Genomic DNA, 44,212 nt, shown 5'->3' on the forward strand with positions numbered 1-44,212 from the left:
GGCAGACCGCTAGGACGATGGCGAAGACCGTGATCTGAACCAGAGGAGTTATCACTTATTTACATCCCGTAGCCAGGTGGTAGATGAGATAACCGATGATGAGGCCGAGCCCGGCCTCGATGATGCCGGCCGCGCCGGCCGCGCCCCGAGCCGCAGCCGTTCCGATTTTGTACAGCTTGTGAGTGCCTTCAGCGATTTGTCCGCCGGTCTCCGCTGCCGCTCCGATGCCGAGGGTGATGCCGAAGATCTGTCCGCCCGAGCACTTCTGGCCGGTGAGGTCGTTGGTACTGAACGGGTCGCCGTTGACGTAGGTGTAGTTGTTCGCGCAGCCGCCGTCGATCGGGTCGACGCTCAGGAAACGCCCCTCCGATCGCTGGTAGGCCCGGGCGCCGAGGATGGCGATACCGGTGACGTTGTCGGTGAGTTTGCTGCTGGAACCGAACGTGGTCAGGGTGTTGCCACCCGCGGCGTTGGCGAGCGTCGAGCCGGTCGCGGTGGGCTGCCCCCAGGGGTCGTAGGTGATGGGTCCGGTCTGGCGCGCGCCGGCGTTGTCGGTGGTAACGGTGTAGTTGCCGTGCAGGTCCGGATAGGACCAGACGTTGCCGGCGGCCTGCGCGGTGAGCAGGACCCCGCCGGGCAGGTTGACGAGTTTCTGCAGTACGGCATTGCTCGCGCTGAGCACGGCGACGGGAGCGTCCGAGTAGCCGCCGAAGGCGTAGTGCACCGTGGTGGTGGACGTCGCGTGGCCTATCACCCGGTCGAGTGCGTCGTAGGTGTAACCGGTGGTCGCCCCCGACGCGGTGGTGGTGGCCAGCCGGTCGGCGGCATCCCAGGTGAGGGTAGTGCCGGCGTCGTTGAGCTGGTTGCCGTGCGCGTCGTACGCGTATTGGCTGTTGGTGCCCGCGCTCGTGCTCGAGGAGACGATCTGGTCGGCACTGTTGTAGCAGTAGTTCGTGCTGCTCGCGCTTCCGCCGGTCGGCGTGATCGTGACGCTTGAGCGGTTGGTGTTGGCACCCGCGTTGGCGTTGGCACAGCTGCCGGCGGCGTAGCCGTACGTCGCCGATGCGCTCGGCAGGTAGGCGGTGACCAGCCGCCCGGCGCCGTCGTACGTGTAGGTGGTGGCGGTCGAACCGGCCGGGTTCGGGTTGGTCAGGCCGGTGCCGTTGATGTCCTCCAGTTCGGTGGTGACCCGCCGGGCCGGTGACAGGGTGGTCTTGTTCCCGGCGACCAGGGTGCCGCTGCCGGTGGTGAAGACCAGGCTGTTCTGGGTGCCGAGACCGTCGTATCCGATCGTCGCGTTCGTCCCGTTGCCGTAGGTGACGCTGGTCAGGTGCTCGGTGGCGCCGTCGTAGTGCGAGGTCGCCACCAGCGTGCCGTCGGCGGTGACGGTGGCCGGGTTGCCACTGTTCGGATCGTAGGTCTTGGTGATCGTGCCCTGCGGACCCGATGTGCCGGTGACCTGCCCGGACTGGTTGTAAGTCGTCGTGCTGGTCTGCCCGTTGGCGTCGGTGTAGCTGACGAGTCGGCCGAGCAGGTCGACCTGGGTGGTGATGGTGCCGCCGGTGTCGGTCACGCTGGAGACCAGCGGGTTGCCGCCGACGTTGAAGGTGTAGGTGCTCGTACGGGCGGATGCGCTACTGGTCGCCGGCCATGACCGGCCGGTCACGCGCCCGATCGCGTCGTAGGCGGTGCATTGCCAGGCTTCGCTGCCGATGCGCCGCCCCACCTGACGCCCAGCTGCGTCGTAGACGAACTGCTGCACGCGGGCCGGATCGGTCTGGGACTTCAGCTGCCCGCCTTGCGGCGTGCCGGCGGCGACGCCGCAAGCTGCCGCAAGCGGACCTTCGGTGCCGGAATAGTAGGCGTACGTCGTGGCATTGCCGGCCGGGAGCGTACGGCTGATCTTGCGCAGGTAGGTGGAGGTGCCCAGCGGCTCGTAGGCCGTGGTGGTGGTCAGTCCGCCGACCGTGATCGAGGTGGCCAAGCCGTACTGCGGCCCTGCCGTGCCGTCGGAGTAGCCGGTGGTGGTGACTACGCCGTCGGGGTCGGTGGTGCTGGTCTCGAGCCGGTATCCGGGGTCGAGGACGGCGTTGGCGACGACCGCTCCGGCCATCGTGACGGCGAACTCGTTGAGCTGGGTCGCCGACCCCTGGAAGTCGACCTGTACGGCGTGGAGGCCACCGGCGAGCTCGGTGCCGCCGCTCGCCGTCGTCGTTCGGGTCTGACCGGCGGTGAAGCCGCTGACGTCCGGGCCGTCGTGGGCGACCGGGACGGCGTCGACCGCGACAGTGACGGCCTGACTGCTGCTGACGCCGAAAGTGTAGGTGCCCGCGGAGGCGACCCCGATGGTGCCGGTCAGCCGCAGGGTCCACTGGCCGGCGGCGTCGGAGCCGATCGGCGGGGAACCAGCGTTCCAGTGCGCGCACAGCCGGCCGCTGGTGGCCCCGCACAGGGCTTGCGGCTGCGTGCCGCCCGGACCGGCGGCGTGCACCGCCACCGGACCGGCGGCCTGCCCGTTCGCCCAGAAACTGGCGGCGAGTCCGGTCAGCCCCTCGTCGTATCCATGGTGGGTGTGCGGCACCGCCACCCCGCAGCCCGCGGTTCCTTGCGGGTCGCTCACGGGCAGGTAGCCCTGGGCCGCACCGGCCGCGGTGGCGCCGGCCGGCCAGCCGCCCCCGAAGCAGGCCACCGGGGCGGGGCCGTACGTGTCGGTGGCGTCACCGTCGGCGTCGTAGACCGTGCTGGTCTGCTCGCCGTCCGGGGTGACGGTGACGATCGGCTGGTCGGTGCCGCACGTCGTCGCGCAGCTCTGGCCGGCCGCCGTGGCGTTCGCCCAGACCGTCGTGGTGGTGCCGCCGCCCGAGTTGTTCTGCCCCGTGATGCGTCCCTGGGTGTCGTAGGTGATCCGCGACGCGTAGCCCGAGCTGGGCTGGAAGCCGACGATCGCCGCATCGGTGTGGTCGGTCGCGTAGGTGTAGATGCGGCCGGGCCGGGCCGCACCGGCGGTCGGTGCGGGCTGGACGACCGTGCCTACCCGGCCCTTGGTGTCGTAGCAGATCTGCGTGTCAACCGGCGTGACGGACAGCCCGGTCGTGTTGGCCGGGCAGGCGAGTGGGGTCCCGGCGGCGTTGCCCGCGTTGACGTAGCCGTCGGCCAAGGCGTCGCGGATGTCGGCGAGCCGGTTGTCGCTGTCGTAGGCGAGCAGGATGTTCTGCCCGGCCGGGTTGGTCACCGAGGCGAGCTGGCCGGTGCCGTTGTACCCGAACGTGGTGGCGGTGCCGTCCCAGGCCGCGGCCTTGCACAGCATGCCGGCGGGTGCCGGGGCGGTGCCCGGGCAGGCCGTATCACCGCCGTACGAAAGCGTGACCGTCCGGCCGGAGACCGGGTCGGTGATGCCGCGCAGCAGTGCGGGGGTGCCGGAGTACGTGTACTGCAACGCGGCCGGGTGCCGGTCGTCGGTGGCGCCGGTCATGGCGGCCACGCTGCCGTCGGCGTTGAAGGTGTAAAGCTGGTTGTCGGCGGTCGCCAGCTGCAGGCGTCCGTTGCCGTCGACGTTGAGGTGGTCGTTGTTGCCGGGCTGCGATCGGTAGTGGCCGGCCGCCTGGCGGGTGAACGTCGCCGTGTTCCCGGAGGCACCCTGGATCACGACCTGGCTGCCCTCGTCGTCAACCCGGATCCACTGCGCCGTGGCCGGGTTGGCCTGCAGGCTCCAGCCGGCCGGGACGCCATTGGTCGCCGGAGTCAGCCAACTGCTCGGCACCACCCACGCATTGGTCGTGGTCGAGCCGGTGATCTGCGTGTTCTTGGCCCACAGCTGGACGGTGTCGGTCTTGCCGCTCTGGCCGAGGACCCAGCTGTCGACCTCGATCTGGTAGGTCTGCGACCCGGCGGCCGTGGCCGTCCCGTACGCCGGGGCGATCGCGCTCGCCGTCCCGGCCCAATCGTCGTAGCTGGGAGTGGCCGAGCCGTTGAGGTAGACCCGGATGCCGCCGGTGCTGATTCCGCCCAGCTGCCAGGTGCCGGCGGGCAGGCTGAGCACCCCGGTCCACCGGGTCAGGAACGGCGCGTCGCTGGTGGCGGTCCCGCCGAGGCCGCCGACCGGAGTGTTGCCACGGCCACCCTTCCAACTCGCGTTGATCGAGGCGTCGGCGCGCTGCCCGACCGCCGAGCCGGTGAACGTGTGCGTGCCGCTGTCGGCGAAGTACTGACCGGTCAGCCCGTAGTTGCCGCCCCGGGCGATGGAGGACTGGGCCGAGTTGTAGCTCAGGGCGATACCGGCGCTGCCGGACACGGTCTGCATGCCGGCGGTACCGACCGTGACGGCGAGGTTGCCGTTCACCATGTTGACCGTCTCGCTCGCGGTCGGTACGCCCGGCGACGGAAGGCCCTTACTCGGCTCGGTGGTGCCGTTGGGCGGTGATCCGACGGTGTCGGTCGGAGCCGGCCCGCCCGCGTCAAGCCGCCGTTTCACCTGGAAGCTGACGGCGGACGACGACGAGGGTTTCAGGTTGCCGGTGAAGTTCGGGTCGCCGGCGTAGATCGGGGTGATCGAGCTGAGCACCTTGGCGTAGTAGGTGACGCCGTCCTTCAAGCTGCCTGGCGGCACCGTCCAGTTGACGGGGTCCCCCGGAGCCACGCCACCCGAGATCCACCCCGAGTCGACCACCGCGCCGGTGCCGTCCGCCGACGTCGACACCCGGAAGTCGTAGAAGATCGTGCCGTTGTCGTTCGCGTTGTCGTCGGTGACCCGCGCAGCGGTCAGCGTGGTGTCGGTGGTGGAGACGATGCTGCCGTCGGCCGGCGAGCTGATCACCGTCGGATGCGGCTGCTGGTAATACACCGACATGAAGAACATGTAGCTCGGGTTGAATGTGCCGAGGTTTCCGCCGCTGGTCGCGTTGACCGCGCTCGGCGTGCCCAGGCCGAACCACCAGCCGTCGGAACGGCTCGCGAGGTAAGACCAGTTGTCCCAGCCGACCGAGGGTTGCATGTCGACGGTCGACTGCGGGCCGGCGTCGGTGTAGATGAGCTGGCCGGCGGCGATACCGGAGAAGGTGGAACTGCCGGGCAATCCGTAGATCGGGGCGTTAGTCACCTTGCAGTCGCAGTTCAGCGAAAGATAAACACCGGCGAACTGCCAGGGCTGGTCGCCGGGCGCCGTCGTGGGCGCGGTGGGGGCCGGAACGTACGTCTGGGCGCGCCAGTTGGCGCCGGCCGCGTCCTGCCCGATCTGCATGACGCCGTTCGCAACCTGGCCGCCGTCACTGACGCTCGAGATGGTCCAGGTGCTCGCGAAGGAGAGGGCCGCATAGCTCGGGTCGATGACCAACGGATAGGCGGCGGGAGGCAACGTGGCCAGCCATCGCGCGGACACCGAGATCGACACGAGGTCACCGGCAACGGTCAGCCGGACCTGCGCGGCCTTGGTCTGATCGAGCGACGCGCCGGCGGCGATGGACACTGTCGGCGCCGGCACCGAGCCGACCCGAGCACCACCGGCCACCAGGTCGAGACCGCCGCTCCGGTTGGCGGTCGCGGTGGCTCCGTTCAGCCGGAACGAGAAGCTCGACGGTGCGCCCGGGGCGGCGACGACCAGGTCTTCCTTCACCGCCCCGGCGGTGACCAGCTCGGTGAGGTCGGTCTGCGCCCAGAGCCCGCGGTAGGCGACGGACGCGCCGGACACCACCGCCGCACGGCTCGGGTCGGTGACGCCCTGGGGCACGAACCCGAAGTTGTGCTTGCCGACCGTGAAGTTCAGGGCGCCGGCCGGGCCGGCCGCCATCGACCAGTCGTTCGCGCCGGACTTCCACCACCCCGGATTGCTGGCGACCGGCGTGAGATTCGAGTCGATCGCTGACCATGTGCCTGCCGCGGTCTTGTAGAAGTGCGGCGTCAGGTACCGGCGAACCGACCGGCTGCCGTCCGAGTTCTGCCAGGTCGAGGTGGACGCTGTGCGGGCGCTCACGAGCTCCCGGACCGCGGTCGGCTTCGCATGGGACAGCCCTGCCGTGGCGTAACGCCCGATGGGGGTCGCCGTTCGCCGGGCCGACGTCGGCGCGGATCGAAGCAGTGACCGGCTGGGCCGGGGCACCGGCGCAGGGGACGCGGATGCGGGCGAGGCACCTGGAACCAGGGCCAGCGGCGCCAGCAGAATCGCGGCAATTCCGGACATCATTGGTCTACTGTGGACAGAAAACATCTCCACTCTCCCCGTGAGAGTCTGCGGTTATGGGGACGAGACTCCACCTGGCTTATAACGCTTGTCAATATCTAAATTACCGAGAAGTACGAAGATCCCCCGCGCGGCTTCACCCTTATTTTGATGTATGGCGAATCAACGATCTCGCGGACGATTCGGGCCGTCTGCCTGGATGCCGACCCAAGTGCCCGGCCGCTTGATCTGCACCAAGAAAGGTGCTTGGCTGGCCAGCACTATCCGAGTCGGACAGTTCTTCCACACGATGCCGACAGTGGGACTCCGAGGGCTGACGCGTTCCATCGCAAGCCGCCGGCCGACTGATTATCCATCGATTCCCACAACGTGCGGGCCGGGCTGTGATCGACGGCGGGCATTGAGCAACATCAATCAACCGAGGCTGGCACAGGGAGCATCAACACGCGCCGGCGCTCGCGCTGTCCCGGCACGGCGAGGCGGCCGGCACCGCGGCGGCGCTGCTGACCCTGCACGTGGTGGTGCCGGCCGAGGCAGCTGCCGGTCGAGGACCTGACCGATGTGGTGGTCGTCGCGCACTGAATCAGTACAACTACGGATTGACGAAGACGCCCACGGGAAAAAGACTTCGACCATGCGCGATCGATCTCGCCGGTGGGCGTGGCTCGGTGTTCTGATCACCGGCCTGGTTCTGTACGTCATCGTTCTGCGGACCCTGGTCCACACGCAGAATCCCAACTTCGTCCCGGCGCTGATCCTGCTCGGCGCCACGGTCGTGCCGCTGTCCTTCCTGACCTTCGCCCAGGCCCGCACCGGCCGCTGGGAGGTGCCGGCGTCCGCACTGGTCACCGCGGCGTTCTTCGGCGGTGTGGTCGGCATCGTGGTGGCCGGCACGCTGGAGTACAACACGCTGCGCGGGCTCGGCGTGCTGCCGATGGTGCTGGTCGCGATCATCGAGGAGTCGGCCAAGCTGATCGTCCCGGTGGTGCTGCTCTTCACGGTGCTGGCCCGGCACGGCCGGCGGCTGCCGTCGGACGGCCTGATCATCGGGGTGGCGTCCGGCATGGGCTTCGCCGCGCTGGAGACGATGGGCTACGCGTTCACCGCGCTGCTCTCCTCGAACGGCAACATCGGCGCCGTCGAGGAGACGCTGTTCATCCGCGGGCTCACCTCGCCGGCCGGGCACACCGCGTGGACCGGCCTGACCGCGGGCGCGCTGTGGGCGCTGATCGCCTCGCCGACCGGCAAGCGGACGGTCCAGTTCCTGCTGACCTTCGCCGGTGCGGTGGCGCTACACACCTGCTGGGACACGTTCACCAACCTGTGGGCGTACATCATCCTCGGGGCGATCAGCCTGGGCTGGCTGTTCATCGAGCTGGCCCGCTATCGCGCGTTCAGCGAGCACACCCTCGGCGGGCGGTTCGGGCAGGCGGTAACGGTCTAGATTCACCTCATGCGCAGCCCTACCCAGCTGGATCTGTCCGAGAAGGACATCGCCACGATCGTGTCCGAGGGCCTCGGCGCCGGGATCACCGGCGCCGAGGAGCTGAACGGCGGCACGTTCGCCACCGTCTGGCGGGCCGGCCTCGACGACGGCCGGCAAGTGGTGGTCAAGGTGGCGCCGCCGGCGTCGGTGCGCATGCTCCGGTACGAAGCGGGCATGATCCCGGCCGAGGCCGAGTACTTCGCGCTGGTCGCCGCGCATGCTCCGGGCGTGCCGGTGCCGGAGGTGCTCGCCGCCTCATCCGACTGGATCATCACCGCGCTGCTCCCCGGATCGCCGCTGACCAGCGCCGACTCGGCCCGGGCCCGCACCGAGCTGGGCGCCGCGGTCCGCCGGGTGCACACCATCACCGGCCCGCACTTCGGCTACACCGGGGATCGCGCGGCCGGCGACGACTGGCCGACCGCGTTCACCCGGATCATCGAGGCGCTGCGCGCCGACGCCGCCGACTGGCATGTCCCGCTGCCGCCGCTCGACGGGGTGGTCGAGCGCCATCACGACGTCCTCGCCACGGTGACCCGGCCGGCCCTGCTGCACTTCGACCTGTGGGACGGCAACGTGCTGGTCGGCGCGGACGGCGCGATGACCGGGCTGGTCGACGGCGAGCGCTACCTCTACGGCGACCCGCTGCTGGATCTCGTCTCGCCGGCCCTGTTCCGCCGGATCGAGGAGCTGCCCGACCACCCGTTCCTGGCCGGTTACCGCCCGGAGCCGTTCGACGAGTCCGCCCGGATCCGGCTGGCGCTCTACCGCGTGCACCTCTACACGCTGATGATCGCCGAGATCCCCAGCCGGGGCCTCGGCCGCGACCGGCACGATTTCCTCACCGGCCTCCTTGAAGCCGAGCTAGGCGCGCTCGGCGAGCGCTAGGAAGTGGTCCGCCGGGTCGTCGTAGCGCAGCAGCTTCCACCCGGTCGCGGCCAGCAGCGGCTCCAGGTTCTCCCGGTTGAGCGGCTCGTCCGGGCGCAGCGTGCGGCCGTGCCGGGCGGCCAGCGCCGCCCGCCCCGACGGGTGGAAGATCATCAGCTTGCCGCCGGCCCGGGTCACCCGGGCCAGCTCGGCCAGGCCGGCCCCGGGATCCGGCAGGTGCTGCACCAGGCCCGCCGCGAAGACCAGGCCGGCCACCGCATCCGGTAACGGCAGCCGGCGGGCGTCGGCGATCACCAGGTCGGCGACGGCTTCCCGGCCCGCCTGCCGGGCGGCGTGCAGCATCGCCGGGGTCAGGTCGAGGCCGATCACCCGGCCCTGCGGACCGACGGCGGCGGCCAGCGCGGGCAGCGCCCGGCCGGTGCCGCAACCGACGTCGAGGGCGAGGTCACCGGGGCGCGGCGCGGCCACTTCCACCGCCATCGCGTACGCCGGGAGGTCGTCGCCGAACTTCGTGTCCCACCCGGCCGCGCGGGCGCCGAAGAACGCCCGGCTCTCCGCCAGATACCACCTCTCCGGGTCGGCCAGCCGCGGGTGCACGTGCCGGATGACCGGCCACTCCGGATCGTGGTGGTCGATCACCACCTGGGCCCGCCGCTCGCCCTCGCCGTTGGCCAGGCCCCGGCCGCGCGGGCCGCTGCGAAGGTAGACGATCACCCGGTCGGCGGCCGGTTCGAGCACGTTGAGCGCCGAATCGGAGCGGCCGCCGGACGGGCCGCTGAGCCCGAGCACGGCGTCGACCGTCCAGGCTCGGGCCGAGGGCGGGAAGGCGGCGGCGAGGCAGGCCGCGAAGCTGGCGGCGGCACCGTGATCACCGCCGTCGACGATCACGGTGAGGGGCGCTCGCGGGCCCAGCACCTCGGCGAGGAAAGCGGTGACCTCATGGATCCGTTCCGGCACGCCGTTTAGCATGCCGCCGCCCGAGGGACCTGTGCAACGGTTACGCATCTGCGGGGCTGACTGCCTTTCTTGGCTGGCTTTTGCGGCCCTAGAGTGACGTCGTGACGACCTACCGCATCGGCGAGGCCGCCGATCTGCTCGGCGTCAGCGTCGACACCGTGCGGCGCTGGGTCGACGCGGGCCGGCTGGTGGCCGACCGCGACGACCACGGGCACCGCAGCATCGCCGGCGCCGACCTGGCCGGTTTCGCCCGTTCGCTGGCCGACGATCCCGACCCGGGTTCCCGCCGGTCGTCGGCGCGCAACCGGCTGCGCGGCATCGTCACCGCGATCACCCGCGACTCGGTGATGGCGCAGGTCGACATCCAGGCCGGGCCGTTCCGGGTGGTCTCGCTGATGAGCCGGGAGGCGGTCGACGAGATGGCGCTGGAGGTCGGCTCGACGGCGGTGGCCGTGATCAAGTCGACCACGGTGGTCGTAGAACGAGGGGACGACAAGTGAAGAAAATCCTGACCGCGGTGGCGATGGTCGCCGCCCTGGCAATATCCGGCTGCGGCGACTCCTCCGACACCTCGACCCCGGCGGCCGGCGCCTCCTCCGCGAGCGGCGTCTCCGGCAACCTCACCGTCCTGGCGGCGGCCTCGCTGACCGAGTCGTTCAACAAGATCGGCAAGGACTTCGAAACGGCCAACCCTAACGTCAAGGTCACTTTTTCGTACGGCGGTAGCTCCGGCCTGGCCCAGCAGATCACCTCGGGCGCCCCCGCCGACGTGTTCGCGTCGGCCAGCCCCGCCACCATGAAGACCGTGACCGACGCCGGCGACGCCAACGGCGAAGCCACCGTGTTCGTCAAGAACCAGCTGGTCGTCGCGGTCACCAAGGGCAACCCGAAGGGCATCAGGACGCTCGCCGACCTGACCGAGCCGGGCCTGAAGGTGGCGCTCTGCGCCGAGCAGGTGCCGTGCGGTGCCGCCGCGAGGAAGGCCCTGGCCGCGGCGAACGTCAAGGTCACCCCGGTCACCCTGGAGCAGGACGTCAAGGCGGCCCTGTCCAAGGTGAAGCTCGGCGAGGTCGACGCCGCGCTGGTCTACCGCACCGATGCCAAGGCCGCCACGGCCGACGTCGACGGCATCGAGTTCCCCGAGTCGTCCGGCGCCATCAACGACTACCCGATCGTTACGCTGAAGAGCGCCCCGAACCCGTCGGCCGCCGCCGCGTTCGTGGCCTACGTGCAGAGCGGCCCCGCGCTGGACGTGCTCGTCGAGGCAGGGTTCCAGAAGCCATAAAGAAGCAACGCCGGAAGGTGCCACCGGCCCTGGCGATCCCCGCGATCGCCGGGCTGGTGTTCCTCGTCCTACCCCTGTTCGGGCTGCTCTGGCGGGCACCCTGGTCGACCCTGCCGGAACGCCTCACCGAGCCCGGCATCCTCGCCGCGCTGCGCCTGTCGCTGCTGACCGCCACCCTGGCCACCGCGGTGAGCCTGGTCCTCGGGGTGCCGCTCGCCTGGCTGCTGGCCCGCACCGAGTTCCCCGGCCGCCGGTTCGTGCGTGCCCTGGTCACCGTCCCGCTCGTGCTGCCACCGGTGGTCGGCGGGGTGGCGCTGCTGCTGGTATTCGGGCGGCGCGGCCTGCTCGGCGGCTGGCTCGACGCGACGTTCGGGGTGAGCCTGCCGTTCACCACCGCCGGCGTCGTGGCCGCCGAGGCGTTCGTCGCCATGCCGTTCCTGGTGATCAGCGTGGAGGGCGCGCTGCGCGGGGCCGACGCCCGCTACGAGGAGGCCGCGTCGACCCTCGGCGCCACCCGCTGGACCGCCTTCCGCCGGGTCACCCTCCCGCTGATCGCGCCCGGGGTCGCCGCCGGGGCGGTGCTGTGCTGGGCGCGGGCGCTCGGCGAGTTCGGCGCCACCATCACGTTCGCCGGCAACTTCCCCGGCCGCACCCAGACCATGCCCCTCGCCGTCTACCTGGCCCTGGAACAGGACCTGGACGCCGCCATCGTCCTCAGCCTGGTCCTGCTGGTCGTCTCGATCGGCATCCTGGCCGCGTTGCGCGACAAGTGGGTCGCGCCGTGAGCCTCGACGCCCACCTCGTGGTCACCCACCCCGGGTTCTCGCTCGACGTCGAGCTCACCGCCGCGCCCGGCGAGGTGGTCGCGCTGCTCGGGCCGAACGGGGCCGGCAAGACCACCGCGCTGCGGTCGCTGGCCGGGCTGGCCGCGCTCGACGACGGGCACGTCACCCTGGACGGGGTCCGGCTCGACGACGAACCGCCGGAGAACCGCCGGATCGGTGTGGTGTTCCAGGACTACCTGCTGTTCCCGCACCTCACGGCGCTCGACAACGTCGCCTTCGGGCCCCGCTGCCGGCGGGTGCCGCGCCGCCAGGCCCGGGACACCGCCCGGGAGTGGCTGGAGCGGGTCGGTCTGGCCGAGCACGTCCGCAAGAAGCCGCGCCAGCTCTCCGGCGGCCAGGCCCAGCGGGTCGCGCTGGCCCGCGCGCTCGCCGCCGAGCCGAAACTGCTGCTGCTCGACGAGCCGCTCGCCGCCCTCGACGCCCGCACCCGGCTGGACACCCGCTCCGCGCTGCGCGGGCACCTGACGTCGTTCCCCGGCGCGACCGTGCTGGTCACCCACGACCCGCTGGACGCACTCATGCTCGCCGACCGCCTGGTGATCATCGAGGACGGCCGGATCGTGCAGTCCGGCGACGCCGCGACGATCACCGCCCAGCCACGCACCGACTACGTGGCCCGCCTGGTCGGCCTCAACCTCTACCGCGGCCGGGCGGACGGCACCACGGTCCTGCTCCCGGACGGTTTTTCGCTGATCACCGCCGTACCCCAGGAAGGTGCGGTTTTTGTGGCTTTTCCGCCGTCGGCGGTGTCGCTCTTCGCGGCGCGCCCCGAGGGCAGCCCGCGCAACACCTGGCCCGCCACGGTGACGTCGGTGGCCCGGCACGGCGACGCGTTACGCATCGAGCTGACCGGCCCGCTCGCGGTAGCGGCGGACGTCACACCGGCCGCCGCTGTGCAGCTGGAACTCGAGCCCGGCCGTGAGGTGTGGGCCACCGTGAAAGCCACGGAAGCGACCGCCTATCCCGCGTAATGGATAGCGTTGGCCGCATGGAGGCACTCGAGCTGTCGGATTACCGTGCCGTGGTCGCCCGCAACTACCTGGAGGCGGTGGATCTCAAGGACTTCCGGGCCCGCCGCGACGAGCTGTTCGCGACGCATCCGCAGTCACCGGTGCCGGCCGGGACGTTCACCGGGTTGCGCTACTACCCACCGAACGACGACGCGATCGTCGAGGTCGAGGCGGTCGAGGCGGACGGCGAGATCGACATCGACACCGGCGGCGCGGACGGGGTCGTCCACTACCGCCGGGTCGCCATCCTGCCCACCCCGTTCGGCGAGCTGTCGCTGTGGTGGATCGCGGCATACGGCGGCGGTTTGTTCCTGCCGGTCCGCGACGCGACCTGCGGAAAGACGACGTACGGCGGCGGCCGCTACCTGACCGACACGGTCAAGGGCACCCACGGCCGCGGCGTCGAAATGCTCGGCGGCACCCGGGTCCGCCTCGACTTCAACTACCTTTTCAACCCCTCCTGCGCGTACGACGATGCCTGGCTCTGCCCCCTCGCACCCCCGGAGAACCGGCTTTCGGCAGCCATCGAGGCCGGCGAACTCACCTACCACTGAGATTGCCGGCCTTATCGGTGATCCGCCGATAAGCGCCGATGTCGGATCTTGGCGGTGCCGAACTTTCCCCGAGTGAGCCTCGGACGCGGCGATCCCGCCGGGCGGTCTACCTCACGGAGAACCAGGCCGAGATGTCCAAGACGCTCCTGGTCGCGACGACCGCCGACGACGAAGCAATCTGCCGGATCATCGTCGCCGGCAAGGTGGCCGTCGAGCGCACTTCCAAGAAGGTCGCGGCCTGCATGGAGAACATGCCGAAAAGCTAGACCACGCACCGAGCCACGAGTTCGGGTCGCCTGTTGTCGGGTATTGCTGTGGCCATGACATCAGTGGAGCGCACGTTCTCGGTCGCAGCCCCGGCTGCCGCCGTGCTGGCCTATTTGAGCGACTTCGGCAACACCGAGCAGTGGGATCCGGCCACGCAGAAGACGGTCCGCACCGACGCCGGACCGATCGCGCCGGGTGCGACCTGGGTCAACACCTCGAAAGTGTTCGGGCGCGAGAGTGAGATCACCTACACCCTGCGCAGCCTGGACGGCGACACGATCGTCTTCGTCGGCGAGAACAAGACGCTTACCTCGGTCGACACCATCACCGTGCGCTCCACCGGACCGGGCTCGGAGATCACCTACCACGTCGACCTCGATCTGCATGGGATCGCCGTCCTGGCCGCCCCGGTGATGAAGCTCGAGTTCGAGAAGCTGGCGCGCGAGACCGTGAAGAAGATGACTGAGGTTCTCGCCCGGCTGTGAGCCGGGCGTACACGCGGGCATGGTGCCGGCCGCGAATGTGGATCCGCCTTTTCCCTTTCTCGAATGAGCGGGAATCTCCTTGCCACGCGGCCGGCGATGACCGGAACCGGCAACCGCCTGGGTCGAAGAAATTCCAAGGGGCGACGAGTAAGCCAGGGCGTTCGAAAGACCGGACCGTACTGAGCGCTACCGGCGACGGCGATCGCGCCGACTCGCTGTATCGGACGCGCTGTCGTGCCGATGACGGTACGACAGTAAAGGACACGGACCCGATTTATGGGCCGGCCGGCTCATCGTAATGGGCAGCACAACACAGTCCTTGGTGCGAGCCACGTAGCGTAGCCCGAATCGGAAGAGCCGAGGGATTCCTTGCGTTCCGATTTCGGCCGGCACAATAAGCGGGGCACCCAGGTCGAGATACTCCTTGCCGAGCCGCATGCGGGAACTGCCGGCTTTCGTGACGTTCTTGAACCAGTCCGACCGGGGTCCGAAGTTGAGACCGACGACCACGGTGTCGCCTACCCGGAATGCCCGGACCGGCGTATGACGTATCCTTCCGGAGCGACGCCCGACGTGCTCCAGGTCGGCGAAGGCGGCGTGACCGGCGAGATGCAACATCATCCGATTCAACGGTCCGCGCACGGCCCTGCTCAGTACCCGCGGGAATGGCATGTACACCTGCCTTGGCGCGATATGTAGCCCGGTGTTCGACACCTCCTACCGTCAAGTCGGGACGGCCCGCTGGGCAAGAGCCGGCGGGTTGTCGAATTCAGGGCGTAATTCCCTGGACTCCGGCGCGGTGCACCGCTTCCGCGATCAGCCGCTGCGCGGGCCGCTCCCTGCTTCTTCCGCAATGACCGTGGCGTTCGCTCCAGGACTTGGTGCCGGTCAGATTGATCTCTCCGCCCTTGAGTACGGCCTGGTAGGAGGCGCTGGCCAGCGGCTCGCCCCACCGTGAGCGTGGGCCACCGTAGGGGACTTCCGGGCCGCTCGGTGGGCAGAGGACGCAGATCGCGTCGGTGGCGGTGCCGGTGGCGGCCAGGCCCAGGTCGCGGATGGCCTGGGTCTTCGCCTCGGTGATGGTGGCGACCGCGTTGACCAGGGCGCCGTCGCTCAGTCGCTGCGGCACCCATGCCACCACGTTGATCGTGCCGGCGTGTGTTGCCGCCGAGCGCGCCGCCGGGTCGTAGGCCTGGATCGGAGCGCCCAGGCCCACCGTTGCCCACAGCCTGATGCCGTCGTCGCCGGTCTCGATCACGTCGGTCACGTCGACGCCGGTCATCAGGCCCACCCCGCGGCCGGTCAGGCCCAAGCCGGCGGCGATCTCGGCCAGGTGGGTGGCCGGGTCGTCGCGGTCGTAGGACATCGGGACGGTGGCGTTGATCAGCCAGTGGCACTCCCCCACGCCGCCGCCCAGGGTGGCCGACGAGATCGCCATGGCCGGCGCCGGTAGGCGCCAGACCAGCAGTGGGATGTCGTCGCCACCCTCGCGGCGGCGGGTCAGCGTGGGGTCGGGGAACACCGTTCGACCCTAAACCCGGCCAGCAGGGCGGCCACGGCGGTGGCCGCCAACAGGAGGCCGGCGGCGCGGAACGCCGGGGACGGGCCGTGCAGGTCGGTCAGCAGGCCGGCGAAGGCCGCGCCGGCCGCGTTGCCGCCGTTGGCCGCCACGTTGACCCAGGTGCCGGCCTCGGTGCGGTGCTCGGGTGGGGTCAGGTCGTCGGCGGCCAGGTAGGCGACCACGTAGAGCGGGGAGATTGCCACGCCGGCCAGGGCCATCACCGCACCCAGGACCAGCAGGCCGGGGGCGGCCGAGGCGGCGAGCAGGCCGAGGCCGAAGACGGCCAGGAGGCCGGCGAAGTGCCACGACCGAGGGCGAGTGTGCCGGCGCCGGGCCCAGAGCAGGCCGCCGGCCACGCTGCCGGCGGCCACCCCGGCCTCCAGCACACCGGCTACGCCTGGGTGGCCGGCGTTCTGGGCGGCTACCGCCATGCCGGTGAAGGCGACGCTGATGCCGCCGCCCGCGATCACCAGCACGGCCAGGACCGGCCACAGCCGGGCCGAGCGCAGCGGGCCCAGGTCGAAGATCCGGCCGGGCGTACTCGCCGGGAGTGGCCTGGCGGGCACCGAAGCCGTCATGCCCAGCGTGCCGCCCAGCAGCAGGACGGCGGTCACCACCACCGCCCAGCGGGCCGGGGCGACCGCGATGAGCAGGCCGGTGATGAGCGGCCCGACCAGGTACAGCGTCTCCTCGGCGATGGCGTCCAGGGCGTACGCACGCTCCTTGAGGCCGGTGCCCTCGGTGAGTGAGCGCCACGCCGAGCGCATGGCCGGACCCAGCGGTGGGGCCGCCAGGCCCGCGAGGGCGACGAACGGCACCGGCCAGGGGACGAACGCGGCCAGCGCGAGGAACACCGCGCAGGCCAGGGCGAGCCAGCGCAGCAGCATCGGGCGACGGTCGGCGAGCCGGGACTTCATCGGCATGGTGATCGAGGTGAGGCCGAAGAGGGCTATCGCCAGGCCGGCGGTGGCGTAGGAGCCGCTGGTGTCGCGAACGGTGAAGAGGAGGGCGAGTGGGAGCAGACCGTACGACAGACGGCCGGCCAGCGCGGGCGCGAAGATGCGCAGCGCGGACGGCAGCTGAAGGACGGCACGGTAGCTCCCCGCCTCGGCGGGGGCAGACATGGAGGAACTCCTTGGAATGTCCAGACATGGGTAGGGGCGCGCGCTGCGGCGGCAGGCCCTACGGCGGTGTCTGTGACATGCGAGGGATCTTACCCCGGCCACTCGCTTTCCAGAACCGCCCAGATCTCCGAGTCGTGCCGGACGCCCTTCCACGGGTAGCTCTCCCGCAGGGTGCCCTCCAGCCGCATGCCCAGCCGGCGGGCGACGTTGGAGCTGGACTTGTTGTCGGGGCGGCAGTGCCACTCGACACGGTGCAGGCCGCGCACCCGGAAGGCCCAGTCGATCAGCTGCCGGACGGCGGCGTTGATCAGGCCGCGGCCGGTGGCCGACGGTTCCAGCCAGCAGCCGACCTCGGCGATGCCCCGGTCGGCGTCGAAGGAGCCGAACAGGACGCCACCGACCAGGGTGCCGTCCAGCCAGATGCCGTAGAGGCGGCCAGCGTCGGCGGCCTGCAGGTCGGCGTAGCGCTGGAGGGTGGCCCGGGCCGAGTCGAGGTCGCTGCTCATGCTCGCCCATTTGATCCACGGGTCGACCGTGTCGCGGGCTCGGTCCATGTGGGCCAGGAATTCTTCGGCCTGCCAGGGCTCCAGCGGCCGCAGCGCGGCGCCGTCCCCGAGATCGACGCTGTACACGAGGGAAGCCTACGTCCGCCGTCCAGGCAGTTTTCACCTGCCGGGCGCCCACAGCTAAGAAACTTATTCATAGATTTAGCTCGGTCTATCTAAGGAGCGGGCATGAAGGTTTTCGTAGCGGCGGGCGCGCTGGTCGCGAGTCTGATCGTGGCGGCACCGGCACACGCGGCACCGTCGCGCGCCGAGGTGGCGCTGCGCTGGGCGCCGATCCATTACCAGGACGTGGACGCGACCGGCAGCCACGCGCTGGGCGGCAAGTCGGACTTCATCACCCGGTACGACTACGACAACAACCTCATCGGCACCGACAACTGGGATCACGCGGGGCAGAGCACCGCGGCGGCCGCCTACTACTCGGTGACCGAGACCAGCAGCCACTGGTTCATCACGTACTTCTTCTACCACCCGCGCGACTGGGTCGATCACCCGTTCTTCGAGACCGAGCACGAGAACGACGGCGAAGGCCTCACCGAAATCATCGAAAAAGACGGTTCCGAGTACGGCGTACTGCGCGCCGCCGTCACCGTCGCGCACAGCGACTTCTACTCCTACGCCCCGGCCGGCAGCACCTGGACCAACGGCAAGGAGACGATCGACGGGACGCTGCAGCTCAAGGCGTCCACGCACGACTCGTTCCAGCACCCGGTGACCGCGCAGGAGGCCAAGGGGCACGGCTTCAAGGCCTGGCCGCAGTACGACATCAACGGCGACGGCATCGTCTACTACCCGTCGCTGACCGCCTCCGAGTCGCCGAGCGGCGCCGACGACCGGGACGTGCAGTACCAGCTGATCGACATCTTCGCGGCCGGTGGCATGTGGGAGCAGCGCGGCAACGCCAACCTGTTCGCGGCGCTCGGCACGTTCAAGGGCGACACCTCGGGCGACTGCGGCGTCGGCACCTACTCGTGCGGCACCAACTCGGCGAACGCGCCGTGGGGCTGGGACGACGGGAACGACGTGCCGGCCCGCGGCGAGATCGCGACCGACGCGGCGAAGCTGTCGGCCGAGTACTTCACGGTGCCGGGCACGCTGTCCCGGACGTACACCTACAACCCGTACGGCAACGCCACGGCCGCCCTGAAGCAGGCCGCCGCGACGCTGCCGCGCACCGTCGACTAGCAGCTAGTGCGACTCGCCGGCCGGGCTGTAGGCGGTCAGGAAGCGGTCGCGGAACTCGTTCATGGGCCACACCGGCGCGTCCGGCGCCGGTGTGAGCCCGGTCGTCCAGCCCCAGTCGGCGATCCGCTCGAAGACCTTCGGGTCCTTGGCGACGATCGAGATGGGTACGTCCTTGCTCGCGTTCTGCCCGACCACGACCGACGCCGGCTGGTGGTCACCGAGGAACACCATGACCAGGTTGTCGTCGCCGTATTTCTCGACGTACGAGGTCAGCGAGTCGACCGAGTAGGCCACCGACTTGGCGTACGCCTGCTTGATCTTCTCGTTGTCCTTCCAGACGCTGCCGGCACCCTCGGCCGAGTTGATCATCGGCCCGTAGACCGAGCCGTCCCCGATCTGCTCCCAGGGCAGGCTGGTGGGCAGCGGTGCCCAGGGGGTGTGACTCGACGTCAAGGTGATCTCGGCGAGCAGCGGGCCGCGGTTCTTCTTGGCGTACTCAAGCTGCTGGAATTGCTTCATCACGAACTGGTCGGGCATCGTCGACCAGCTCAGCATCGGCCCGTGATAGTCCAGCGTGTGCGAGTCCCACACCTGGTCGTAGCCGTAGAACTGACCCTCCGGCCAGGCGAACGTGACACCGGGCTCGACCCCGACGGTGCGGTAGCCGGCCCGCTTGAACGCCCGGGTCAGGGTGAGCCGGTCGGTGTTGACCAGGCTGCGGTAGCGCTGCTGGTTGTCGATCCACAGCCCGGACAGGAACGTCGAGTGGGCCAGCCAGCTGCCGCCGCCCGCGGTCGACGAGGTGAGGAAGCCGCTGCGGGCGCTGAAACCCTTGGTCGCCAGCTTGGCGTCGTCGGCCTTGAGCTGGGCGAGCACGGCCGAGTTGAAGTCCGGGTTCTCGACCGCGTCCCGGCCGTAGCTCTCCACGAAGCTGACGATCACGTCCTTGCCGCGCAGCGCGGTGAGCAGCTGGGCGTCCGGCACGTTGCGGAACGCGTCGACCTTGACCTCGCGGTCGAAGGTCTTCCGGTCGGCGATGTCCTGCGGCACCTTGAGCGCGGTGTCGCGGGCCAGCTCGGCGGCGGCCTGCCCGGCCACCGGGATGCCGCCGACGATCTGGATGCCGAGCACGGCGAGGATGACCCAGGCCGAGGCGAACGCGAAGACCGCGTGCCGGGTGGGCCGGGCGTGCGCGGCGAGCAGCCGGGACAGCCGCCGCACCGCGAGGGTGGTGCCGGTGAGCAGCGCGACGCAGAGCAGGACCGCCCCCGCGGCCACCCCGAACGCGCCGGCCTCACCCATCGAGTCCTCGAGGAAGTGGTAGCCGTCGGTGAACAGCACCCAGTCCAGAACCGGGTCGAACTCGCGGGCCAGGACCGCGAAGAAGCCCATGTCGACGATCTTCACGATGGTGAGCAGACCGAGGACGAAGCCGAGAACGGTGGCGCCGATCCGCCGGGCCCGCTCCGGCAGAGCGAGCAGAACGGCGATCGCGACGATCGCCTCGATAGGGATGCGGACCAGCGCATTCATCCAGAAATTGCCGGGTGGGAGCCGGGCGATCTGATCGGGCATGACGAGTTCGAGAAAGACCAGAAGCGCGGCGAGCGTGGTGACCACTGCGCCGCCGACACGGCGCACGTGGTGCTTGATCTGGGACAACTCGGGTTCCTAACCGCCGATTACTACCTGCTACAGGTACACGGCGGCGGCCGGGGTTCGGTTCAAGCCCCGGCCAGGTCGGCCGTCCTGTTGGCGGCCAGCATGCCAGCAATGTCGGCGGGCTCCGCCGGGCGCCCGAACAGGTAACCCTGACCGTGGTCGATGCCGAGGCGGCGCAGCGTGGCCCACTGCTCGTCGGTCTCGATGCCCTCGGCCACGGTCTGCATCTTCAGCGCCGCGCCGAGGCCGGCCACCGCGTCCACCAGGGCCACGTCGTCCTCGTCGATGTGCACCTCGTCGACGAACGTCTTGTCGATCTTGATGACGTCGACCGGGAGCTGCTTCAGGTAGCTCAGCGACGAGTAGCCGGTGCCGAAGTCGTCGATCGCCAGCCGGACCCCGAGGCGGCGCAGCGCGTGCAGCGTGTCCTTGGCGGTCTCGATGTCGGCCATCAGCATCGACTCGGTGATCTCCAGGGTGAGCGACGCGGCGTCCAGGCCGGCGTCGGCCAGGGCGGCCGCGACGTCGTCGACGAGCCCGGCGTACTGGAACTGGCGGGCCGAGAGGTTGACGTTGACGTGCAGGCCGGCGGCGGCCGGCGACTCGGCCCGCCACTGCGCCAGCTGGGCGCAGGCCTGGCGGAGAACCCACCGGCCGAGCGGAACGATCAGGCCGTTCGCCTCGGCGCCGGCGATGAAGTGGTACGGGCCGAGCAGGCCGTCGCGCGGATGCTGCCAGCGCACCAGCGCCTCGACCGCGGTGAGCCGCTGCGTGTGCATGTCCACGACCGGCTGGTAGAGCACCAGGAATTCCTCGTGCTCCAGCGCGTGCTCGATGTCGGCGCGCTGCTGCGCCTCCTCCAGCACCGACATGGTCATGGTCGGGTCGAAGATGGCGTACGCGTTGCGACCGGCCCGCTTGGCCGCGTACATGGCCAGGTCGGCGTTGCCCAGCAGCTGCTCGGCGGCGACCATGCCGGCGGTGTCCGGTTCCATCCCGGTCAGGGTGGCGATGCCGATGCTCAGCGAGCAGGTGACGTCCCGGCTGCCCAGCCGGATCGGCTCGCGGGCGGCGGCCAGCAGCCGCTCGGCGAGGCCGGACGCGTCGGCCGGGTCGAGGTCGCGCAGCAGGATGGCGAACTCGTCGCCGCCGAGCCGGGCCAGCACGTCGTCCGGGCGGACCTGGGCGCGCAGCCGCTCGGCGATGGTGGTGAGCAGCTCGTCCCCGGCGCTGTGCCCGAGGTTGTCGTTGACCAGCTTGAAGTCGTCGAGGTCGAGCAGCAGCACGGTGACCGGCGCCTCGCCGCCGTCGCCGACCGCCTCCTCGAGCTGCTGGCGGAACCGGACCCGGTTCGGCATCCCGGTCAGCGAGTCGGTGAACGCCTGCCGGCTGAGCTGCTGCTCCAGCTCCCGGCGGGCACCGATGTCGCGGAGGCTGACCACGACCGCCTGCAGGTCCGGGTTGTTGATCCAGTTGGTGCCCATCACGTCGACGTAGACCCACTCGCCGGCCGCGTTGCGCAGCCGGCTCTCCACCCGCAGGCTCTGCCCGATCGGCAGGTTCAGCATCCGGTTCATGAAGTCGTGCAGCTCGCCGAGCCGGTCGGCGGTCATCACCTGGGCGACCCGGGAGCCGGTGAGCTCGGCCGCGTCGAACCCGAGCAACTGCTTGATCGAGCCGCTCACGTACTTGAGGGTGCCGTCCCGGCCGACCGCGAGCACCGTGTCGGCGGACGCCTCGAGCAGGGTCTCGGCGCGCTGCTCGGTGACCCGGCGGCGGGACTCGAGGCGGCGCCGGCTCTGCGCGTTGATCGCGGTGAGGCCGACCAGGGTGGCGAACTCGCCGCCCAGGAAGAACGTGGTGGCCGGGCCGGCGCCGGTCTGCCACGGCAGCAGCACCACGTAGCAGAGAACACAGAGCCCCCCGAAGACAAGCACGGTACGCGGGGTGTACAGCGCCGCCATGGTGATCAGCAGGAGCAGCGCGCCGGGCAGGTAGACCATCATCCCGGCCGGGTCGGCGATCGCGAACAGCACCAGGATCGGCACTTCGGCGAACCACCAGAGCAGCAACCGCCGGCGAATAAGCTTGCTGCGGACCAGCCGGCGCCAGGGCAGCTTGATCGCGGCGATCTGCACCGCGACCGCGGCGAAGACCGGCACCAGCCACCACCGGCTGCCCGCGTCCCAGCTGAGCGCCACCCGGATGGCACCGATCAGGGTGCCGAGAGCGGCAATGGCCGTACCGATCCGGATCTGCCGAACCCAATAGTCCGCAGTGTGATCGTCTACCTCGAGTCGCCGCACGAGCGCTCCATCGGCCGGGCTACCGCCCACTTGAGCGGAACACCCATGACAAATGTCAGTGGCTGAGTGAGTGCTCGCTCAGTTAGGGTGCAGTACGTGGAAAACAGGCGCAGGAGAGTTCCGGCGCTCGCGCCGGAGGAACGCCGCGCGGCACTGATCGCAGCGACCATCCCGCTGCTGCACGAGCACGGCCTCGACGTCAGCACCCGGCAGATCGCCGCGGCCGCCGGCGTCGCCGAGGGCACCATCTTCGGTGTCTTCGAAAGCAAGAACTCGCTGGTCGTGTGCTCGGTGATCGAGGCGCTCGACCCGCAGGTGACCCTGGACGGACTGGCCGCGATCGACCCGGCGCGGCCGCTGCGCGAGCGGATGGCCGAGGCGGCCGAGCTGATCCACGCCCGGATGGCGGAGAACGCCGCACTGATGACCGCGGCGCGCAAGCTCATCCTGGCCGGGCAGAACGATCCGGCCACGGCCAAGCGGATGCACAGCAGCCGGGAACGGCTCAAGGACGCCGTGGTCGAGGTCATCGAGCCGGATGCGGCGCAACTGCGCCGCACTCCCGAGGCGGTGGCCCAGATGCTGCTGCTGATCTGCGGTGCCAACACGTACGGGCCGTTCGGCGACCCGGACAACTTCCGCGGGACCGAATTGGTCTCGCTCCTACTAGACGGCTTTCTCCAGCGGGGGGCTCAGTAGACGTGCTCTTGAAATTGCTTCGTGCCCATCTCGCGCCCTATCAGGGCACCATCGCACTCGTCGTGTTCTTCCAGCTGCTCCAGACGCTGGCGACCCTCTATCTGCCCACCCTGAACGCCGACATCATCGACAACGGCGTCATCAAGGGCGACACCGGTTACGTCATGAAGATCGGCGGCTTCATGCTGGCGATCACCCTGGCGCAGATCGCCACCCAGATCGTCGCGGTGTATTTCGGCGCCAAGACCGCCATGGTGGTCGGCCGTGACCTGCGGTCCTCGATCTTCCGCCAGGTGCAGAGCTTCTCGGCCCGCGAGGTCGGCCAGTTCGGCGCCCCGTCGCTGATCACCCGCACCACGAACGACGTGCAGCAGGTCCAGATGCTGGTGCTGCTCACGTTCACGCTGATGGTGTCGGCGCCGATCATGTGCGTCGGCGGCATCCTGCTCGCCCTGCACCAGGACGTGCCGCTGTCCTCGCTGCTGCTGGTGATCGTGCCGGTGCTGATCGCGGTGGTCGCGCTGATCATCAGCCGGATGCGGCCGCTGTTCCGCTCGATGCAGGTGCGCATCGACAAGGTGAACCAGGTGATGCGCGAGCAGATCACCGGCATCCGGGTGATCCGCGCGTTCGTCCGCGACGACCGGGAGCAGGAACGCTTCGCCGGGGCCAACGCCGAGCTCACCGACGTGTCGATGCGGGCCGGCAAGATCATGGCGACGATGTTCCCGACCGTGATGCTGATCGTGAACATCTCCAGCATCGCCGTCCTGTGGTTCGGCGGCCACCGGATCGACTCCGGCCACATGCAGGTCGGCGCGCTGACCGCGTTCCTCAGCTACCTCATGCAGATCCTCATGTCGATCATGATGGCGACCTTCATGTTCGTGATGATCCCGCGGGCCGAGGTCTGCGCCGAGCGGATCGAGGAGATCCTCGGCACCGAGTCGACGGTCGAGCCGCCGGCCAACCCGGTGACCACGCTGAGCCGGCACGGCTTCCTGGAGATGCGCGACGTCGACTACCACTACCCCGGGGCCGAGGCGTCCGTCCTGCACGACATCAATCTCACCGCCCGGCCACGCGAGGTCACCGCGGTCATCGGGAGTACCGGCAGCGGCAAGACCACGCTGCTCAACCTCATCCCGCGGCTCTTCGACGTGAGCGACGGCGAGGTACTGGTCGACGGCATCGACGTCCGGCAGCTCGATCCGGCCCTGCTGAGCCGGACGGTCGGGCTGGTGCCGCAGAAGCCCTACCTGTTCAGCGGCACGGTCGCCACCAACCTGCGCTACGGCAACCCGGACGCCACCGACGACGAGCTTTGGGAGGCGCTCGAGGTCGCCCAGGCCCGCGGGTTCGTCGAGCGGATGGAGGGCGGGCTGGACGCGCCGATCGCCCAGGGTGGCACCAACGTCTCCGGCGGGCAGCGGCAGCGGCTCGCGATCGCCCGGGTGCTGGTGCACCGGCCGGAGATCTACCTGTTCGACGACTCGTTCTCGGCGCTCGACTACGCCACCGACGCGGCGCTGCGGGGCGCGCTGACCGCCTACATCGCCGACGCCACCGTGGTGATCGTCGCCCAGCGGGTCAGCACCATCCGCGACGCCGACCGCATCATCGTCCTCGACGACGGCAAAGTGGTCGGCACTGGCACACATACCGAATTGATGGACACCAACCCGACGTACCGGGAAATCGTCCTTTCGCAGCTCACTGAACAGGAGGCCGCGGCATGACCGAGCGAAGCGAGCGTCTTGATCGCGTTCTTGCCTCTGCTTGTGTCGGAGGGACAGCATGACCGCGCCTACCAGGCCTGGGCCGCCCGTTGGCGGGCCGCCGGCCGCTCGGATGATGATGGCCGGTGGTAAGTCCACCGAAAAACTCGATGACTTCCGCGGCTCCACGCTGCGGCTGCTCGGGCTGCTCAAACCGCAACGCCTGCTGGTCGGCGCCGCGCTGGTCTTCGGCATCGCCAGCGTCGGGTTGACGGTGTGGGGGCCGAAACTGCTCGGCAAGGCCACCGACATCATCTTCTCCGGCGTGATCGGCAAGCTGTTCCAGCCCGGAACGACCAAGGCCGAGGCCATCGCCGCGATGCGCGCCGCCGGCAACGACACCCAGGCCGACCTGCTCTCCGCGGTCGACTTCACCCCCGGCCAGGGCATCGACTTCACCAAGCTCGCCCACCTGCTGGCCTGGGTCGTCGTGGTCTACGTCGTCGGGTGGATGCTCGGCGTGATGCAGGGCCGGCTGATCGCGACCGTCGTGCAGAACGGCGTCTCCCGGCTGCGGCGGGACGTCGAGGCCAAGCTGTCCCGGCTGCCACTGTCCTACTTCGACAAGCAGCCGCGCGGCGAGGTGCTCAGCCGGGCCACCAACGACACCGACAACATCGCGCAGACCCTGCAGCAGACCTTCGCCCAGCTGCTCAACTCGCTGCTGATGATCATCGGCGTACTCGCCTTCATGTTCTGGATCTCCTGGCTCCTGGCCCTGATCGCGCTGATCACGGTGCCGCTGTCGTTGCTGGTGACCACCCAGATCGGCAAGCGGGCCCAGCCCAACTTCGTCGCCCAGTGGAAGACCACCGGCAAGCTCAACGGCCACATCGAGGAGATGTTCACCGGCCACTCGCTGGTCAAGGTGTTCGGGCGGCAGGACGAGGCGCAGCAGACCTTCGACGAGCACAACGACAAGCTGTTCGCGTCGAGCTTCCGGGCGCAGTTCATCTCGGGCATGATCCAGCCGGCCATGATGTTCCTGGGCAACCTGAACTACGTACTCGTCGCGGTCGTCGGTGGCCTGCGGGTGGCCAGCGGCGCGTTGTCGCTGGGTGACGTGCAGGCGTTCATCCAGTACTCGCGCCAGTTCAGCCAGCCGCTCACCCAGGTCGCGAGCATGGCCAACATGGTGCAGTCCGGCGTGGCCTCGGCCGAGCGGGTGTTCCAGCTGCTCGACGCGGACGAGCAGAGCCCGGAGCCGCCCGCGGTCGGCCTCGACCGGGTGCAGGGCCGGATCGCGTTCGAGGACGTGTCGTTCCGCTACCTGCCGGACAAGCCGCTCATCGACGACCTGTCGCTGGCCGTCGAGCCCGGCCATACCGTGGCCATCGTCGGACCCACCGGCGCCGGCAAGACCACGCTGGTCAACCTGCTGATGCGGTTCTACGACGTGCAGTCGGGGCGGATCACCATGGACGGGGTGGACATCGCCGCGATGCCGCGCGAGGAGCTGCGCGAGCACATGGGCATGGTGCTGCAGGACACCTGGCTGTTCGGCGGGACCATCGCGGAGAACATCGCGTACGGGGCGGACTCGTTCGACATGGAGTCGGTGAAGGCCGCGGCCGAGGCGGCACACGTCGACGCGTTCGTCCGGATGCTGCCGGACGGCTACGAGACGGTGATCGACGAGGAGGGCTCGAACGTCAGCGCCGGGCAGAAGCAGCTGATCACCATCGCCCGCGCGTTCCTGGCCGAGCCGAGCATCCTGATCCTCGACGAGGCCACCAGCTCGGTCGACACCCGCACCGAGGTGCTGATCCAGCGGGCCATGAACAGCCTGCGCACCGGCCGCACCAGCTTCGTCATCGCGCACCGGCTCTCCACCATCCGCGACGCCGACGTGATCCTGGTGATGGAGAACGGCAGCATCGTCGAGCAGGGCACGCACGACGCGCTGATCGAGGCGAACGGGGCGTACGCCCGGCTCTACTCGGCGCAGTTCGCCCAGGCCGTGGCCGAGGTCGACTGATCGCTCGCAGGACAAAAGGCGACGGGGGCGGCCGATTGGCCGCCCCCGTCTTCGTCGGGTCAGAGGTGCTGGTTACCGCAGGTCACTTGATGGTGATCCGCTTGGTGGCGCTGTAGCCACCCATGATGCCGTTCGGCGTGAAGCCCTGGACGAACGCGCGGACCGAGATGGCCGAGCCGGACGCCACCTTGGCGGTCGCCTTCCAGACGTTGTCGCTGCCCGTGGTGCCCTTCCAGGCATTGACCCACTTGCCGCCGACCCAGTTCTGGACGATGACGGTCTGGCCGACACCGCGCGGGGTGCCCTGAACCGCGAAGCTCACCATGCCCTTGGCGGAGGAGCTGGCCACGAAGACCGGGTCCTGGGTGACGGTGACCCACTTCTCCTCGGACATCTCACCGGCCGAGGCGACCTTGAAGCGGTAGCCCTGGCCCAGCGTCCGGGTGAACTTGTACCACCCGGACTTGTCGGCCATGGTCCAGGCCAGCTTGGTCAGCGGGCCCTCCTTCGCGGAGATCGGACCGCCCCACAGCTCGACCGTGGCACCCGGGCCGGCCTTACCGGTGATCGGCGTGTTGATGCCGCCGGTCACGTTGGCCGCCAGCGTCAGGGTCGGCTTGACGTTCTGGCCACCGTCGCTGGGCGCGATGGTGATCCAGCCGGTCTCGACCTTGCCCCAGCTGCCCTGCTGCGGCATGCCGGAGACCCCGATCGTCTCGGCACCCTCGGGCTCGGGGTCGTCGATGATGTTGACGCTGCCGATGCTGACCGAGTCGCCCGGCTCGGTGCCGGCCGGGATGGTCGCGGTCAGGACGCCCGGGTTGGTGAAGTCCTTGGTGTCCGCGGCCTTGCTGCCCTTGTACGAGGCACCGGCGAACGAGATGTTGAAGTTCATGTCCGAGTCGGCGGTGCCGTCGACCGTGCCGGTGACGTCGACCGAGTCACCCTCCATGGCGTCAACGTCGTTGATCCACAGGGTGGGCGCCTTGTCGTCGTTCAGCAGCTTGATCGTCGCCGTCTTCGACTGGGTGGCCGGCGAGACGAAGTCGGCATCGTCGGCGTCGATCGTGGCGGTGATGTCCGCGGTCTCGTCCGGCTCGAACATGGTGTCGCCGTTGACCAGCAGCGGGACGTAACCCACGGTCTGGCCGGCCCGGATCGTCACGGCCTTGTCGCCGCTGGCGAGCAGCGTGTAGTCGCCGCTGCCCGGGATGTCCGGGTCGAACATGCCGCTGGCGAAGCCGGGACCGCTCGCCGAGTCGCCGGCGACATCGAAGTGGATGTCGTGCGTGCTCGGGTTGCTGAGCTTGACCTGCAGCATGACCGGGACGGTGGCTTCACCCTCCTTCATGGTGACGCCGTCGAACATGACCATCGGCGGCAGGTCGTCGTCGTCGATCGTGATCGGGACCATCGCGTCGTCCGTGTCGGTGGTGAAGTCGGCGGACTTGTCGTCGCTGGCGAGCGCCAGCCAGAAGACCTCGGGGCCCTCGTTCGTGGTGTCGCCGACGATCTCGACGGTGAACGTCTGGGTGAGGGTGCCCGCCGGGAAGACCAGCGTGCCCTTCTTGGTGATGTAGTCCTTGCCCGGCGTCGCCGGCGGGTCCATCGTGCCCATCTCCTGGATGATGGTCTTCCAGTCGACGGTGACCTTGCGGCCCGACTTCTGGGAGAGCGTCGCGGTGAAGGTCTTCGCGGACTTGCCGGTGTTGCCCTCCGGCACCGACGCCGGCGAGATCTTGACTCGCGGCGTGTCCTCCAGGTTGATGTCCTTGATGGTCGAGGTCACCCACGAGTTCTTCTCGTCGAGGATGGCGCCGACCGGCGCGACCAGTTGCACCCCGAAGTCCTCGGAGTTCTCGTTCAGACCGTCGTCGCTGAGCGAGATGGTGAACGTCGCGGAGTCCTCACCGGCCGGGATGGTGACGGTCCGGGACGACGGGTAGACGAAGTCCTGGCCCGGCATGGCCGGGTCGTCGCCCTCGGCCGGCTTGACCGGCACGACGTCCCAGCGGGCGGTGATCGGCGACTCGGACATGCTCGACGCGTGGACCGTGTAGGTGATGTCCTTGGCCTCGTCCTGCGTGCCGCCGGACGGGGCCTGGGTCAGGGTGAGGGTCGGCGCCGACTGCGCGTCGACGATGCTCACGACCGCCGCCTGGTCGGACGGGGACGCGTTGTCGGCCGAGGCGGTGACCTTGAACATCTCGGTCGGCATCGTGTCCTGCACACCGTCGCTGATGACGGTGACGCTCGTTGAGGCGCTGAGCTGCCCGGCCATGATGGTGAGGGTGTTGTCGGGATCGGTCGGGTCGATGGCGGTGTAGTCGCCCGGCGCCTTCGCGGTGCCGTCCTGGGTGCCGATCTTGACCTTCGTGTCCACGCCCGACTTGGCGCTCAGGGTCACGGTGACCTTCGCGGTGACGTCCGCGCCCATGGTGCTCTTCTCGCTCACCGTCGACGGTGCGACGGTCAGCGTGTACGACGGCTTGTTGTCGTTGTCGTAGATCTTCCCCTTCGCCGTCGTGTACGAGTCGGGGTCGGTGGGGTCCATCGCCGCCGTGTCCGTCACCTTCAGCAGGAAGGTCTCGGTCGGCTCGTACCACGCGTCGTCGACCGCTCGCAGCGTGACCTGCTTGGTGCTGTTCTTCGGGACGGACAGCGTCGTCGCCGACAGCGTGTAGTCGTTCTTGTCCACCGCGGTCGACATGGAGTCCGGGTCGGGGACGACCTCGACCTTGAGGTTCACCGCGTCCGACATGTTCGCGTTCTTGACGTTGTAGACCAGCTCGCCGCCCTCGGTGACAGACCCGGTGGCCGGCGTGATGGTCACGTCGGTGAGAGCCGCGTAGGCGGGCGTGGTGACTGCTACGGCGGGGACTAGGCCCACCGCGCCGGCAACCGCGGCGGCCAGGGCCATGCGGACCGACTTGGGTCCACGCAGCGCGAACGGAACCGAGCCGCTCTTGGCCGCATGGGCTTCTGAATAGCGCATGTCTTTCTTTCTCCTTCGGCGGCTGGGCTGCCTCCGGCGGGGAGGCCCCTAGCTTTGCGTCCCCGCCTTGCGGCGGGTTTGCCTGTTCGGGTACCGCACTCGAGGGCGGAAGGGGCTGAGCAGCGTGGGCCAGATGTGAAAGTCCGGCCGGATGCTGCGCCATCCGTAATCTAACCGGGCTATTGCCCCGTTACCGGCCGAATGCGTTTTTCCGTGCGAATCGGGCCAAGGCCATCAAGTTCGTCACTTGATCGGCCATCTCGGAGCGCGGAGAGCCGCGCGCGCCGGTCCGTAATCTAGTCGCCAGATATCGGATTAAATCCGGAACGCGATTTTCGATCGTCGGGATCTGTTTCGACGCCATCCGGCGCGAACCAGCCAGGGTCCCGTACCCATCAGCAAGAAGAAGGTGAGCAACGGCAGCCGCCACCACCCGGAGATCGTGGCCGGCGGCGCCGCCGGCGCCGTGGCCACCCACGGCCGCGCGCTCTTCGACCAGGCCAGGAACGCGTCCCCGATCGGCACCAGGCCGAACGCGTAGCGCCGGGTGTGCCAGGTGTCGATCGGCACGCCCAGCACCTCGCCGAAGTTGGCCAGCGCGTCGGCGAGCGGCTCGTCGCCCTGCACCTTGGCCGCGCCGACCGTCACCACCGTCGCCGACAGGCTGATCCCGAGCGGCAGCGGCCCGGAGTCGACGTCGGCCGGCCCGTCGGTCCCGCGCGGGTACTCCCGCACCGCCGGCCCCAGCCCGAGCGGCCTGGCCAGGAAGGTGTCCCGGAAGCGGAGGTACTGCGCGCGGCCGAACTCCGGATCGATCTCGGGCAGGAAGCGCTGGATGATGCTCTGCGAGGTGCCCCGCGCCCCGGCGGTGGGCAGGCCCGTGTCGACGTCGGCGGTGTGCGGCATGAGACCGGTGGCCGGGTCGAGGTTGACCCGCACCCCGGACAGCCAGCGCTCGATCGTCGGGCCGTAGGCGGGCGTCACCAGTTTGTCGTGCAGCGCGAGCGACGCCACCGCGACGGTGGAGTCGACCGGCCACGCCTGCCCGGGATAGGCGGCCAGGAACGGGGTGGGTGACGCGTCGAAGGCCGCGGCCAGGTCGGCGGAGTCACGCTCGAAGGCGGCGGTCTCGGCCGGGTCCCGGGTGGCGGCCGGTTCGTGCAGCAGAATGCCGCCGCGCAGCCAGTTGAGCCAGCCGCGATAGAAGACGCCATAGGCCGGGGTGAGGCCGGCGTCGAACGGTTCGCGACCCTCGGCCGAGTCGATTCGGCTCAGTGCCCAGCGGGCCGCGTCCAGGTCACCGATATCCACATGGGAAAGGCCGTAAAGGGCGTACAGAAAGAAATAGCCTTCGGGGAATTGGGCCTGCGCTTGGGAAGCGGCGCCATCCTCCAATGCGGAACGCAGGAACGTCAGCTGACGGCGTACCGAAGAAGTGTGGTCCGGCGGCGCGATCAGCCGGACCGCGCCGACCAGCGCAACCACGCTGATCGCCGCCGCCAGCAGAAGTCGCAGTACTCGGGCCATCCGCCCGATCTTCTCATTGTTGGGTCAGCTTCAAGGCGAGCCGGGGGCAGCGATCCACCGCCCGCCGCGCCGCACCGTCCAGGGCCCGCGGAATTTCGCCCTTCCCGTCGCGGAGAACCGGGTAACCCCAGTCGTCCTCGGTGAGCATCTCCTCCAGGAGCTCGGTGCAGACTCCGCGGCCGTCGCAGGCCGTCCAGTCGATGTGCAGTCTCATCGGTGTCCCTCCGTCGCCAGGCAGCGCCCGTGCAGGTGCGCCACGACGTCCGCCTCGAAAGCCCGCATCGCGCTGAGCACCAGCCGGGCCGTGCCGTCCGGATGCCGGCAGGCACCCCGCCCGGACACCAGCCGGGCCAGTCGTTCCACCTCGGCCGGCAGTCCCGGCCGGGGCCGCCGCGCGGCCAGATCGGCGAGGGTGGCGGCCATCCGCGGCAGGCCGTTGATGCACGGCCCGCACTGCCCGGCCACCTGGTCGGCGAGATACCCGGCGATCCGGGCGGTCTCCCCCAGCCCGCAGGCATTGGCCGGCAACGCGACCACCACACCGGCCCCGGGCGAGGCGCCGAAGGGTTCGAGCGCCCGCCGGCTCACCGGCAGCGCCGGATCGGCCGGCACCCAGCCGCCGTGGTAGCCGCCGATCAGCACCGCCTGCAACGGCATGGTGGCGCCGCCGGCCGCCGCGATCAGGTCGCCGAGCGGCACGCCGTAGCCGGCCTCGATCACCCCCGGCCGCCGGACCGCGCCGCTCACCGTGGCCAGGAAGGTGCCCGGCTCGTCGGCGGTGCCGGCGGTCAGGAACCAGCCCGCGCCGTAGCGGGCGATCAGCGCCAGGTGGGCGAGGGTCTCCACGTTCTGCACCAGGGTCGGTGCGCCGCCGACGCCGGCCTGGATGATCCGGATCCGCTTGTCCGCGGGCACCGCGCCGGTCCCGTTGATCGCCGACACCACGGCCGACTCCTCGCCGGAGACGAACGCGTCCGGCGCGGCGTGCAGGGTGACTTCCAGGCGGTCGAGCCCGGCGGTGCGGCGCGCCACCAGCAGTCGGCGCAGCGCCGGCAACGCCGCCTTCGGCGCGTAGAGATGGGCGGCCTTGGCCCTGGTCGCGGCGGCGGCCAGCTGCAGGCCGTCGAGGACCAGGTTCGGCTGGTACGCCAGGAGAGCACGGTCCTTCCGGCTGGCCGGCTCGCCCTCGGCCGCGTTGGCCACCACCACCGCGGCCCCGCCGGCCTGGGCGACCGCGCTGAGCTTGCGCCACACCGGGAAACCCGCCCCGCCGCGGCCGGTCAGCCCGGCGTCGCGGGCCATCCCGATGATCTGGCTGCTGTCCAGGATCGGCAGCCGCCCGTGCCGGGCCAGGTGGGCGTCGAGCCCGACCTCCCCGTCGAGCAGCCGCTGTTCCACCCGGCCGGTGGGTGCTTCGGCGACGCTGGTCATCGGACCTCCTCCAACTGCTTGGCTTCGGGCTGCCTCAGACGCGCGGCGACCTCGCGGTCGGCGCGGGCCGGGAATCGGCTGAAGCCGGTGGACAGCCGCCATCCGACGGCCACCACCACGACGGCGGTGCAGGCGATCGAGATGGCCCACAGCCACCACGTGCCGTTGTCGGAGCCGGTGCCGAGGCCGTGTGCGAGCGCGATCGGCCAGCTCAGGTAGGCGAGCCAGTGCACGGCCCGCCAGGCGCGGGCGCCGATCCGGTTCCGCAGCAGGCTGGTGACGACGATCGCGATCATCAGGTCGAAGCCGAGCGTGCCGAGCCCCTGCCAGAACGGCCGGTAGTTGCCCACGAACGGCAGCACGAAGTCGACGAGCCGCAGCTGGGCGTACGGGTCGAAGAGCAGGCTGACGATGTGGCCGGCCAGGAAGACGACCGCCAGCAGGGCCGCGTTGCGGTGCAGCATGCTGACCGCGAACCGGGGCAGCCCGAACGCCGGTTTGCCGGAGCGGGAGCCGATGCCGAGCGCCACCACGACGGTGAGCAGCACCAGCGAGATGACCCCGCTGCCGCGCGCGAAATACCAGAGCGCCTCGGTCATGCGGGCCACCCGCCCAGCCGCAGCACGTCCAAGGACGGCGTGACCAATCGGCTCGGGGCCTTGCCGAGCAGGTCGGGGGCGGCGTGGCCGCGGACGATCGCGGCCGTGCTGAGCATGTTGGCCCGCAGGCAGCTGTAGGCGGCCACCGATACCGTGCGCCACACCGGCACCGCGGGCCGGCCGGTGGCCGGGTCGACGATGTGGTGCAGCTGCTCGCCCGGTCGGCCCCAGGTGCGCCCGGCCGTGCTCGAGGTGGCCAGGGCCGCCCCGGCCGGCAGCCGGATCGTGTCGGCCGGGTCACCGGGCCGGTCCTGCACCAGGATGTCCCAGCCGCCGGCCGGCGCGATCCCGGCGGTGGCGATGTCCCCGCCCAGCGCGACCAGCACGCCCACGCCGAGCTGGTCGGCGACCTGCGCGGCGGCCCGGTCGGCGGCCACCGCCTTGGCGGTGGCGCCCAGGTCGAGCAGCACCCCGTCGGGGACGGTCAGCTCGCGGACGGACAGTTTCACCGCGTGCCAGTCGGGGGTGGCGAAGACCCGCACCGCGGGGGCCACCTCCCGGCCGGTCAGCTCGGCGAAGTCGCGGTCGTAGCCGAGCCCGCACAGCGCACCGCCGACGGTCGGGTCGACCGCGCCGTCGGTCTCCCGGGCCGCGTCGAGGGCCGACGCGACCAGGTGGGCGAGCAGTGGGCTGACGATGACCGGACGGCCGCCGGCTCGGCAGACGTAGCGCAGCTCGGAATCCTCCCGGAACCGGCTGCAGGCCGCGTCGACCGCGTCCAGCTCCGTCTTGACCAGGGCGGCCGCCTCGGCGATCCGGGCCGGGTCGGTGACCACGATCCGGGCGACCGTGCCCCAGACGGACCACTGCGCGGTGTCCGCGCCGATCGGCAATGTCTCGACGAGTGGCATGTCACGACCCTCCCGAGGTGGCGCCGCTGCTGCTACTGCTGCTGCTGTCGCTGCTGCTTCCGCCCGAGAGCGTCGGCGAGTCGTTCGACGAGCTGCTGCTGCTGCTCGAATCGGTGGAGTCGGTCGTGGTGGTCGTGCTCGTCGATGAGCTTTCGGAAGTCTGGTCGGATGCGTGCGCGGCCACCCCGATGCCGACGGTTCCCGCCAGGCTGGCCGCGATCAGGGCACCGGTGAGCAACGACGTTCGCCGCAGTCCGCTTTCCCGCTTCATCTGCGCGCTCCCCCTTCGTTGATGACTCAACAAAGAGTGCGCGACGGGACTCGCCCTGAGCTGTGCGGATCCTTCGCACTTCCTGTGAAGGCCAAAGTTAAGCAAAACGACGGTATCGAGGCCGGTGTCCGACTCCCTAGGTTGAACGGCGACACCCAACGCAGCAGGGGGAACGATGACCGACATTCCGCAGCACACTCTCGACGACATCGCCGCGGTCAACGCGAGCGGGCTCACCCCGGTGGTCTTCATCCACGGCCTGTGGCTGCTGCCGAGCAGCTGGGACCGCTGGGCCGAGGTGTTCAAGGCGGCCGGCTACGCGCCGATCACGCCCGGCTGGCCGGACGACCCGGAGACGGTCGAGGAGGCCAAGGCTCACCCCGAGGTGTTCGCCGGCAAGACCGTCGGCCAGGTCGCCGACCACTACGCCGAGATCATCGGCAAGCTCGACAAGCAGCCCGCGATCGTCGGCCACTCGTTCGGCGGCCTGCTCGCCCAGATCCTCGCCGGCAAGGGCCTGGCCACCGTGACCGTCGCGATCGACGCGGCGCCCTTCCAGGGCGTGCTGCCGCTGCCGGTCTCGGCGCTGCGTTCGGCCTCGCCGGTGCTGGCCAACCCGACCAATTACCACAAGGCGATCCCGCTGACCTACGAGCAGTTCCGCTACGCGTTCGCCAACGCCGTCAGCGAGGACGAGGCGCACCAGCTGTTCGAGGAGTACGCGGTGGCCGCCCCCGGTGCACCGCTGTTCCAGGCGGCGGTGGCCAACTTCAACCCGTGGTCCGAGGTCAAGGTCGACCACGACAACGCGTACCGCGGGCCGCTGCTGATCATCGGCGGCGAGAAGGACCACACCGTGCCGACCGCGATCACCGAGTTCAACTACAAGATCCAGCAGAAGAACAGCGGCATCACGGAGTACGCGGAGATCCCCGGCCGGGGGCACTCGCTGACCATCGACAGCGGCTGGCTCGAGGTCGCCAACACGTCGCTGGCGTTCGTCCAGCGCTTCGCCGAGCGGTAGGGCTCAACTACAACAGGCCGTGCCGCATCGCCGTGGTCACCGCGGCGGTGCGGTCGGCCACGTCCAGCTTGGTGAACGCGCGCAGCAGGTGCGTCTTCACGGTGGCCTCGGCGATGAACAGCCGCTTGCCGATGTCGGCGTTGGTGAGGCCCTGCCCGACCAGGCGCAGCACCTCGGCCTCGCGCGCCGACAGGGCGGGCGGGGCCGGTTGGCGCACCTGACGCACCAGAGTGGACGCCACGCTCGGCGCCAGCACGGTCTCGCCGCGGGCGGCCGCGCGCACCGCGTCCGCCAGCTCCTGCGGCGACGCGTCCTTCAGCAGGTAACCGCAGGCCCCGGCCTCGATGGCGCGCAGGATGTCGCGATCGGACTCGTAGGTGGTCAGCACCATCACCCGCACCCCGGGCACGGTGGCCAGGATCCGCTCGGTGGCCGAGACGCCGTCGCCGTCCGGCATGCGCAGGTCCATCAGCACGATGTCCGGCCGCTCGGCCGCGGCCAGCGCGATCCCGGCGTCACCGGAACCGGCCTCCCCCACCACCGACAGGTCCGGCTCGGCGTCGAGCATGCCGCGCAGCCCGTGCCGCACCACCGGGTGGTCGTCCACCAGCAGGATGCGGATCACGCCGGCACCTCCAGCTCGATCGTCGTGCCCGTGTCCGGGTCGCTGTGCACGGTAAGGGCTCCGCGCACCTGGTCGGCGCGGGCCCGCATGCCGTTCAGGCCGAAACCGTCGGCGGCGGCCGGGTCGAAGCCGCGCCCGTCGTCGCGCACGACCAGCCGCACCGACTCCGGGGCGTAGGCGAGCAGGATGGCGGTCTCCTGCGCGGCGGCGTGCCGGCGGACGTTGGTGAGCGCCTCCTGCGCGGCCCGCAGCAGCACCACCTCGACCGCGGTCGGCAGCGCCCGCTCGTCCCCGGTCACGCGCACGGTCGCCGGGGTGCCGGTCTCCTCGGTGAAGCGGGTCGCCTGGCGGCGTACCGAATCCGGCAGTGCGCCCTGGGTCAGCGCGGCCGGCGCCAGCGCCGCCACCAGGGCCCGCGACTCGGCCAGGTTTTCCTTCGCGGTGCGCACCGCGAGGGCCAGTCGCTCGTCGCGCAGCGCCGGGTCGGCGGCCTGCAGAAGCGTGATGATGCTGGTGAAGCCCTGGGCGAGGGTGTCGTGGATCTCGCCGGCCAGGCGGGCGCGTTCGGCCAGCACCCCGGCCTCGTGCGACAACCGGGACACCTCGGCCCGGGAGGCCTCGAGCTCGGCGATCAGCTCACCGCGCTCGACGCTCTGCTCGATCACCCGGATGATCCAGAAGCCGAGCCAGATGCCGGCGACCGCCGAGATCAGCGCGATGATCAGGTCCATCACGAAGTTTTCCGGGGACCGGAACAGGTCGACCGCCGGGGTGATCAGGGTGGCGACCACGACCAGGGCGATGGCCGGCCGGATCGAGGCGAGCTGGAAGATCAGCGGGATCACCGCAAAGAGGAGCCAGGTGGTGAACGGGGCCACCGCCACCGTCAGGGTGAACAGCGTCAGCTGCACGAGCAGCACGGCCATCGCGGCGTAGTCCTCGGCACCGCGCCGGACCAGCCGGCGGCCGACCGTGAGATGCAGCACGATCATCGCGCCGAGGGCGCCGGCCGTGACCAGCCGGCGCCACCGGGCGTCATCGGATCCGAAGAAGACCGCGCTCCCGATGATCACGGTGACCCCGACGAAGAACGCATCCCACCACCGCACGTAGCGGACATGCGCCTCCTCGGTGCTCACCGATCTTTCTCGGTCCAGCGGAAGGTCGTCAGGCACAGCACCAATCCGATCACACACCACGCGCCGAGCACCAAGGCCGTGCGCCCGAGTTCCCATTGACCGGCGGCTTCGTACTGCTTCATCGAGTCGGGCAGGAAGACGTAACGGAAACCCTGGCTCATCCACTTCACCGGGAAGAACGACGCCACCGTGATCAGCCAGGTCGGCAGCTGGGTGATGGGGTGGATGAAGACGCCGGAGACGAACTGCAGCGCCACCACCGGGACGTTCAGGATCGCGCCGGCCGAGCGGGCGTGCTTGACGATCGCGCTGACCGCCACACCGCAGAGCGTGCACACGATCACCGAGAGCAGGAACAGCCAGACGAACGTGAGCCAGTGCGATGCGTCCGGCAGCGGCATGTCGTAGACCAGGACGCCGACCAGGAGCAGCATGGCCACCTCGGCGACGCTGAGGACAAAGACCAGGATCAACTTCCCGATGAGGTACGCCGTGGAGGTGATCGGCGTACCGCGAAGCCGCTTGAGCGTCCCGTCCTCACGGTCGAGCGCGAGCCCCGACCCCATCGTGATGAACCCGGTGTTCAGGGCGCCGTAGGCGATCATGCTGGCCGTGTAGACCTGCGCGACGCTGACCCCGGTGTCGTCGTAGCTGTCCCCGAAGATCGTGCCGAACAGCAGCAACAGCATGGCCGGGAACGCGAAGGTGAACACCACCGCGGTGCGGTCGCGGATGAACTGGAGGATCTCGACCTTGCCGCGGGCGACGCCGTTGGTGAAGGTGCCGGGCAGGACAGCGGCGGCGACGGTCATCGGTGGTCTCCGATCAGGGCGAGGTAGGTGTCCTCGAGGGTCGGGCGGGTGATCGTCAGCGTGGTCAGGTCGGTGTCGGCCGCGATCAGCTTGCGGAGCAACTCGGTCGGGTCGGCGACCTGCTCGGTGTGCTGAACGCCCCCGTCGCGCCAGCTCACCTTCGCGCCGGCCGCCGACCGGCCGCCGAGCGTGGCGGGCGTGCCCTCGGCCACGATCACGCCCTCGGACAGCACCGCGAGGCGGTCGGCGAGCGCCTCCGCCTCCTCCAGGTAGTGCGTGGTCAGCAGGATCGTGGTGCCGTCGGTGGCCAGCGCCCGGATCAGGTCCCAGAACTGGCGGCGGGCGGCGGGATCGAACCCGGTGGTCGGCTCGTCCAGGAAGAGCAGCTCGGGCCGACCGACGATGCCGAGCGCCACGTCCACCCGGCGGCGCTGCCCGCCGGAGAGCGCCCGGATCTTGCTCGTGCTCTTCTCGGTCAGTCCGACCAGGTCGATCACCTCGGCGGCCGGTCGCGGGTCAGGATAGAAGCCGGCCACGTGCCGCACCATCTCGGTGACGGTCAGGTCGGCGGCGTCGTCGGCGTCCTGCAGCACCACGCCGATCCGGGACCGCCAGACCCGGCCGGCCGTCCCCGGGTCCTCGCCGAGCACCTGGGCCTCGCCGCCGCTGCGGGGGCGGTGGCCCTCCAGGATCTCGACGGTCGTGGTCTTGCCCGCACCGTTCGGGCCGAGCAGCGCGAACACCTCACCGCGGGCGACACTGAGGTCGATGCCGCGCACCGCGTCGTGCCCCCGGTACGTCTTGCGCAGTCCTCTGACTTCAATGGCGTTCATGCCGGTAATCGTGCTGCTCGCCGGGGCCTCGCCGATAGGCCCGGAAGACCGTCAGCGGTTGTCCGTCGTCCGGTGGACAGTCACGTGCGCAGGCTTACTCCCAGCGCATCTTCTTGACGGCCGCGGTGACACACACGACCGCCCACGCCGCGAGGCTGAGCCAGTCGGCGGCGGGCACGCCGGTGCCGTGCGAGAGCGTGGCCCGCAGCGCTTCGGCGTGCGCGGCCAGCGGCAGCACCACCGCCACGTCCGGGGTGGTGAACATGATCCCGCCGGCCGCCAGCATCAGCACGTAGATCAGGGTGGCCGCGCCGGTTGTCGTCTCCGGTTTGAGCACGCTGGCCAGCAGCAGCGCCAGCCCGCTGTAGGCGGCGGTGGCCAGCACCGTCACGCCGAGCGCCGGCAGCAGTTGGCCGGCGTCCGGGCGCCAGCCGACCGCGGCGCCGACCCCGGCCAGCACCAGCAGCTGCACCACGATCAGGGCGAGCACCGCGGCGGTCTTGGCCAGCAGCAGGCCGGGTCGGGTCAGCGGGGACGCGCCGAGTCGTTTGAGAACGCCGTAGCTGCGTTCGTAGCCGGTGGTGATCGCCTGGCCGGTGAACGCGGTCGACATCACGGTCAGCGCGAGCACGCCGGGAACGACGAACGCCAGCCGGTCGTCGCCGGGCACCGTCGTCACGTCGGTGAGACCGGCGCCGAGCAGCACCAGCAGCGGCACGCCCATGGCCAGCACCACCGCCTCGCCGCGGCGGGCGGTCAGCACCAGCTCCATCCGGATCTGGCTGCGCAGGATCGCGCGCATCGGCGCGCGGGCCGGTGCCGGGGTGAAGGTGCCGGTGCTCATCGGGCCGCTCCTGCCTTCCGCGTCGCGTCGGCGGTCAGCGCCAGGTAGACGTCCTCGAGCGTGCGCCGGCGGGTGTTGACCGCGGTGACCTGGGCGCCGGCCTTCGCGAACCAGGCGATCGCCTCGGCGATCGCGGCCGCGTCCAGGTTGCCGGTGATGACATATTCACCCGGGGTTTTCTCCACCGCCGCGAACTGCGTGCTCTGCGGTTGGAGTCCGGCGTCCGCGCGTACCTCCAAAAGGTCGATGCCCGCCGCGGCCGTGAGTTCCGCGGGGGTTCCGGTGGCCGCGACGCGGCCTTCCCGCATGATCACCACGTCGTCGGCGAGCCGTTCCGCCTCGTCCAGCAGGTGCGTGGTGAGCAGGACCGAGACGCCGTCGCTGCGCAGCTCCTCGATCAACTGCCAGGTGGTGTGCCGGGACTCGGTGTCCATGCCCGCGGTCGGCTCGTCGAGGAAGACCAGCTCGGGCCGGCCGACCAGGGCGATCGCCAGACTGAGCCGCTGCTGCTCGCCGCCGGACAGCCGGCGGAACCGGGTGCGCTCGAATTTCCGCAGGCCGAGGCGGTCGATCAGCATGTCGGGGCTCAGCGGGTTGGCCGAGAACGAGGCGAACAGGCGGAGGATCTCGCCGGCCGTCGCCCACGGGTAGACGCCGCCGGACTGCAGCATGATGCCCAGCCGGGGCATCAGCGCGTCGTGGTCGGCGATCGGGTCGAGGCCCAGTACCCGGCACTCGCCGCCGTCGGCCGCCCGGAAGCCCTCGCACACCTGCAGCAGGCTCGTCTTGCCGGCGCCGTTGTGCCCGAGCAGCGCCAGGACGCGGCCGCGGGGCACGCCGAGTGACACCCCGTCGACGGCGGTCGTGGCGCCGTAGCGCACGACGACGTCCCGTACCTCGACCGCGCCGTCAGTCACCTACCGACCCCTTCCGCCCCGGCTACTTTACGTGCCGGCCGCCGACCCCCCGCCCCGGCATGGCCGACCTCACTCTCGCCCGTCGGTAGGGTGCAGGCATGAGCGTGGTGGAGATCTACACCGATGGGGCCTGCATCCCCAACCCCGGCCCTGGTGGCTGGGGTGCCGTCCTTCGCTACGGCGCCCGGGAAAAAGATCTCTGCGGCGGTACGGCTTCGCAGACCACGAACAACCGGATGGAGTTGCAGGCACCGATCAGCGCCCTCGAGACGCTGAACCGGGCGCCGATGAAGGTGCTGCTCTACACCGACAGCATCTACGTGCGCGACGGCATCACCAAGTGGATCCCGAAGTGGAAGTCGAACGGCTGGCTGACCTCGGCCAAGCAGCCGGTGAAGAACGTCGACCTGTGGCAGCGGCTGGAGGCCGCGGTCGCCCGGCACGACGTGCAGTGGCACTGGGTGAAGGGCCACGCCGGCCACCCGGAGAACGAGCGGGCCGACCGGCTCGCCGCCCGGGGCCTGCAGGAGGCGTTAGCTCAGGGCTCGTAACGCGGCGACGAAAGCATCCCCGTCCACGTCTTTCAACAACCCGGCCTCCGCCACCCGGATCTCCGCCTGGATCGCGCGATGCAGCTCGGTGCCGGCGGCGGTGAGGCCGAGCAGCCGCGCCCGCCGGTCGGCCGGGTCCGGCTCCCGCTCGATGAGGCCGCGTTTCTGCAGGTCGTCGAGGATCGGGATGAGCCGGGTCTTGTCCGCGCCGATGCTCTGGGCGAGCGCGGCCTGGGTGCGCGTCGGGCTGTCGCGCAGCCCGGTCAGCACGACGTAGGCCCACATGGTCACGCCGTGCCGGGCCAGGATCGGCTCCTCCATGGCGATCAGGCGGCGCCCCAGCCGCATCACCATCGCGCCCAGATCGGGCCGCTCGGTCTCCATCGCCGCACCCCTTGCAAAATCGTAAGCGCTCGCAGACGATAAGCGCATGCCTATTGATTTGGTAAGAGCCGACGCGGCCGCCGTCACGGCCACCGTCGACCTGGTCGCGCAGGTCACCGATCAGTCCCTGCCCACCCCCTGCGCCGGGTGGGACCTGGGCGCGCTGGTCACGCACATGACGGAACAGCATGGCATTTTCGCCGCAGCCGCCCAGGGCGGCCCGGTTGCGGACGAATTGTCGTATCCGGCCGCCGCCGCCCTCGTTCTGCGCGCCTTCGCCGAGCCCGGGGTGCTGGACCGGCCGTTCCGGCTGCCCGAGTTCCCGTCGGCGTTCCCCGGCCGGGTGGCGATCGGGTTCCACCTGGTCGACTACGTCGTGCACGGCTGGGACGTGGCGGTGTCGCTCGGCGTGCCCTACGCCGTCGACCCGGACATCCTCGCGCTCACCCTGCCGATCGCCTGGGCCGTGCCCAGCGGCGGCAGCCCCGCGTTCGCGCCGGCCCTGGCGGTCCCGCCCGGCACCGCACCGCTCGACGAGATCCTGCTGCGCCTCGGCCGCGACCCGGCGATCAAGTTGCCGGCATGAGCGTCGTGATGCAGAACGGGTGACCGGCCGGGTCGAGCAGCACCCGCCAGCGCTCCGGCGACGGCTGCACGCCCGCCCTGCGCGCGCCGGCCGCCAGCATCGCGGTCTCGGCCGCGTCCAGGTCGTCGACCGCCGGCTCCAGGTGCATCTGCTTGGGGATCGGGCCGTCCGGCCAGCTGACCGGTGGCAGGTCCGGCACCTCCTGGATGGTCAGCAGCACGCCGGCGCCCTTGAGGGCCACGAACGCCGGCGACTCGAACATCACTTCCACGCCGAGTACGTCCTCCCGCACCCGTCCCGCCGCTGGGCGCAGCACCGCTTCCCGGACATCCGCTACTGGAACGAGCCACCCCGGGGCGGCCACTTCGCCGCCTTCGAGCAGCCCGCCCGGTTCGTCGCCGAGGTCCGCGCCGCGGCGGTCAGATTCGCGGCATGACGGCCTTGGTCACCTCGGTGGCGTCGGTCAGGTTCTGCTCGTCCGAGGCGCCGCGGGAGTAGACGTCGATCTGCGCCGTGCCGTAGAGCACGTAAAGGTGCCCGGCCAGCTCGAACGCGTCCTCGCCGACCCCGTCGACCGGCTTGGCGTCGGCGATCGTGGTCTTGAACTCGTCCTCGGTGGTGCGCGAGATGAACAGCGCCAGCTGGCCGCTCTCCTGCTGCCACTGGCAGAAGCGGGTGGCGGTGCCCGGCTCGGCGTCGTCCTTGTCGATCTGGGTGACCTCGCGGCCGGTCAGGTCGACCACCTCAGCCTTGCTGAGCAGCGTGCACGGGTCGGGCAGATCACCGGCGTCCTTCGCCGAGCCGGTGCCGCTCACCGCCGTGCCGGTCGGCGTCGGCTCGGCCGCGCCGGTCGGCGTCGGCTGAGCGGCACCCTGGGCGGCCGCGGAGTTGCCGTTGGTCTTGCTGTCGAGAATGCCGCAGCCGCTGAGGGCGGCGACGGCGGTGAACGAGACAACGGCGAGGGCGCTGAGGCGCTTCATCTTCTCCCCTGGGAGTGACTGCCCGGAACTGCGTTCGATCAGGTTCGCCGGTTGCCGGGGCCACGCCAATGACCGAACGGGTTAGTTGACACGTTGGCGGGAGAAGATCCCCCGTTCGGAATCGCTATGCCAAGCGCGGAAGGTATGACGACCACACCTTTTTGGGCACAACCATGCGCCAGGCGTCCAGCACCGACTCGGTCATCCGCTCATCGTCCAGCTCGGACAGCCAGGCCTGCACCCAGTGGAACCGCAGGTCGGACTCGCGCGGCAGGTGGAACAGGCGCGGCTCGGCGGCGACCAGAGCGGCCCGCTCCTCCTTCGGGAAACCGAACCCCATGACCGTCTCGTCCCGCGAGAACGCCACATAGACGATCTTTCCGACCCGGAATTTGACCCGATCGTGGATCAGATGCTCCGAGCTGCGCGGCAGATCGCGACACACCCGGCGCACGTCATCGACGGTAACCATGCCGCGAAACGTACGCCGGGGGTATGACAGTTTTCAGGACTGCCGCGGCTTCGGCACCGAGAGCCGGGTGGTGGGTTCGTCGGGCAGCGCGACCGAGTCCGGCACCTTCGCCCGGAACACCCGGTCGGGCGGGAGCCGATAGGTGGTGGCCTGCACCAACTCGTCCGGCACACCGTGCCGGCCGGTGGACTCGGTGTCCTCGGTGGCCGACGCGGCCGGTTCCGGCGATTCCCGCGGCATCCGGCTCGGCCCGAACGGTGCGGGCATCCGCCGGTGGCCTCTCTCGCCCGCCGTCGGCGCGACCTCCTGCGGCGCCTCATCCGGCTGCACGGCATCCGGCGGCGCGGCGTCGCGGGCCCGGCTCGGATCCGGGAACACCCGGTAGACCACCCCGCCCACGGCGCTGGGCTCGGCCACCACCCGCGGCGAGGGCGGCGGCGGCACGGGAAACCCGAGCGAACTCGCTTCGGTCTCACCTTCGTCGACCGGCGTGCCTTCGTCGA

42 protein-coding genes and 1 riboswitch are annotated in these 44,212 nt (G+C 70.3%); of the genes, 17 read left to right on the top strand and 25 right to left on the bottom strand.

The window, feature by feature from the left end:
- Positions 1–55: 55 nt before the first annotated feature.
- The gene (locus tag Adu01nite_RS17605) at positions 56–5,965 is read right to left on the bottom strand and encodes an RHS repeat-associated core domain-containing protein (protein ID WP_203727966.1); all 5,910 of its coding nucleotides are present in this window, start codon (positions 5,963–5,965) and stop codon (positions 56–58) included.
- Positions 5,966–6,806: 841 nt separating this feature from the next.
- Here Adu01nite_RS17605 and Adu01nite_RS17610 point away from each other — a divergent pair.
- Positions 6,807–7,616, top strand: coding sequence for a PrsW family intramembrane metalloprotease (locus Adu01nite_RS17610; protein WP_203727967.1), 810 nt, complete (start codon positions 6,807–6,809; stop codon positions 7,614–7,616).
- Between the two features lie 9 nt (positions 7,617–7,625).
- Positions 7,626–8,546 carry a phosphotransferase gene (locus tag Adu01nite_RS17615; RefSeq protein WP_203727968.1) on the top strand — a complete coding sequence of 307 codons (921 nt, stop codon included), beginning with the start codon at positions 7,626–7,628 and terminating at the stop codon, positions 8,544–8,546.
- On the opposite strand, the gene Adu01nite_RS17620 is transcribed toward Adu01nite_RS17615, so the two are convergent.
- Entirely contained in the window at positions 8,523–9,503 is a 981-nt protein-coding gene (locus Adu01nite_RS17620) for a methyltransferase domain-containing protein (RefSeq protein ID WP_239132484.1), read from the bottom strand. The two genes, Adu01nite_RS17615 and Adu01nite_RS17620, sit on opposite strands and share 24 nt — an antisense overlap.
- Positions 9,504–9,604: 101 nt before the next feature.
- On the opposite strand from Adu01nite_RS17620, the gene Adu01nite_RS17625 reads away from it, so the two are divergent.
- From Adu01nite_RS17625 to Adu01nite_RS17650, 7 genes are all read left to right on the top strand, one after another.
- Positions 9,605–10,003 (top strand): TOBE domain-containing protein, encoded by a 399-nt coding sequence (locus Adu01nite_RS17625; RefSeq protein ID WP_203727970.1) that lies wholly within the window; start codon positions 9,605–9,607, stop codon positions 10,001–10,003.
- Positions 10,000–10,788 carry a molybdate ABC transporter substrate-binding protein gene (gene modA / locus Adu01nite_RS17630; protein WP_379131850.1) on the top strand — a complete coding sequence of 263 codons (789 nt, stop codon included), beginning with the start codon at positions 10,000–10,002 and terminating at the stop codon, positions 10,786–10,788. The genes Adu01nite_RS17625 and modA overlap by 4 nt, the downstream gene beginning before the upstream one ends.
- A complete protein-coding gene (locus tag Adu01nite_RS17635; RefSeq protein WP_203728009.1) occupies positions 10,785–11,573 on the top strand; it encodes an ABC transporter permease in 789 nt (262 codons plus the stop codon). The genes modA and Adu01nite_RS17635 overlap by 4 nt, the downstream gene beginning before the upstream one ends.
- On the top strand, positions 11,570–12,604 hold the full coding sequence (locus Adu01nite_RS17640) for an ABC transporter ATP-binding protein (RefSeq protein WP_203727971.1): 1,035 nt from the start codon (positions 11,570–11,572) through the stop codon (positions 12,602–12,604). Before Adu01nite_RS17635 ends, Adu01nite_RS17640 begins: the two co-directional genes overlap by 4 nt.
- A gap of 17 nt (positions 12,605–12,621) precedes the next feature.
- Positions 12,622–13,197 (top strand): DUF1684 domain-containing protein, encoded by a 576-nt coding sequence (locus Adu01nite_RS17645; protein WP_203727972.1) that lies wholly within the window; start codon positions 12,622–12,624, stop codon positions 13,195–13,197.
- 131 nt (positions 13,198–13,328) lie between these two features.
- On the top strand, positions 13,329–13,463 hold the full coding sequence (locus Adu01nite_RS48500; protein ID WP_275414663.1) for a hypothetical protein: 135 nt from the start codon (positions 13,329–13,331) through the stop codon (positions 13,461–13,463).
- A gap of 54 nt (positions 13,464–13,517) precedes the next feature.
- Positions 13,518–13,949, top strand: a complete 432-nt coding sequence (locus tag Adu01nite_RS17650; protein ID WP_203727973.1) for an SRPBCC family protein — start codon at positions 13,518–13,520, stop codon at positions 13,947–13,949.
- Between the two features lie 186 nt (positions 13,950–14,135).
- Here the strand turns inward: Adu01nite_RS17650 and Adu01nite_RS48935 are convergent, their stop codons facing one another.
- From Adu01nite_RS48935 to Adu01nite_RS17670, 4 genes are all read right to left on the bottom strand, one after another.
- The gene (locus tag Adu01nite_RS48935) at positions 14,136–14,621 is read right to left on the bottom strand and encodes a nitroreductase family deazaflavin-dependent oxidoreductase (RefSeq protein ID WP_369076822.1); all 486 of its coding nucleotides are present in this window, start codon (positions 14,619–14,621) and stop codon (positions 14,136–14,138) included.
- A 97-nt stretch (positions 14,622–14,718) separates the two neighbouring features.
- Entirely contained in the window at positions 14,719–15,471 is a 753-nt protein-coding gene (locus tag Adu01nite_RS17660; RefSeq protein ID WP_203727975.1) for an adenosylcobinamide amidohydrolase, read from the bottom strand.
- Entirely contained in the window at positions 15,450–16,634 is a 1,185-nt protein-coding gene (locus tag Adu01nite_RS17665; RefSeq protein WP_203727976.1) for an MFS transporter, read from the bottom strand. Before Adu01nite_RS17665 ends, Adu01nite_RS17660 begins: the two co-directional genes overlap by 22 nt.
- Before the next feature lie 89 nt (positions 16,635–16,723).
- Positions 16,724–17,266 carry a GNAT family N-acetyltransferase gene (locus Adu01nite_RS17670; protein ID WP_203727977.1) on the bottom strand — a complete coding sequence of 181 codons (543 nt, stop codon included), beginning with the start codon at positions 17,264–17,266 and terminating at the stop codon, positions 16,724–16,726.
- Positions 17,267–17,368: 102 nt separating this feature from the next.
- Between Adu01nite_RS17670 and Adu01nite_RS17675 the strand changes: the two genes are divergently transcribed.
- Positions 17,369–18,385 (top strand): hypothetical protein, encoded by a 1,017-nt coding sequence (locus Adu01nite_RS17675; RefSeq protein WP_203727978.1) that lies wholly within the window; start codon positions 17,369–17,371, stop codon positions 18,383–18,385.
- Positions 18,386–18,388: 3 nt separating this feature from the next.
- Here Adu01nite_RS17675 and Adu01nite_RS17680 read toward each other — a convergent pair whose 3' ends face one another.
- On the bottom strand, positions 18,389–20,047 hold the full coding sequence (locus Adu01nite_RS17680; RefSeq protein WP_203727979.1) for a sulfatase-like hydrolase/transferase: 1,659 nt from the start codon (positions 20,045–20,047) through the stop codon (positions 18,389–18,391).
- A 62-nt stretch (positions 20,048–20,109) separates the two neighbouring features.
- The gene (locus Adu01nite_RS17685) at positions 20,110–22,353 is read right to left on the bottom strand and encodes a putative bifunctional diguanylate cyclase/phosphodiesterase (protein WP_203727980.1); all 2,244 of its coding nucleotides are present in this window, start codon (positions 22,351–22,353) and stop codon (positions 20,110–20,112) included.
- Positions 22,354–22,449: 96 nt separating this feature from the next.
- Between Adu01nite_RS17685 and Adu01nite_RS17690 the strand changes: the two genes are divergently transcribed.
- The 3 genes from Adu01nite_RS17690 to Adu01nite_RS17700 are packed head-to-tail and all read left to right on the top strand — an operon-like array spanning position 22,450 to position 26,808.
- A complete protein-coding gene (locus tag Adu01nite_RS17690; protein ID WP_203727981.1) occupies positions 22,450–23,052 on the top strand; it encodes a TetR/AcrR family transcriptional regulator in 603 nt (200 codons plus the stop codon).
- A 2-nt stretch (positions 23,053–23,054) separates the two neighbouring features.
- Entirely contained in the window at positions 23,055–24,791 is a 1,737-nt protein-coding gene (locus Adu01nite_RS17695) for an ABC transporter ATP-binding protein (protein ID WP_203727982.1), read from the top strand.
- Between the two features lie 58 nt (positions 24,792–24,849).
- Complete coding sequence (locus tag Adu01nite_RS17700; protein ID WP_203727983.1) at positions 24,850–26,808, top strand: ABC transporter ATP-binding protein; 1,959 nt, start codon at positions 24,850–24,852, stop codon at positions 26,806–26,808.
- 82 nt (positions 26,809–26,890) lie between these two features.
- On the opposite strand, the gene Adu01nite_RS17705 is transcribed toward Adu01nite_RS17700, so the two are convergent.
- The 6 genes from Adu01nite_RS17705 to Adu01nite_RS17730 form a co-directional block, all read right to left on the bottom strand.
- On the bottom strand, positions 26,891–29,803 hold the full coding sequence (locus Adu01nite_RS17705; protein WP_203727984.1) for a Calx-beta domain-containing protein: 2,913 nt from the start codon (positions 29,801–29,803) through the stop codon (positions 26,891–26,893).
- Positions 29,804–29,817: 14 nt separating this feature from the next.
- A riboswitch (cyclic di-GMP riboswitch) is annotated at positions 29,818–29,896 on the bottom strand.
- A 222-nt stretch (positions 29,897–30,118) separates the two neighbouring features.
- A complete protein-coding gene (locus tag Adu01nite_RS17710) occupies positions 30,119–31,330 on the bottom strand; it encodes a hypothetical protein (RefSeq protein ID WP_203727985.1) in 1,212 nt (403 codons plus the stop codon).
- 13 nt (positions 31,331–31,343) lie between these two features.
- Positions 31,344–31,544, bottom strand: a complete 201-nt coding sequence (locus tag Adu01nite_RS17715) for a ferredoxin (protein WP_203727986.1) — start codon at positions 31,542–31,544, stop codon at positions 31,344–31,346.
- Positions 31,541–32,761 carry an NADH-ubiquinone oxidoreductase-F iron-sulfur binding region domain-containing protein gene (locus Adu01nite_RS17720; RefSeq protein ID WP_203727987.1) on the bottom strand — a complete coding sequence of 407 codons (1,221 nt, stop codon included), beginning with the start codon at positions 32,759–32,761 and terminating at the stop codon, positions 31,541–31,543. Before Adu01nite_RS17720 ends, Adu01nite_RS17715 begins: the two co-directional genes overlap by 4 nt.
- Positions 32,758–33,360, bottom strand: a complete 603-nt coding sequence (locus tag Adu01nite_RS17725; RefSeq protein ID WP_239132486.1) for a ferric reductase-like transmembrane domain-containing protein — start codon at positions 33,358–33,360, stop codon at positions 32,758–32,760. Before Adu01nite_RS17725 ends, Adu01nite_RS17720 begins: the two co-directional genes overlap by 4 nt.
- The gene (locus tag Adu01nite_RS17730; RefSeq protein ID WP_203727989.1) at positions 33,357–34,271 is read right to left on the bottom strand and encodes an FAD:protein FMN transferase; all 915 of its coding nucleotides are present in this window, start codon (positions 34,269–34,271) and stop codon (positions 33,357–33,359) included. The genes Adu01nite_RS17725 and Adu01nite_RS17730 overlap by 4 nt, the downstream gene beginning before the upstream one ends.
- A 17-nt stretch (positions 34,272–34,288) precedes the next feature.
- Between Adu01nite_RS17730 and Adu01nite_RS17735 the strand changes: the two genes are divergently transcribed.
- Both Adu01nite_RS17735 and Adu01nite_RS17740 read left to right on the top strand, forming a co-directional pair.
- Positions 34,289–34,564, top strand: a complete 276-nt coding sequence (locus tag Adu01nite_RS17735) for a hypothetical protein (protein WP_203727990.1) — start codon at positions 34,289–34,291, stop codon at positions 34,562–34,564.
- Positions 34,565–34,717: 153 nt separating this feature from the next.
- Positions 34,718–35,566, top strand: a complete 849-nt coding sequence (locus Adu01nite_RS17740) for an alpha/beta hydrolase (RefSeq protein WP_203727991.1) — start codon at positions 34,718–34,720, stop codon at positions 35,564–35,566.
- 7 nt (positions 35,567–35,573) lie between these two features.
- On the opposite strand, the gene Adu01nite_RS17745 is transcribed toward Adu01nite_RS17740, so the two are convergent.
- The 6 genes from Adu01nite_RS17745 to Adu01nite_RS17770 all read right to left on the bottom strand — a co-directional run bounded on the left by Adu01nite_RS17745 (position 35,574) and on the right by Adu01nite_RS17770 (position 40,736).
- Positions 35,574–36,191, bottom strand: a complete 618-nt coding sequence (locus tag Adu01nite_RS17745) for a response regulator (protein ID WP_203727992.1) — start codon at positions 36,189–36,191, stop codon at positions 35,574–35,576.
- Positions 36,188–37,330, bottom strand: coding sequence for a sensor histidine kinase (locus tag Adu01nite_RS17750; protein ID WP_239132487.1), 1,143 nt, complete (start codon positions 37,328–37,330; stop codon positions 36,188–36,190). The genes Adu01nite_RS17745 and Adu01nite_RS17750 overlap by 4 nt, the downstream gene beginning before the upstream one ends.
- Complete coding sequence (locus Adu01nite_RS17755; protein WP_203727994.1) at positions 37,327–38,142, bottom strand: ABC transporter permease; 816 nt, start codon at positions 38,140–38,142, stop codon at positions 37,327–37,329. The genes Adu01nite_RS17750 and Adu01nite_RS17755 overlap by 4 nt, the downstream gene beginning before the upstream one ends.
- Complete coding sequence (locus Adu01nite_RS17760; protein ID WP_203727995.1) at positions 38,139–38,975, bottom strand: ABC transporter ATP-binding protein; 837 nt, start codon at positions 38,973–38,975, stop codon at positions 38,139–38,141. The genes Adu01nite_RS17755 and Adu01nite_RS17760 overlap by 4 nt, the downstream gene beginning before the upstream one ends.
- 94 nt (positions 38,976–39,069) lie before the next feature.
- On the bottom strand, positions 39,070–39,819 hold the full coding sequence (locus Adu01nite_RS17765) for an ABC transporter permease (RefSeq protein ID WP_239132488.1): 750 nt from the start codon (positions 39,817–39,819) through the stop codon (positions 39,070–39,072).
- Positions 39,816–40,736 carry an ABC transporter ATP-binding protein gene (locus tag Adu01nite_RS17770; RefSeq protein WP_203727996.1) on the bottom strand — a complete coding sequence of 307 codons (921 nt, stop codon included), beginning with the start codon at positions 40,734–40,736 and terminating at the stop codon, positions 39,816–39,818. The genes Adu01nite_RS17765 and Adu01nite_RS17770 overlap by 4 nt, the downstream gene beginning before the upstream one ends.
- A gap of 98 nt (positions 40,737–40,834) precedes the next feature.
- On the opposite strand from Adu01nite_RS17770, the gene rnhA reads away from it, so the two are divergent.
- A complete protein-coding gene (gene rnhA, locus Adu01nite_RS17775) occupies positions 40,835–41,287 on the top strand; it encodes a ribonuclease HI (RefSeq protein WP_203727997.1) in 453 nt (150 codons plus the stop codon).
- Here rnhA and Adu01nite_RS17780 read toward each other — a convergent pair.
- A complete protein-coding gene (locus Adu01nite_RS17780) occupies positions 41,270–41,671 on the bottom strand; it encodes a MarR family winged helix-turn-helix transcriptional regulator (RefSeq protein ID WP_239132489.1) in 402 nt (133 codons plus the stop codon). The two genes, rnhA and Adu01nite_RS17780, sit on opposite strands and share 18 nt — an antisense overlap.
- Before the next feature lie 46 nt (positions 41,672–41,717).
- Between Adu01nite_RS17780 and Adu01nite_RS17785 the strand changes: the two genes are divergently transcribed.
- Entirely contained in the window at positions 41,718–42,257 is a 540-nt protein-coding gene (locus tag Adu01nite_RS17785; protein ID WP_203727999.1) for a TIGR03086 family metal-binding protein, read from the top strand.
- Here Adu01nite_RS17785 and Adu01nite_RS17790 read toward each other — a convergent pair.
- The 4 genes from Adu01nite_RS17790 to Adu01nite_RS17805 form a co-directional block, all read right to left on the bottom strand.
- Positions 42,241–42,549 carry a VOC family protein gene (locus Adu01nite_RS17790; protein WP_239132490.1) on the bottom strand — a complete coding sequence of 103 codons (309 nt, stop codon included), beginning with the start codon at positions 42,547–42,549 and terminating at the stop codon, positions 42,241–42,243. The two genes, Adu01nite_RS17785 and Adu01nite_RS17790, sit on opposite strands and share 17 nt — an antisense overlap.
- Before the next feature lie 127 nt (positions 42,550–42,676).
- Entirely contained in the window at positions 42,677–43,237 is a 561-nt protein-coding gene (locus Adu01nite_RS17795; protein ID WP_203728000.1) for a DUF3558 family protein, read from the bottom strand.
- A 124-nt stretch (positions 43,238–43,361) separates the two neighbouring features.
- The gene (locus tag Adu01nite_RS17800; protein WP_203728001.1) at positions 43,362–43,709 is read right to left on the bottom strand and encodes an MmcQ/YjbR family DNA-binding protein; all 348 of its coding nucleotides are present in this window, start codon (positions 43,707–43,709) and stop codon (positions 43,362–43,364) included.
- A gap of 33 nt (positions 43,710–43,742) precedes the next feature.
- Positions 43,743–44,212, bottom strand: a 470-nt coding sequence (locus Adu01nite_RS17805; protein WP_203728002.1) for a hypothetical protein, incomplete at its 5' end; no start/stop codon positions are given.

It is taken from the genome of Paractinoplanes durhamensis, from assembly GCF_016862175.1.
GTDB lineage: Bacteria > Actinomycetota > Actinomycetes > Mycobacteriales > Micromonosporaceae > Actinoplanes > Actinoplanes durhamensis.

Excerpts from the sequence above, each read along its gene's own strand:
- Adu01nite_RS17730 (WP_203727989.1), bottom strand. The coding sequence starts at position 34,271 with ATGCCACTCGTCGAGACATTGCCGATCGGCGCGGACACCGCGCAGTGG.
- Adu01nite_RS48935 (WP_369076822.1), bottom strand. The coding sequence starts at position 14,621 with ATGCCATTCCCGCGGGTACTGAGCAGGGCCGTGCGCGGACCGTTGAAT.
- Adu01nite_RS17610 (WP_203727967.1), top strand. The coding sequence starts at position 6,807 with ATGCGCGATCGATCTCGCCGGTGGGCGTGGCTCGGTGTTCTGATCACC.
- Adu01nite_RS17615 (WP_203727968.1), top strand. The coding sequence starts at position 7,626 with ATGCGCAGCCCTACCCAGCTGGATCTGTCCGAGAAGGACATCGCCACG.
- Adu01nite_RS17760 (WP_203727995.1), bottom strand. The coding sequence starts at position 38,975 with ATGAACGCCATTGAAGTCAGAGGACTGCGCAAGACGTACCGGGGGCAC.
- Adu01nite_RS17725 (WP_239132486.1), bottom strand. The coding sequence starts at position 33,360 with ATGACCGAGGCGCTCTGGTATTTCGCGCGCGGCAGCGGGGTCATCTCG.
- Adu01nite_RS17785 (WP_203727999.1), top strand. The coding sequence starts at position 41,718 with ATGCCTATTGATTTGGTAAGAGCCGACGCGGCCGCCGTCACGGCCACC.
- rnhA (WP_203727997.1), top strand. The coding sequence starts at position 40,835 with ATGAGCGTGGTGGAGATCTACACCGATGGGGCCTGCATCCCCAACCCC.
- Adu01nite_RS17715 (WP_203727986.1), bottom strand. The coding sequence starts at position 31,544 with ATGAGACTGCACATCGACTGGACGGCCTGCGACGGCCGCGGAGTCTGC.
- Adu01nite_RS17645 (WP_203727972.1), top strand. The coding sequence starts at position 12,622 with ATGGAGGCACTCGAGCTGTCGGATTACCGTGCCGTGGTCGCCCGCAAC.
- Adu01nite_RS17765 (WP_239132488.1), bottom strand. The coding sequence starts at position 39,819 with ATGAGCACCGGCACCTTCACCCCGGCACCGGCCCGCGCGCCGATGCGC.
- Adu01nite_RS17740 (WP_203727991.1), top strand. The coding sequence starts at position 34,718 with ATGACCGACATTCCGCAGCACACTCTCGACGACATCGCCGCGGTCAAC.
- Adu01nite_RS17720 (WP_203727987.1), bottom strand. The coding sequence starts at position 32,761 with ATGACCAGCGTCGCCGAAGCACCCACCGGCCGGGTGGAACAGCGGCTG.
- Adu01nite_RS17675 (WP_203727978.1), top strand. The coding sequence starts at position 17,369 with ATGAAGGTTTTCGTAGCGGCGGGCGCGCTGGTCGCGAGTCTGATCGTG.
- Adu01nite_RS17780 (WP_239132489.1), bottom strand. The coding sequence starts at position 41,671 with ATGGAGACCGAGCGGCCCGATCTGGGCGCGATGGTGATGCGGCTGGGG.
- Adu01nite_RS17650 (WP_203727973.1), top strand. The coding sequence starts at position 13,518 with ATGACATCAGTGGAGCGCACGTTCTCGGTCGCAGCCCCGGCTGCCGCC.
- Adu01nite_RS17700 (WP_203727983.1), top strand. The coding sequence starts at position 24,850 with ATGACCGCGCCTACCAGGCCTGGGCCGCCCGTTGGCGGGCCGCCGGCC.
- Adu01nite_RS17800 (WP_203728001.1), bottom strand. The coding sequence starts at position 43,709 with ATGGTTACCGTCGATGACGTGCGCCGGGTGTGTCGCGATCTGCCGCGC.
- Adu01nite_RS17710 (WP_203727985.1), bottom strand. The coding sequence starts at position 31,330 with ATGGCCCGAGTACTGCGACTTCTGCTGGCGGCGGCGATCAGCGTGGTT.
- Adu01nite_RS17705 (WP_203727984.1), bottom strand. The coding sequence starts at position 29,803 with ATGCGCTATTCAGAAGCCCATGCGGCCAAGAGCGGCTCGGTTCCGTTC.
- Adu01nite_RS17795 (WP_203728000.1), bottom strand. The coding sequence starts at position 43,237 with ATGAAGCGCCTCAGCGCCCTCGCCGTTGTCTCGTTCACCGCCGTCGCC.
- Adu01nite_RS17665 (WP_203727976.1), bottom strand. The coding sequence starts at position 16,634 with ATGTCTGCCCCCGCCGAGGCGGGGAGCTACCGTGCCGTCCTTCAGCTG.
- Adu01nite_RS48500 (WP_275414663.1), top strand. The coding sequence starts at position 13,329 with ATGTCCAAGACGCTCCTGGTCGCGACGACCGCCGACGACGAAGCAATC.
- Adu01nite_RS17755 (WP_203727994.1), bottom strand. The coding sequence starts at position 38,142 with ATGACCGTCGCCGCCGCTGTCCTGCCCGGCACCTTCACCAACGGCGTC.